This window comes from Janthinobacterium sp. SUN120, from assembly GCF_030397735.1.
In the GTDB taxonomy this organism is placed as follows: domain Bacteria; phylum Pseudomonadota; class Gammaproteobacteria; order Burkholderiales; family Burkholderiaceae_D; genus Janthinobacterium; species Janthinobacterium kumbetense.
Window position 1 is genome coordinate 689,102 of record NZ_JAPUBW010000001.1, and the last position, 57,671, is coordinate 746,772.

The 57,671-nt window shown below is 65.7% G+C and carries 49 protein-coding genes (2 of these 49 running past the window's edge); 37 read left to right on the forward strand and 12 right to left on the reverse strand.

From position 1 onward, the window contains the following. From pyk to O0879_RS03045, 9 genes are all read left to right on the forward strand, one after another. On the forward strand, positions 1-529 hold the end of the coding sequence (gene pyk / locus O0879_RS03005) for a pyruvate kinase (protein WP_083292642.1). It extends 932 nt beyond the left edge of the window; 529 of the gene's 1,461 nt are visible here — the last part of the coding sequence; its start codon lies off the left edge, out of view; its stop codon occupies positions 527-529. Positions 530-685: 156 nt separating this feature from the next. Continuing rightward, positions 686-865: a hypothetical protein gene (locus tag O0879_RS03010; protein ID WP_289914548.1), complete on the forward strand. Its 180-nt coding sequence runs from the start codon at positions 686-688 to the stop codon at positions 863-865. Positions 866-1,063: 198 nt separating this feature from the next. After that, positions 1,064-1,570 carry a sigma-70 family RNA polymerase sigma factor gene (locus tag O0879_RS03015; protein ID WP_289914549.1) on the forward strand — a complete coding sequence of 169 codons (507 nt, stop codon included), beginning with the start codon at positions 1,064-1,066 and terminating at the stop codon, positions 1,568-1,570. Further along, on the forward strand, positions 1,567-2,547 hold the full coding sequence (locus O0879_RS03020) for a FecR family protein (RefSeq protein WP_289914550.1): 981 nt from the start codon (positions 1,567-1,569) through the stop codon (positions 2,545-2,547). The genes O0879_RS03015 and O0879_RS03020 overlap by 4 nt, the downstream gene beginning before the upstream one ends. Before the next feature lie 93 nt (positions 2,548-2,640). Beyond that, a complete protein-coding gene (locus tag O0879_RS03025; RefSeq protein WP_289914551.1) occupies positions 2,641-5,139 on the forward strand; it encodes a TonB-dependent receptor in 2,499 nt (832 codons plus the stop codon). A gap of 74 nt (positions 5,140-5,213) precedes the next feature. Further along, positions 5,214-5,582 (forward strand): hypothetical protein, encoded by a 369-nt coding sequence (locus O0879_RS03030; protein WP_099667770.1) that lies wholly within the window; start codon positions 5,214-5,216, stop codon positions 5,580-5,582. After that, positions 5,579-6,235: a hypothetical protein gene (locus O0879_RS03035; RefSeq protein WP_289914552.1), complete on the forward strand. Its 657-nt coding sequence runs from the start codon at positions 5,579-5,581 to the stop codon at positions 6,233-6,235. Before O0879_RS03030 ends, O0879_RS03035 begins: the two co-directional genes overlap by 4 nt. Positions 6,236-6,594: 359 nt before the next feature. Continuing rightward, on the forward strand, positions 6,595-10,302 hold the full coding sequence (locus O0879_RS03040; RefSeq protein ID WP_289907157.1) for a PAS domain S-box protein: 3,708 nt from the start codon (positions 6,595-6,597) through the stop codon (positions 10,300-10,302). A 13-nt stretch (positions 10,303-10,315) separates the two neighbouring features. Then, positions 10,316-11,311 carry an HD domain-containing phosphohydrolase gene (locus O0879_RS03045; RefSeq protein ID WP_289897706.1) on the forward strand — a complete coding sequence of 332 codons (996 nt, stop codon included), beginning with the start codon at positions 10,316-10,318 and terminating at the stop codon, positions 11,309-11,311. Positions 11,312-11,321: 10 nt separating this feature from the next. Here the strand turns inward: O0879_RS03045 and O0879_RS03050 are convergent, their stop codons facing one another. From O0879_RS03050 to O0879_RS03065, 4 genes are all read right to left on the reverse strand, one after another. Beyond that, positions 11,322-12,002 (reverse strand): RES family NAD+ phosphorylase, encoded by a 681-nt coding sequence (locus O0879_RS03050; protein WP_289914553.1) that lies wholly within the window; start codon positions 12,000-12,002, stop codon positions 11,322-11,324. Between the two features lie 6 nt (positions 12,003-12,008). Continuing rightward, the gene (locus tag O0879_RS03055) at positions 12,009-12,782 is read right to left on the reverse strand and encodes a hypothetical protein (protein ID WP_289910214.1); all 774 of its coding nucleotides are present in this window, start codon (positions 12,780-12,782) and stop codon (positions 12,009-12,011) included. Positions 12,783-12,900: 118 nt separating this feature from the next. Beyond that, positions 12,901-14,775 (reverse strand): alpha/beta hydrolase, encoded by a 1,875-nt coding sequence (locus O0879_RS03060; RefSeq protein WP_289914554.1) that lies wholly within the window; start codon positions 14,773-14,775, stop codon positions 12,901-12,903. A 13-nt stretch (positions 14,776-14,788) separates the two neighbouring features. Next, positions 14,789-15,559, reverse strand: a complete 771-nt coding sequence (locus tag O0879_RS03065; RefSeq protein WP_289914555.1) for a DUF481 domain-containing protein — start codon at positions 15,557-15,559, stop codon at positions 14,789-14,791. A gap of 245 nt (positions 15,560-15,804) precedes the next feature. Here O0879_RS03065 and O0879_RS03070 point away from each other — a divergent pair, with 245 nt between their 5' ends. The 12 genes from O0879_RS03070 (at position 15,805) to hmgA (ending at position 27,999) form a co-directional block, all read left to right on the forward strand. After that, positions 15,805-16,194 carry a hypothetical protein gene (locus O0879_RS03070; protein WP_289914556.1) on the forward strand — a complete coding sequence of 130 codons (390 nt, stop codon included), beginning with the start codon at positions 15,805-15,807 and terminating at the stop codon, positions 16,192-16,194. Positions 16,195-16,285: 91 nt separating this feature from the next. Beyond that, entirely contained in the window at positions 16,286-16,972 is a 687-nt protein-coding gene (locus O0879_RS03075) for a winged helix-turn-helix domain-containing protein (protein WP_034785794.1), read from the forward strand. Continuing rightward, positions 16,965-18,317: a HAMP domain-containing sensor histidine kinase gene (locus O0879_RS03080; RefSeq protein ID WP_289914557.1), complete on the forward strand. Its 1,353-nt coding sequence runs from the start codon at positions 16,965-16,967 to the stop codon at positions 18,315-18,317. Before O0879_RS03075 ends, O0879_RS03080 begins: the two co-directional genes overlap by 8 nt. Before the next feature lie 166 nt (positions 18,318-18,483). Beyond that, positions 18,484-19,386 carry a DUF535 family protein gene (locus O0879_RS03085; RefSeq protein ID WP_289914558.1) on the forward strand — a complete coding sequence of 301 codons (903 nt, stop codon included), beginning with the start codon at positions 18,484-18,486 and terminating at the stop codon, positions 19,384-19,386. A gap of 112 nt (positions 19,387-19,498) precedes the next feature. After that, a complete protein-coding gene (gene hemB / locus O0879_RS03090) occupies positions 19,499-20,473 on the forward strand; it encodes a porphobilinogen synthase (RefSeq protein WP_099667779.1) in 975 nt (324 codons plus the stop codon). Positions 20,474-20,539: 66 nt separating this feature from the next. Then, positions 20,540-21,883 carry an MBL fold metallo-hydrolase gene (locus tag O0879_RS03095; RefSeq protein ID WP_289914559.1) on the forward strand — a complete coding sequence of 448 codons (1,344 nt, stop codon included), beginning with the start codon at positions 20,540-20,542 and terminating at the stop codon, positions 21,881-21,883. Between the two features lie 66 nt (positions 21,884-21,949). Further along, the gene (gene msrA / locus O0879_RS03100; RefSeq protein ID WP_289907166.1) at positions 21,950-22,459 is read left to right on the forward strand and encodes a peptide-methionine (S)-S-oxide reductase MsrA; all 510 of its coding nucleotides are present in this window, start codon (positions 21,950-21,952) and stop codon (positions 22,457-22,459) included. A 10-nt stretch (positions 22,460-22,469) separates the two neighbouring features. Continuing rightward, a complete protein-coding gene (locus tag O0879_RS03105) occupies positions 22,470-23,285 on the forward strand; it encodes a helix-turn-helix transcriptional regulator (RefSeq protein WP_289907167.1) in 816 nt (271 codons plus the stop codon). Between the two features lie 175 nt (positions 23,286-23,460). After that, positions 23,461-24,804 (forward strand): MFS transporter, encoded by a 1,344-nt coding sequence (locus O0879_RS03110; protein ID WP_289914560.1) that lies wholly within the window; start codon positions 23,461-23,463, stop codon positions 24,802-24,804. A 16-nt stretch (positions 24,805-24,820) separates the two neighbouring features. Then, positions 24,821-26,500 (forward strand): FAD-dependent oxidoreductase, encoded by a 1,680-nt coding sequence (locus O0879_RS03115; protein WP_289914561.1) that lies wholly within the window; start codon positions 24,821-24,823, stop codon positions 26,498-26,500. 12 nt (positions 26,501-26,512) lie between these two features. Beyond that, the gene (locus tag O0879_RS03120; protein ID WP_289914562.1) at positions 26,513-26,698 is read left to right on the forward strand and encodes a hypothetical protein; all 186 of its coding nucleotides are present in this window, start codon (positions 26,513-26,515) and stop codon (positions 26,696-26,698) included. Further along, positions 26,695-27,999, forward strand: coding sequence for a homogentisate 1,2-dioxygenase (hmgA, locus tag O0879_RS03125; RefSeq protein WP_289914563.1), 1,305 nt, complete (start codon positions 26,695-26,697; stop codon positions 27,997-27,999). The genes O0879_RS03120 and hmgA overlap by 4 nt, the downstream gene beginning before the upstream one ends. Positions 28,000-28,010: 11 nt before the next feature. Here hmgA and O0879_RS03130 read toward each other — a convergent pair whose 3' ends face one another. Next, complete coding sequence (locus O0879_RS03130) at positions 28,011-29,348, reverse strand: LLM class flavin-dependent oxidoreductase (RefSeq protein WP_289914564.1); 1,338 nt, start codon at positions 29,346-29,348, stop codon at positions 28,011-28,013. Positions 29,349-29,505: 157 nt separating this feature from the next. Here O0879_RS03130 and O0879_RS03135 point away from each other — a divergent pair, with 157 nt between their 5' ends. The 4 genes from O0879_RS03135 to O0879_RS03150 all read left to right on the forward strand — a co-directional run bounded on the left by O0879_RS03135 (position 29,506) and on the right by O0879_RS03150 (position 35,818). After that, positions 29,506-30,711 carry a sigma 54-interacting transcriptional regulator gene (locus tag O0879_RS03135; protein ID WP_289914565.1) on the forward strand — a complete coding sequence of 402 codons (1,206 nt, stop codon included), beginning with the start codon at positions 29,506-29,508 and terminating at the stop codon, positions 30,709-30,711. A gap of 233 nt (positions 30,712-30,944) precedes the next feature. After that, positions 30,945-32,036: an LLM class flavin-dependent oxidoreductase gene (locus O0879_RS03140; RefSeq protein ID WP_289914566.1), complete on the forward strand. Its 1,092-nt coding sequence runs from the start codon at positions 30,945-30,947 to the stop codon at positions 32,034-32,036. Positions 32,037-32,070: 34 nt separating this feature from the next. Beyond that, a complete protein-coding gene (locus O0879_RS03145; RefSeq protein ID WP_289914567.1) occupies positions 32,071-33,225 on the forward strand; it encodes an LLM class flavin-dependent oxidoreductase in 1,155 nt (384 codons plus the stop codon). A 220-nt stretch (positions 33,226-33,445) separates the two neighbouring features. Then, positions 33,446-35,818 carry a TonB-dependent receptor gene (locus O0879_RS03150; protein ID WP_289914568.1) on the forward strand — a complete coding sequence of 791 codons (2,373 nt, stop codon included), beginning with the start codon at positions 33,446-33,448 and terminating at the stop codon, positions 35,816-35,818. A gap of 62 nt (positions 35,819-35,880) precedes the next feature. On the opposite strand, the gene O0879_RS03155 is transcribed toward O0879_RS03150, so the two are convergent. Continuing rightward, entirely contained in the window at positions 35,881-36,933 is a 1,053-nt protein-coding gene (locus O0879_RS03155; RefSeq protein ID WP_289914569.1) for an ABC transporter substrate-binding protein, read from the reverse strand. 225 nt (positions 36,934-37,158) lie between these two features. On the opposite strand from O0879_RS03155, the gene O0879_RS03160 reads away from it, so the two are divergent. Genes O0879_RS03160 through O0879_RS03195 form a run of 8 tightly spaced genes read left to right on the forward strand, consistent with a single transcriptional unit; the run spans position 37,159 to position 44,948 of the window. Then, on the forward strand, positions 37,159-37,908 hold the full coding sequence (locus O0879_RS03160; RefSeq protein ID WP_099388611.1) for a class II aldolase/adducin family protein: 750 nt from the start codon (positions 37,159-37,161) through the stop codon (positions 37,906-37,908). A gap of 22 nt (positions 37,909-37,930) precedes the next feature. After that, positions 37,931-39,004: an ABC transporter substrate-binding protein gene (locus O0879_RS03165; protein WP_289914570.1), complete on the forward strand. Its 1,074-nt coding sequence runs from the start codon at positions 37,931-37,933 to the stop codon at positions 39,002-39,004. Continuing rightward, entirely contained in the window at positions 39,001-39,855 is an 855-nt protein-coding gene (locus O0879_RS03170; RefSeq protein WP_289914571.1) for an ABC transporter permease, read from the forward strand. Before O0879_RS03165 ends, O0879_RS03170 begins: the two co-directional genes overlap by 4 nt. Further along, the gene (locus tag O0879_RS03175) at positions 39,852-40,616 is read left to right on the forward strand and encodes an ABC transporter permease subunit (protein ID WP_289914572.1); all 765 of its coding nucleotides are present in this window, start codon (positions 39,852-39,854) and stop codon (positions 40,614-40,616) included. The genes O0879_RS03170 and O0879_RS03175 overlap by 4 nt, the downstream gene beginning before the upstream one ends. Beyond that, on the forward strand, positions 40,609-41,874 hold the full coding sequence (locus O0879_RS03180) for an MFS transporter (protein WP_289914573.1): 1,266 nt from the start codon (positions 40,609-40,611) through the stop codon (positions 41,872-41,874). Before O0879_RS03175 ends, O0879_RS03180 begins: the two co-directional genes overlap by 8 nt. Beyond that, positions 41,871-42,752, forward strand: coding sequence for an ABC transporter ATP-binding protein (locus O0879_RS03185; protein ID WP_289914574.1), 882 nt, complete (start codon positions 41,871-41,873; stop codon positions 42,750-42,752). The genes O0879_RS03180 and O0879_RS03185 overlap by 4 nt, the downstream gene beginning before the upstream one ends. Positions 42,753-42,785: 33 nt before the next feature. After that, positions 42,786-43,844 carry an ABC transporter substrate-binding protein gene (locus O0879_RS03190; protein ID WP_289914575.1) on the forward strand — a complete coding sequence of 353 codons (1,059 nt, stop codon included), beginning with the start codon at positions 42,786-42,788 and terminating at the stop codon, positions 43,842-43,844. 48 nt (positions 43,845-43,892) lie between these two features. Then, a complete protein-coding gene (locus O0879_RS03195) occupies positions 43,893-44,948 on the forward strand; it encodes an ABC transporter substrate-binding protein (RefSeq protein WP_289914576.1) in 1,056 nt (351 codons plus the stop codon). 19 nt (positions 44,949-44,967) lie between these two features. Here the strand turns inward: O0879_RS03195 and O0879_RS03200 are convergent, their stop codons facing one another. Further along, positions 44,968-45,090 carry a hypothetical protein gene (locus O0879_RS03200; RefSeq protein WP_255206395.1) on the reverse strand — a complete coding sequence of 41 codons (123 nt, stop codon included), beginning with the start codon at positions 45,088-45,090 and terminating at the stop codon, positions 44,968-44,970. A 173-nt stretch (positions 45,091-45,263) separates the two neighbouring features. On the opposite strand from O0879_RS03200, the gene O0879_RS03205 reads away from it, so the two are divergent. Both O0879_RS03205 and O0879_RS03210 read left to right on the forward strand, forming a co-directional pair. After that, on the forward strand, positions 45,264-47,957 hold the full coding sequence (locus tag O0879_RS03205) for a polysaccharide deacetylase family protein (RefSeq protein ID WP_289914577.1): 2,694 nt from the start codon (positions 45,264-45,266) through the stop codon (positions 47,955-47,957). A gap of 2 nt (positions 47,958-47,959) precedes the next feature. Next, positions 47,960-48,343 (forward strand): immunity 22 family protein, encoded by a 384-nt coding sequence (locus O0879_RS03210; protein ID WP_289914578.1) that lies wholly within the window; start codon positions 47,960-47,962, stop codon positions 48,341-48,343. Here the strand turns inward: O0879_RS03210 and O0879_RS03215 are convergent. Then, positions 48,325-49,548 (reverse strand): response regulator, encoded by a 1,224-nt coding sequence (locus O0879_RS03215; RefSeq protein WP_289910171.1) that lies wholly within the window; start codon positions 49,546-49,548, stop codon positions 48,325-48,327. The two genes, O0879_RS03210 and O0879_RS03215, sit on opposite strands and share 19 nt — an antisense overlap. 159 nt (positions 49,549-49,707) lie before the next feature. Between O0879_RS03215 and O0879_RS03220 the strand changes: the two genes are divergently transcribed. Both O0879_RS03220 and O0879_RS03225 read left to right on the forward strand, forming a co-directional pair. Further along, a complete protein-coding gene (locus O0879_RS03220; RefSeq protein ID WP_354670179.1) occupies positions 49,708-51,720 on the forward strand; it encodes a TonB-dependent receptor in 2,013 nt (670 codons plus the stop codon). A gap of 17 nt (positions 51,721-51,737) precedes the next feature. Beyond that, entirely contained in the window at positions 51,738-52,283 is a 546-nt protein-coding gene (locus tag O0879_RS03225) for an RNA 2'-phosphotransferase (protein ID WP_289914580.1), read from the forward strand. A 16-nt stretch (positions 52,284-52,299) separates the two neighbouring features. Here the strand turns inward: O0879_RS03225 and O0879_RS03230 are convergent, their stop codons facing one another. The 4 genes from O0879_RS03230 to O0879_RS03245 all read right to left on the reverse strand — a co-directional run. Further along, the gene (locus tag O0879_RS03230; protein WP_289914581.1) at positions 52,300-53,151 is read right to left on the reverse strand and encodes an aldo/keto reductase; all 852 of its coding nucleotides are present in this window, start codon (positions 53,149-53,151) and stop codon (positions 52,300-52,302) included. 92 nt (positions 53,152-53,243) lie between these two features. Next, complete coding sequence (locus tag O0879_RS03235) at positions 53,244-54,458, reverse strand: PepSY-associated TM helix domain-containing protein (protein WP_289914582.1); 1,215 nt, start codon at positions 54,456-54,458, stop codon at positions 53,244-53,246. Beyond that, entirely contained in the window at positions 54,458-56,935 is a 2,478-nt protein-coding gene (locus O0879_RS03240) for a TonB-dependent siderophore receptor (protein ID WP_289914583.1), read from the reverse strand. Before O0879_RS03240 ends, O0879_RS03235 begins: the two co-directional genes overlap by 1 nt. Positions 56,936-57,038: 103 nt before the next feature. Further along, positions 57,039-57,671: the 3' portion of a FecR domain-containing protein gene (locus O0879_RS03245; RefSeq protein ID WP_289914584.1), read on the reverse strand. 363 nt of this gene lie beyond the right edge of the window; only the last 633 of its 996 coding nucleotides appear in the window; its start codon lies off the right edge, out of view — the gene reads right to left on this strand; it ends in the stop codon at positions 57,039-57,041.

Below are 57,671 nucleotides of genomic sequence, written 5' to 3' on the forward strand. Positions count from 1 at the left end.
TGCCGTGCTCGATGGCACGGACGCCGTCATGACGTCGGCGGAAACGGCCTCGGGCCGCTATCCGATCGAAACGGTGGAAGCGATGGCCGCCATCTGCCTGGACGCGGAAAAGTGGGACACCTGCAAGCTGGACGCCGATTTCCTCAACGCCACGTTCTCGCGCATCGACCAGTCGATCGCCTACGGCGCCCTGTTTACGGCCCATCACTTGCGCGTAAAAGCCATCGCCACCCTGACGGAGTCGGGTTCCACGGCGCTGTGGATGAGCCGTTGCAACATCGACATCCCCATCGTCGCGCTGACACCGAGCGTGGGCACGCGCCGCAAGCTGGCCCTGTACCGCAACGTCAGCACCCTGGAATTGACGTCCGGCACGGACCGCGACAAGGTCTTGCAACAGGCGGAAGATTTGCTGGTGGAACATAAAGTCGTGGCCAAGGGCGATACCGTCGTGCTGACCTGGGGCGAGCCGATGGGCAAGGTCGGCGGCACGAACGCGCTGAAGATCATGAAGATCGGCCAGCACTGACCGCATCGCCGGCCGGCCGCCGCCTGCAGTCTTAAGAATGACTGAAAGCGGGGTGCCTGGCCGCCCATCGCAATGGCAGATGCCCGATTTGCCATTGCGATGCTCATATTTCCGTGTCAGCATGGTTTCCTGCCTTCCAAGGCGCTTCCGGAGTTCATGATGACTACCTACCTGCCGGCCCTGATCTGGTCCCTGTCGGCCTTCGCTTGTCTCTTCATCGCCAAACGCCGTTCCTTGAAAACAACTGCTCTCAGGGCCATCCTGGTGGTATTTCTGGGGCCGTTTGCCATTCCCCTCGTCCTGGCGGCCAAGTCCGGGAAACCCCGTCTGGCGTAACCGATCGCCACAGCAAGCGATACGCGCTGAACGGCCAGCCGCCGCGCTGAAACAACAGTTTGCCGGACGGGACGGGCGCCGGCATTGACGCCGCGGGCAATGATTTGTGATAATGAGAATTATTATCAATTGAGTCGCTTGCCTTGCGGCCGGCCATCGTCCTGGCCGCGCCTTGCCTTGAGCGCATCGGAGTCCCTAGTGAACATTGCGCAATCCGGCGAATCGATCGCAGTCATTTACAGCAATCACCACGGCTGGCTGATGCGCTGGCTGCGCGCCAAGCTGCAGTGCGCCGACCATGCGGCCGACCTGGCGCAGGATACCTTCGTGCGCCTGCTGACAGCGCCGCCGGAAGGCCGGCAGACCATGCGCGAGCCGCGCGCCTACCTGACCACCGTGGCGCAGCGCCTGCTGATCGACCATTACCGGCGCCTGTCGCTGGAGCAGGCGTGGCTGGAAACCCTGGCGCAGCAGCCCGATCTGCTGATGCAGTCGCCCGAGGAGCGTTTGCTGGTGCGCGAAGCCCTGCAGCGCATCGATGCCATGCTCGACGGCTTGCCGCCGCTGGTGCGCAATGCCTTTCTGCTGGCGCATGTCGACGGCCTTAGCTACAGTGAAATCGCCCGGCGCCTGGCCGTGAGCGAGCGCAGCATCAAGCGCTACATGGTGCAGGCGTTCGAGCGCTGCATCTTGCTGATCCTGTGAGCACCACCGGCACGGCGGCCATCGATCCCCGCGCCGCGCGGGCGGCGGCGCAATGGCTGGTGCGCCTGCACGCAGGCCCCTTGACTGCAGGCGAGCAGCAGGCGTTCCAGTCCTGGCGCGCCAGCGATCCCGCGCACGAAGCGGCCTGGCAGCGGGCCGAACTGGTGTGCAGCACCCTGGCCGGCGTGCCGCCCGCGCTGCGGCAGGCGGCGGACGCGGCGGCGCAATCGCCGCGGCGGCGTGCCGTCCTCTACGGCCTGGCCGGGCTGATCGCGGCCGCACCCGCGCTGTGGCTGGCCAGCCAGTCGGCGCCCTGGCAAGCGTGGCGCGCCGCGATCCGCACGGCGCGCGGTGAAATCCGGCATATGGCATTACCCGACGGCACGCAACTGGTGCTCAATACGGACACGGCCATCGACGTGCGTTTTGACGACGCGGCGCGGCTGGTGGCCTTGCATGCGGGCGAAATCCACGTTGCCACGGCGCATGATGCGGCCGTGCCGGCGCGACCGTTCCTCGTGCGCAGCAGCAATGGCACCGTACGCGCGCTGGGCACGCATTTCAGCGTGCGCCACCTTGGCAGCGTGCTGGCGCCGCGCACCGAGGTGGGCGTCAGCGAGGGTGCCGTCGAGATCGAGCCATCGCAGGCGCCCGACGGCTTGCGCACGATCAATGCGGGCCGGCAGGGCAGTTTCGACGACGTGGCCGTGTCCGCCTTGACGCCGTCGTCACCCCATGCGGACGCCTGGCTGCGGGGCGTGCTGATCGCCGAACGCATGCCGCTAGGGGAGGTGCTGGAACAGGTGGCGCGCTATCGCTATGGCGTGCTGCGCTGCGATCCGGCGCTGGCGGCCTTGCCCGTGGACGGCATTTTCCAGTTGAACGACCCGGACAACATCCTGCTATTGCTGCAGCGTTCCCTGCCGATCCGGCTGGCGCGCCGCACGCGCTACTGGATCAGTGTCGAGGCAGCCTGAAGAAATTATTTGCCGCTTGCCTGTCCCTTTTTTGAGATTGCTTCGTCATACAAGGTAGAGAACGAACAATCCGAACCATCGAAAGGGTTTTACATGGCTGTGCAGCACCGCTTATTTTCCCCGTGGACGCCGCTCGCGCTCCATCCCACCACGGGCGCCGTGCGCGCCGCGCTGGTCTTGCTGTTGGCCGTGGGCGCGGCTGGCGCCGGCTTGCCGCAGACAGCGCTGGCCTCTGAAGCCGGCCCGTCCGCAAGCGTGCGCGATTACAGCATTCCCGCCGGCAGCCTGCGCAGCGCCTTGGCATCGTTCGCCATCGCCGCCGGCGTGAACCTGTCCACCCAGGGCGTAGCACTGGACGGCCTGGCGACGCCGGGCTTGCAGGGGCGCCATGGCGTTGCCGCCGGCCTGCAAAAATTGCTGCAAGGCAGCGGCCTGGAAGTGACGGATGGTGGCAACGGCAATTATCTATTGCGCAAGATCAATACCAATACGGCCGATGGCGGCCTGGCCAGCATGCCCGCCGTCGTCGTCAGCGCCGAGGCGGACCGCGCCACGGAAGGTACGGGCTTGTATACCTCGCGCAATCTGTCGACGGCTACGGGCTTGAACCTGTCGCAGCGCCACACGCCGCAAACGGTCAGCGTCATTTCGCGCCAGCAAATGGAAGATTTCGATCTGACCACCCTGCAGGACGTGGCGCGCGCCACGCCCGGCCTGTACGGCAAGACGCAGGGCGTGTCCGACCAGGAAACCACGTATTTCGCGCGCGGCTTCGCCTTGAGCCACATCAATGTCGATGGCTTGCCGCTGGACGTCACGGGTTTCAATGAGCGCAACGTCTCCGCCGACATGCTGATGTACGACCGCGTGGAAGTGGTGCGCGGCGCCACGGGCCTGATGGAAGGGGCGGGCGCGCCGTCGGGCAGCATCAACATGATACGCAAGCGCCCGACGGCCACGCCCTTGCTGGACGCATCCATTCACCTGGGCAGCTGGAAGGACCGGCAATTGACGGTGGACGCCAGCAATGCCCTGAATGCGTCGGGCAGCGTGCGCGGGCGCGTGGCGGCCAGTCTGCGCGACAGCGACAGCTTCGTCGACGTGGTCAACAACAGGAACAGCACCGTGTATGCGATCGTCGAGGCGGATCTGACGCCGTCGACCACGGCCGGCATCGGCTTTTCGCGCCAGCACAGCCGCACCGACGGCGTGTTCGTCGGCTTGCCGACCTTGCCCGACGGCCGCCACATGGACTTGCCTCGCTCGACTTTCCTGAACAATGCCGATTCCTTCCAGAAGCGCGACAACAACGTCGTCTTCGCCGACCTGGAAACGAAGCTGGAGAAGGGCTGGCGCAGCCGCTTCGCCATCACGCATATCGACGCCTCGTCGAGCACGCGCAATACCACCAACGGCCGCGTCGCTGGCGAAACGTTTTTGCTGGAACAGTCGGAAACAGGCTGGAAGTACAACACGGAGCAAGTGGTGGCGGACTGGCGCTTGAGCGGCCCTGTCACCTGGTTCGGCCGCCAGCATGACGTCATCGTCGGCGCCAGCTACCGCCATGACGATTCGGACGCGGGTCAGAGCTGGGAAGGCGCGCAAACGCGCGTGTTCGATATCCGCCACTGGAATCCCCGCGCCTACCGCATGAGCGGCGCGCCGTTCGAGCCCTACAACTGGGGCCGCAAGACGGACGAGAAGGGGCTGTATGCGGCAGGCAACTTCAGCCTGGCCGATCCGCTGCGCCTGGTGCTGGGCGGGCGCTTCGGCTGGTATGCGCAGGATGTCACGGGCTGGTATGCCGCCAATCCGACGTGGCGCCGCGACCTGACGGAAAACGCGAAATTCACCCCGTACGCGGGCCTCGTCTACGACCTGGACCCGCATCACTCCGTGTATGCGAGCGGCACGCAGATCTTCCAGCCGCAAAGTGTGCTTGATGTCAAAGGCAATGGCTTGCCGCCGTTGAGCGGCACCAACCTGGAAGTGGGCGTCAAGGGCGAATATTTCGGCGGCAGGCTCAACGCCAGCGGCGCCTTGTTCCGCATCAAGCAAAACAACCGCGCAATGACCGATGAAGTCAATTGCCCCACGGGCGGCCCCATCTATTGCGCCCGCGCGGCCGGGCAGGTGCAGAGCGAAGGCGTCGACTTGCAATTGTCGGGCTCGCCATTGCCGGGCTGGCAGATCTCGGGTGGCTACACCCATGTGCTGGCCAAGTACACGAAGGACAGCGTGGCCGCGAATATTGGCCAACGCATTGCCACGGACGAGCCGAAGCAATTGTTCAAGCTATACACGAACGTGCAGCTGAGCGGCAGCCTGGCGCGCTGGAACCTGGGCGCCTCCGTGTATGCGCAGGACAAGATCGACCGCCGCGACAAGGCTTACCTGACGCAGCAGGGCGGTTACGCCATCGTCGGGCTGACGGCCGGCTATCGCATCAGCGAGCAGCTGCAGCTGCGCGCGAACATCGACAACGTGCTCGACCGCCGCTACTACCAGGCGCTCGGCTATTCCTGGTCCGGCGGGCTGGCGCGCTACGGCGCGCCGCGCAGCGTACTTGTCTCGCTGAACTACAAGATGTAGCCGTTGCGCCAGCGGAGCGCGCCCGTCCGGGCGCCTCTGCTACACTGCCGCCGTCTTTATCTTTCCACTTTGCCATGACCGCCATTCCTCTCCTCACGCCCCTGAAAAGCGCTTTCCAGCAATCGCGCGCCGAGAATAACATCGAGCTGATCCTGCCCGAACTGCTGGCCGCGCAATTGCACGTCGTCATCGGCGGGCAAAGCGAGCAGATCGACCTGTTCCTCGTGCCGTCGCCGAATCCCGAGCGCCGCTGCGTGACGGTGGCGGAAGATCCCGCCTTCCTGGCCGGCATCAATTTCCCCAAGATTCCCGTCACGGGCGCGCAGCTGCTCGCCTCGATTCCTCCCGAGATCGAGATCGTCCTGCTGCATGGCGATGGCGCCAATTACCTGACGCGCGAGCAACTGGCATGGTTCCGCGGCATGCTGGCGCAGAACGCTTGAGCGGTATTCCCGCCAGGCCTTGCAAGCCGGCGCGCGCCGAATGGATACGCTTTGCGCCGGCCGACGATGCCAGCTGCCATGCGGCGATGATGGCCAATATGCGCCCCGTGCTGTGGCGCAGCGTGCTGCTGGGGGGCTGCGTCCTGATCCTTGCCTTCATCGTGCAAGCCGTCTGGCGCGACGTGCCGTATGCGGGCGAGGCGGTGCTGCTGGGCCTGCCGGCGCTGACCGCCTGGATCGTCGGCGTGCTTTTTCTGCCGGGCCCCGATCTGTCTTTTCATGTCGAGATCAATGACGCGGGCGTGTTGCTGCGCCGGCTGGCGCGGGGCTTGCCCGGCCATGACAAGGTGCTGCAACTGACGCCGCAGCAGATGCGCGCGCTGGAGGTGGTCACTTACGCGGGCGCGGTGGATGTCTACCGCGGCGGACCGCCGATGGCGCGCGTGGAGCTGCTGCTGCACACGACCCTCGACGATTGCCCGCTGATCCGCGTGGTGGGCATGGATCTGCCCGTGCCGCAGCGCTGGTCGTTGCGGCAGATCAAGGACGAGCTGGGCCGCCGCTGTACACTGGCCGGTATCCCTGTGACCGAGCGCGCCGGTGCGACCTATCAGGCCTCTTCCGCCATACGCGCGCTGTGGCCGCCAGTCTGAACGGACGAGTGCTGTCGCATCGCGACCTCAGAATATTGCCTTTCTTGCTATAGTATTGCTGAAGTCCTATGAATATGTTCGCAAAGCAACTATACTCATGGCTCTTTAAAAAATCATCGTCACGCTGGCGGCCAGCCATCCGCGCCAGAGTTCGTACGCATTCCGCTTTTTCACTCTGTAAAAAGCACCTTTCCCCCGCGCGGCAGGCGCGGGCGTGATGACCGAGCCTTGCCCTGGTCGACTGCTACCGTTGTCATTTCCGCTGTGTTGCCGCTTTAGCAAAAGGCGTGGCGCCGGCGCGCGCGGTGCGCCGTCATGTTTTGCGACGTCACGTTTCACTCACCTTATGCCACGACAGTATGTTTAGTTCCATCTTTGCCGTATCGACCGATACCATGCAGTACATCTACGGCACGCACAACGCCTGGCTGGTGCTGTTTTCCATCGGCATCGCCATCTTTGCCTCCTTCATGGCCTTGCAGATCGCCGGCATGGCGCGCAGCAGCGAGCGCGGCTTCCAGCGCCAGACGGCCATCATCACGGGCGCCATCGCGCTCGGCGGCGGCATCTGGTCGATGCACTTCATCGGCATGCTGGCTTTCGACATCTGCACGCGCGTTTCCTTCGACCCCAGCCTGACCCTGCTCTCCATGCTGCCAGGCGTGGCCGCTTCGTGGGTGGCGCTGCACATGCTGGCGCGCCCGAGCATCAACTGGCGCCAGCTGGTGGTGGGCGGCGTGCTCGTCGGCGTGGGCATCGGTTCCATGCATTACAGCGGCATGGCCGCCATGCAGACGTCGCTGACCCTGCATTACCAGCCCTGGCTGTTTGCCCTGTCGCTGGTGGTGGCCGTCGTCATGGCCATGCTGGCGCTGTGGATACGCTTCGGCCTGAGCGCCATGCGTTTGCGCATGAGTCCCCTGGCGTCCTTGCTGGTCAGCAGTGCCGTCATGGGCTTGGCCATTTCCGGCATGCATTACACAGGCATGCTGGCGGCGCGCTTTTCCGGCACCCCCACGGCAGGCGACAACACGATCACGGTGCAAGCTTCGTTCGTGGCCCTGGCCGTGGCCCTGATCACCGTCACCCTGACGGTGTTTGTCGCCGCCGCGAACGGCTTGCTGCGCTACCGCCAGCTGCTGCGCCATGCGAGCGCCAGCGAATCGCGCCTGCGCGCCATCGTCGATACGGCGGCCGACGGCTTGATCACCATCGATGGCCAGGGCAAGGTGCGCTCCTTCAATCCCGCCGCGGAAAGCCTGTTCGGCTGGCGCGAAGCGGAGATCGTGGGGCGCGACGCCAGCGTGCTGCTGCAGCCGTCCGACGCGGCCGAATACGAGGGCTATCTGCGCGATTACCTGGAAACGGGCGCCTCGCGCATCCTCGACAGCGGACGCGAACTCGATGGCTGCCACAAGGATGGCGCCGTGCTGCCCATGCGTGTGGCGATCGGCAAGATTGACACGCCGGGCCAGCCCCTGTTCGTGGCGTTTGTCACGGACATGCGCTCGTCGCGCAGCATGGAGCAGGCGCTGAAGGACAGCGAGCGCCAGTACCGCACCCTGATCCGCAATATCCCCGGCGTGTCCTTCCACTGCAGCTTCGCGCCCGAATGGAAGATGATTTTCATCAGCGACGCCGTCTTCAACCTGACGGGCTGGATGCCGCAGGATTTCGTCGAGGGCCGTGTCAGGCTGTTCGACCTCGTGCACCCGGACGACCGCCAGCGCGTCAACGACACCTGCGTGCAGGCGGCCGGCGAAAAGCGCGACTTCGAGAACGTCTACCGCCTGATCCACCGCGACGGGCGCGAGCGCTGGGTGCGCGAAAGCAGCGGCCCCGTGCTCGACAACGACGGCGTGGTGCGCTGGATCGACGGCGTCATCCTCGACATCACGGAAAGCGAATTGCGCAACGCCGAGTACGAAGGCAAGGTGACGGCCATCTCGCGCGCGACGGCCGTCGCGGAATTCGACCTGCAGGGGCGTATCCTGGCGGCCAACGAGAACTTCCTCGACCTGATCGGCTACCGGTCCGACGACGTGCTGGGCTTGCACCACAGCATCTTCTGCGAACCGGGCTATGTGACCTCGCCCGACTACATCGCGTTCTGGCAGCACCTGGCGCAGGGTGAATTCAACACGGGCGAGTACAAGCGCATCGGCAAGGATGGCCGGGAAGTGTGGATACAGGCGTCGTACAACCCGATCTTCAATACGGACGGCAAGCCGTTCAAGGTGGTCAAGCTGGCCACCGACGTGAGCGAACGGCGCGCCATGCAGGAAAACCTGCGCGCCGCCAAAGACCGCGCCGAGCTGGCCGCGGAATCGAAGACCAGCTTCCTGGCCAACATGAGCCATGAAATCCGCACGCCGATGAACGCCATCATCGGTTTTACGGAAGTGCTGCTGGGGACGGCCCTGGACAGCCTGCAGCGCCGCCACCTGGGCACGGTGCGCCAGTCGGCCCGTTCCCTGCTTGAACTGCTCAACGACATCCTCGACACGGCCAAGCTGGAAAAAGGCGCCACCGAGCTGGAACTGGTGGACTTTTCGCTGCCGGACCTGGTCGACCACGTGGCCGCGTCGCTGCGCATCACGGCGCATGCGCGCGACCTGGTGCTGCATGTCGACATCGACCCGGGCATGGGCCAGTTCTTCCTGGGCGACGCGCGCCGGGTGCAGCAGGTGCTGACGAATTTGATCGGCAACGCCGTCAAGTTCACGGAAGTGGGCCATGTGCGCGTGGCCGTCGGCATGCAGGGCGAGCAGGTGCATATCGCCGTGCACGATACGGGCATCGGCATTCCCGCCGACCGCCTGGACAAGATCTTCGCCCCCTTTACGCAAGCCGATTCCTCGATGAGCCGCCGCTTTGGCGGCACGGGCCTGGGCACGACGATTTCGCTGCAGCTCGTCGAGCTGATGAAAGGCACCATCACGGTAGAAAGCACTCTTGGTGTGGGCAGCGTGTTCCACGTGCTGCTGCCGCTGGCGCCGGGCAAGGCCGTGGCGCGCCGCAGTGAGCAGCCCGTGGTGGCCTTGCCGCCGCTGCGCATCCTGGCGGCCGACGACGTGCCGCAGAACGTGGAGCTGCTCCTGATCAGCCTGGGCGCGGCCGGCCACCAGGTGATCGCCGCCAGCGACGGCGAGAGCGCCGTGCGCGAATTCGGCAAGGGCAGCTTCGACATCGTCCTGATGGACGTGCAGATGCCGCGCATGGATGGCCTGGAAGCGACGCGCCTGATCCGCGTGCACGAGCGCGAGCAGGGCTTGAAGGCGACGCCCATCATCGCCCTGACGGCCAGCGTGCTGGAACAGGACCGGCGCGCCGCGCAGACGGCCGGCATGAACGGTTTCGCTTCGAAGCCGCTGGAGATGCACAAGCTGACGGCGGAAATCGCCCGCCTGCTCGATATCGCCGTGGCCATGCCGCCGCCGGCGGCCGGCGCGGCGGCGCGCGCCGCCGCCGGCCAGGTGGACTGGCAGCGCGGCATCGCCCTGTGGGGCGGACGCGAAGCCCTGCAGCGGGCCATCGCGCGCTTCGTGCAGGCCAATGGCGACTGCGCCGCCATGCTGGCGGCGGAACTGGAACGGGGCGGCAGCAGCGTGGCGGGCCACCTGCTGCACCGTATCAAGGGCGCGGCGGGCAACCTGTGCCTGGTGCAGGTCGAAAGTCTGCTGGGGCGCATCGAACAAGCGATTGCGCGCCAGTTGCCGGTGACCGAATTGCTGGTGCAGCTGGCGGCCGCCTTCATGGCGCTGGCCGGCGAGCTGGAAGAGGCGGGCATGCCGGCCGTGGCCATGCAGGCGCCGGCCGCCAGCGCGCCCCTCGATGCAGCCGCCGCTGGCGCCTTGCTGCGGCAAGCTATCGCCAGCCTGGAAGGCGGGCAGCTGGACGACGCCTTGATGGCGCAGATCGCCGCCATGCTGGCGCCGCACGGCCAGCAGCCGCGCCTGCAGGCGCTGGCCAGCGCCATCGACGACTTTGAATTTGCGCGTGCCGCGGGCGTGCTGCGCCAGCTGCTGGCGTGGCTGGAAGCGCCAACGCCTGCCGACCTTTCCTGATATTGGGCTAACGATGACCTTACACGAAGACAAACCGATCCTGCTGCTGGTCGACGATGAAGCGACGAATCTGCAGGTGCTGCGCCAGATTTTGCAGGACGATTACCGGCTGCTGTATGCGAAGGATGGCGAGAAGGCGCTGGAACTGGCGCAGAACAACCCCGTCGAACTGATCCTGCTCGACATCATGATGCCCGCCATGACGGGCTATGAGGTGTGCCGCCAGCTGAAGGCCATGCCGGCCACCGCGTCCATCCCCGTCATTTTTGTGACGGCCCTGTGCGACGTGAAGGACGAGGCGGACGGCTTCGACGCGGGCGCCGTCGACTACATCACGAAACCCGTCAGCCCGCCCATCGTGCGCGCCCGCGTGCGCACGCATCTGTCGCTGGTGGACGCCGAGGAATTGCGCCGCTCGCGCCTGCAGGTGATCCAGACCCTGGGCCAGGCGGCCGAGTACAAGGACAACGAGACGGGCATGCACGTCATCCGCATGAGCTATTATGCGCGCCAGCTGGCGCTGGCGGCCGGCTACAGCGCGGGCAGGGCGGAAGACTTGCTCAACGCGGCGCCCATGCACGACGTGGGCAAGATCGGCATCCCCGACGCCATCCTGCAAAAACCGGGCAAGCTCGATGCGGACGAATGGAAAGTCATGCGCAGCCACGCGGAAATCGGCGCGGCCATCATCGGCGAGCACGCGGGCGGCCTCTTGAAAATGGCGCGCACCATCGCCTTGACGCACCATGAAAAATGGGATGGCAGCGGCTATCCGCAAGGCTTGAAGGGCGAGGAAATCCCCCACGAAGGCCGCATCGTCGCCATCGCCGACGTCTTCGACGCCCTCACCAGCGAACGCCCGTACAAGCGCGCCTGGACGGTCGACGAAGCCATCGCCACCATGCAGCGCGACAGCGGCACGCACTTCGACCCGCAACTGCTGGCGCTGTTCATCGAGCAACTGCCGGCCATGCTGGAAATCAAGGACAAGTGGCGCGAGCCGGCGTAGGGGAGGCAGGTCAGGGCGGATCCACGCGCAGGCGATCGGCCAGCAGGCGTGCACAGGCCGCGGTGTCGCCGAATCGCACGTGTTGGCACGCCATGTCGCTGCCCAGCTTGCTCATGTGGCGCGATGAAATGGCATACGCAAGTTTGCCGGGCTGGCGGCGCGATGGATACATGAAACCGTGAATCGCGCCGGCTTCCTGCGCAATGATCCGATCCAGCTGCCAGTCCAGCCATTGGCACCAGCCGTGATCGGGGCTGCGCAATTGGTCATAGATGCCCAGCCGGCTGGCGGCCAGGCCCGTCAGGTCGAGCAGTCGCAGTGGCACGCTGAATGACAGCGTCGCGATCAGCGCTTGTTGCGCATTGTGGTTGAGGTAAAAGGTGCCCGGGCGCGTGGCATCATTACGGCAAAGCTGGGCTTCCCAGGCTGCCGTGTAGGCATCGTCCGCGATATACACCCAGTGATAGGGGAAGCCGTGCGCATTGGCCAGCTCGGCGGGCGGACCGAAGCGGTAGGTCCGTTCAACCTTCGCCGGCCAGATGGATGCCGTGTTCCACGCCGCGCGCACGAGGGCCTGGCCGGCCTGAAGGATGATGATATTGCTCAATAATTCAGTGCGCAGCGATGCCAATGCCGGCAGGCGTGCGGCCATGTCTGGCGGAATTGGTGTTTCTTGCAGTTCAGACGTCATGCGGGACTAGCCTATGATGTCAGCCATCCCCCTATGCTGCCACTTTGCCGATGCCATGACCTTGCGTAATCTCTCGCTGGCCGGCAGATCCAGCAGCGCCTGCTGGCTGGGATGCACAGCGGGTCGCGTTTCAAACGATTTGCCTGCAAGCATCTCTGCTGGCGAAAGTTCGTTGAGTTCGTCTGCGCTGCTGATCCAGAAAGCATGGATTTCACTGCTCGGCTGGCCGGCCAGGATGGCCAGCACGGGCGCGATCAGTTCCGGCACGGGCTGTACAAATTGCCATGCTGGAAATTCCTTGCCGATACTGCGTCCCTTGGGCGTCACACAATAAAACCGCAGGCTTTCCACGGCGCGATACAGCGATGCTTGCGACAGTTCCACCCATCCCTGGCCAATGACTTCTGAAACCTTGAGTTTTGATGCAGGAAGTTGCAGCAGGATCGATGGCGGCGTGGCGACCAGCGAGGCGCGCGCCGCATGGAGCGCGCGCGTGGCCAGGTCGATCAGGCGCTCGCGCTCGGGACCGTGCGCCAGCATGTCGAGTTGCGCACCCACCAACTGCGAGAATTGTTCCACTGCCCGCAAGTCCCTATCTGTCCATTCCTGTCGGTCGGGCGCCAGGGTGCTGTGAGTCAGATGTGCTGTCATGTTCACTCCTCGGATAAATGCGGCTGACATCTCACTCACAAGATTATCATGTTTCGCAACTTTATCAAGCGAGCAGCGCACTTTTCCCGCATCAGGCAGCTGGATATGCGGCCGCGCGGTCATGGTCATTGCTTTCTTGCCTCTGGATTGGCACCGTGGCGATGCTGATGAGCAATGGCTGGAGGCAGGCAGGCCGGGTAGGTGGGATTGCGCAGGGTGCTGCTCCGCGCATCCGACCTGCGATGCCTTATGGCAAGCTGTCCGGCAGCCGCAAAATCCGCCGTATCTCCAGGATCGCCTGCGGGCTTTCCTGCACGCTGTGCCAGGACGGGATGACTTTTTCGGACAGCGCGCCGTCGAGGTGGGCGCTGGCATAGGGCACCACGCCGTCGCTTGATTCGGCCAGCGGCAGGTCCGGCGTGTCGTTGCCCATGATGGAGTAGTAGCGCACTTTCGGACTGATGGGCAGGTCGGCCACCAGGCGCACGAACGGGTCCTTGTCGCTGAGGTTATCGATGCTGTTGGGGATGCGCAGCGGTTCGCTGCTGCCCGTATCGAGCTGCGCCAGGCTGCCGGCCGCGTCGGACAACTGGTCGAGCATGGTGATCGGCAAGGTGACGAGGTTGGCGATCCAGCGCGCCACCTTGTGGTTGGCGAACGAGGTGCCGCGGTGCGGCGCGGCGATGAAGATGGCGCGGTTCACCTGCGGCATGGCCGTGAAATTCAGGTAGGGCGTCAGGCCCGCGCGCACTTTTTCCGCCTTCTTGCCCTTCAAATTGTATTCTTCCGTGATGGCGTCGAGCAGGGTGTTGCTGGCGTCGGACACCATCAGGCGCGCCAGCACGCCGCCCATGCTATGGCCGATCAAGACCATGTCGTTGGCGGCGTCCGCCTTGCCAGCCGGGTCGAACTGCGCCAGGGTGGCGGCAAGCGCCTGGCGGATGGCGGCGTTGTTGGCCGCCAGCGGTGCATTGCTCGGGTAGTACACTTGCCAGATCTGGTAGCGGCGGCGCAGCTGTTCATCGCCCATCAGTTCATTCGCCACGTTGATCCACGCTTCCGGGCTGCTGGCCAGGCCGTGCAGCATGACGATGGTGCGCTTGTTCGGGTCGTAGGGCTGCATCAGGTGCACCTGCGGGCGCGAAATGCCGTCAGCGCGGCCGAACAGGGTGCGCAGCGCCTGCACGCCGAAGCCGGAACGGGCCAGCCACAAGCCATAGCCGGCCGTGAAATTGGCGGCCACCGGCAATTCCTGGCCCGCCATGCGCGTCGATTCGCTGCGCGTCGGGTCGACCAGCATCACCAGCAGCTGCTGCGTGGCCAGCACTTCCTGCAGGCTGTTGCCGTCGAAGCGGATCAGCGCCGTGACGACGGGGAAGCGGGTTTCCTGGTAGGGCACATAGTCGCCTTTCGACGCCTGGGGCTTGGGCATGACGGCCACCAGGTCGGCGCCGAAGCCGTCGCGCCGGTACACATTGCGCAGGCCGGAAAACGACAGCGAGGTGGCCGGCAGCAGTTCTTCGGGCAAGGTGCCGTCCTCGGGCAGGCGCAGGGCCGACAATTCGCTGTCGATCTGCCAGCCGGCGACGCGGATCACATGGCCGTCCGGGCGGTATTCGCCGCGGTGGCGGAACAGGTTGCCGACGGCCTTTTGCACGGCATAGTTATAGTAGTCGCGGATCTGCGTCTGGCGTTCTTCGAAGGCGCGCTGGCCCGGCGTGCGCGTCGTGTAGAACAGGTAGGCATACGCATAGCGGGCCGATTCCAGCCAGGCGGCCAGCAGTTCGGCGCTGGCGTGGCCGCCCTGTTTTTCTTCCGCCAGCGCGCTTTCCAGCCACAATTCGGACAGGGTGGCCAGGCGCTGCTCGTCGCTGAGCAGCTCGGAGCGGGCCAGGTCGGCGCGGCAGCTGCCCGTATTGGCTTCGCAGGCGGCGATGTCGCTGCCGATGATGCGCAGCACCTCGCTGGCCGCGGCGCTCAATTTTCCCGTGGTGAGGATGTCGCCGCGCCGCTGCTGCAGGTAGTCGGCCGGCGAGATCGCGCTGACGGTGACGGCGGCGCAGCCGCTCAGGAGCGCCGCGGCGCACAGGAGGGCGCATACGCGCAGACGCCGCATCAGCATGGCCGGTCCGCGCCTAGAACGAGTAGACCAGGGTCAGCGACGTTTGCGTATCCGTGTTCTTCTTGTCGTCCGGTACGCGCGTGTCGTTGCGGGCGCTGAAGGCGGCCTTCATCTGCATGGTGCCGTTGATTTTCGTGCTGAGGGCCGTCTCGGCGATCGAGTGGGTGTTCGAGGTGCCCCGTTCCACGCTGATCGTTTGCGTAAACATGGCCGACTGGCTGATCTTCCACTTCATGGCGGCCGCGCCGCGCACCGTCAGGCCGTGTTCCGATTCGCCCGCGTCGTTGGTGCCGCTGAAATAGCCAGGACCGATTTCCACGTCGACGCTTTTGTCGCTCGACTGGTACCAGCGCGAGCCATGACCGACGGCCAGGGTCGAGTACTTGGTGTAGGCGCCGAACTTGTCGTTCACGTGCGAGGCCAGCACGAACAGTTTTTCATGGTCGGCCATCAGCTTGTAGGCGGCCTTGGCGGAGGCGGAAAAGCGTTCCGCCGAGCGTTCGCGCACTTTCTCGCCGTCGTCGTTCGTCGTTTCATCTTCCTTGAAGTAGCCGCTGAAGATGTACTGGTTGCTCCAGTCGTCGAGTTCCTGGCGCGCGTCGATCTTGCCCGTGACGGAGGTGCCGACCGTGTTGCCCGAGGTGGTGATGGCGCCCAGTTCGGCGGAAGTGCTCCAGCTACCGATGGGGATTTCATCGAACAGCATGCTTTGCTTGGTGTCTGCGGCGGCGGCGCTGCCGCAGTTGATGGCCAGCGCCAGTGCGAGAGAGTGGGTCGGTTTCATGGCTGTATTTGTCTGTGGCGCGCGCCGGGCGTGCCTGCTGTTCGTTAATGGCAGTGGTGGCTATGCAGGCCGCGGCAAGCCGGGAGGCGCCGATAAACCTGCGCACATGCGCGCGCGGGCGCGGCCAAAAATTGTCGAGGCTGTATTGTACCCGACCCTGCCATCGTTCGCCGCACGCGGCGGCGCGCATGAATGCTGCTATATTATGAGAAATATTGCAAACCTGGCATGCATGGATGATGACGATGAAAATGGCACGCAAGCTTGTTACTCTGATATGGCTGTGCGGTGCGGCGCCAGCGGGCGCGCAGGCACCCGAAGCGGTGCCGGTCCAGGGTCCTGGCCCGGCACCGCAACTGACGCAAACGATGATACGCGATGCCGTGCGCGCCGTGCTGGAGGAAGAGGCGCAGGTGCGCGACTCTTTGCCGCAGCCTGCCATGCAGCAGGTGACGATACGCGCTGACAGAAAATATGAGCAGTTTGCCGCCGCCTTTGCCGAAGCGAAGGTGCCAGACTGCCTGCACGCCGATGGCTTGAAGCGCCAGCCCACCGGCATCGGCCCGCTCGCCATCGGCGGCGTATATGCCTTGCCCTTCGTGGCGATCGCCAAACTGCGCGGAAAATGTAACTAGCCGGGGAACACCGCCCGGCGGGGCTGGCAAGTGGCGCGCGCCTGGCGTATGCTGCGCATGTTTGCTGTCCCGCTCTTTACAAGGAATTCCCGTGCGCTGCCTGGTCATCGAAGACGAAGCTGAAACTTCCCGCTATATCTGTGCCGGCCTGCGCGAGGCTGGCCACGACGTCACCGCCTGCGACAATGGCATCGACGGCATGCGCCTGGCCTGCGGCGAAGACTGGGATGCGCTGGTGCTCGACCGCCTGCTGCCCGGCGAGATCGATGGCCTGGCCATCGTCGCGCGCCTGCGCGGCATGGGCCGCAACACGCCCGTGCTGGTGCTGTCGGCCCTGTCCAGCGTCGACGAGCGCGTGCGCGGCTTGCGCAGCGGCGGCGACGATTACCTGTCGAAACCGTTCGCCATTGCCGAGCTGCTGGCGCGCATCGAGGCGCTGCTGCGGCGCGCCGCGCCCGTGCCCGAATCGACGCAGCTGCAGGTGGCCGACCTGGTGCTCGACATGCGCACCATGCGCGTGACGCGCGCCAACCGGCAGATCGCCCTGCAGCCGCGCGAATTCCGCCTGCTCGAATACCTGATGCGCCACCAGGGCCAGTCCGTCACGCGTGCCATGCTGCTCGAAGCCGTGTGGGACTACCATTTCGACCCGCAGACCAACGTCATCGACGTGCAGGTGAGCCGCTTGCGCACCAAGGTGGACAAGGAATTTTCGCCGCCGCTGATCCACACGGTGCGCGGCGTCGGCTACACCCTGGGCGTGATCGACAGTGCGTAACTGGCACCGCTCGATCGCGGCCCGCCTGGCGCTCGGCTATGGCGTGCTGGTGGTCGTCTCGATCAGCATCGTCTGCGCCGTCTTCTATTTCGGCACCATCGGCGTGCTCGATCGCAGCGTGGACCGCAAGCTGACCCTGCTCTCGGAGCGCCTCGCCGCCCTGTACCAGCAGGACGATGCCAGCCGCACGACGGCGGAAATCGCCCATTTGCTGACCGACCGCACCGACAGCGACACGGAAATCTTCCTGCTGGTGGGCGCCGACGGCCGCCGCGTGGCGGGCAATCTGTCGTCCTGGCCCGACGTGGGCAGCCCCGTGGGCCGTTTGCTGCACCGCGACGTCACGCGCGAAGGACGCCGGGTGCCCGCGCGCATGCTGATCCGCGACCTGGAGGGCGGCGCGCGCCTGTTCGTCGGGCGCGACATGGAAGAGGGCAAATCGATCCGCACTCTGGTGCTGCGCTCGCTGGCCTATGGCGGCGGCGTGGCCATCCTGCTGGTGGTGGCGGGCGCGTGGCTGTTTCGCCGCCAGCTCGAGGCGCGCATCGGGCAGATCCGCCGCACGGCAGGGGAAATCGAGGCGGGCGACCTGAGCCGGCGCATTCCCGTCTCCAGCGAGGATGAATTCGGTTTGCTGAGCCGCGACATCAACCGCATGCTCGACCGTATCGAACATTTGATGGAAGGCGTGCGCCACGTGTCGAACGCCATCGCGCACGACTTGCGCACGCCGCTGGCGCGCATCCGCAACAAGCTCGATGGCGCCTTGCGCCAGCATCAGGACGTGGCCGGCTACGAGAGTGCGGCGCAGGCGGCCATCGACGACATCGACGACCTGACGCGCGTGTTCGACAAGCTGCTGCAGATCGCGGCGGCCGAATCGGGCATGCGCCCGGAGAATTTCGACGACATCGACTTGCAGCAGATCGGCGCCGACATCGTGGAAATGTACGAAGCCACGGCCGACGAGCAGGGCGTGCTGCTGGTGCAGATGTATGGCGAAGGCGTGCCGGCGCGCGGCGACCGCAATCTGCTGGGCAGCGCCCTGGCCAGCCTGGTCGACAACGCCATCAAGTACGCGGGCCCGGGCGCCACGGTGGAAGTGTCGGCCGGCAGCGATGAGCGGGGATGCTGGCTGGCCGTGCGCGACAACGGCCCCGGCGTGCCGACGGAAGAATTGCCGAAGCTGACGCAGCGCTTTTACCGGCTCGACAAGAGCCGCCACTTGCCCGGCAATGGCCTGGGCCTGTCCATCGTGGCGGCCATCGCGGCCCTGCATGGCGGCAGCCTGGATATCGAGGATGCGGCGCCGGGCCTGCGCCTGCGCTTGCGGCTGCTGCGCTAGGCTGCCAGTGCCCGTGGCATATCCGCACATTACCAACTTGTAACCCCCTTCATTTTCACCTCCCCCTATCATCCGCTCTACCCCGCGTAGAGCGGCTGCGTGCGCGCAGCGGCCCGTGCCGGGCTGCCTGCGGCCGTCGCCGCGTCCCGTTCAGTAGAGCCGTTTCATGCATACATTTACCGCCACCGGCGACAACGCCGCGCCGCAACCGGCGCCACTGCGCCAGCATGGCCACCGGATCAAGGCGGCGCTGGGCGCGCTCGTGTTTCCCCTGCAGCGCGCGCGCTGGCAAGCGGTCATCGCCGCGACGCCGGGCCTGGCGGCGCTGGCGCAAGCCCATCCCAGCCTGCGCTACAAGATCTATCGCCCCTACGCCAGCCGCCAGCTGGGCTGCGCGGCGAGGGTGGACCTGCTGTGCGGGCATTACCGCTTTCTGTGGCAGGCGGGCGCGCGGCCGCTGGTGGAATACGCGGCGCGGCGCGCGCTGGTGCTGGCCACCATCGAAGGCAAGGACGGCGCCAGCTACCGCTTGCAGCTGACGGCCATCCACGACAGCCACCGCGAAGGGGAGCTGTGCCTGCGCCTGACGCGCGACGGCGTGCCGCTGTACCTGGCCAGTTTCCTGTTCCGGCCCCAGCCTGGCGGCGCCGTCATTCAGCTGGGCGCCTTGCAGGGCTTGCGCTCGCCCGCCGGCGCGCAGGCGGTGAAGGAGGCCACGCGGGCGCTGCACGGCTGCCGGCCGAAAAACCTGATGGTGGCCGCCTTGCGCGACCTGGGCGACTTTTTCGGCTGCGGCCACCTGGACCTGGTCAGCAACGCCAACCGCATCGCGCTGAACTGGCGCCGGCGCCGCCATATCTCCTGCGATTACGACCTGGCGTGGCAGGAACTGCATGCGCTGCCCACCAGCGACGGCAATTACCGCCTGCCTTGCGGCCCTTGCCGGATGCCGGAGCTGGAGCTGGTGCCGTCGAAAAAGCGCGCCGATGCGCGCCGCCGCGGCGCCATGCTGGTGCAGCTGGCGGCCGACATGCGCTGGCAATTGGCGGCCCTGCTGCAGGCGCAATGACGGCGCAGGGCGGGGTTTCTTGACCTGCGCGGCTTTTTTGCCGGGCAGCCCGGCGCAATCGGCGCGATCGGCGTATACTTGCTGGCGTTGTTAACCTGAAGCCAGTCATCCCATGCCAGCACAATTTCCCACTTCGCGCATGCGCCGCTTGCGCGCGACCCCGCAACTGCGCGAGCTGTTCCGCGAAACCGAGATCAATCCGCGCGACCTGGTCCTGCCGATCTTCGTCGACGAAGGCAGCAGCGAATTCATCGACATCAAGTCCATGCCCGGCGTGCGCCGCATTCCCGAAGCGAAGCTGGCGCAGGAAGTCGAGCGCTATGCGCGCGCCGGCCTGCGCTCCGTCATGACCTTCGGCATTTCGCACCACAAGGACAGCCACGGCACGGACACCCTGAATCCGGACGGCCTGGTGGCGCGCATGTCGCGCATCATCAAGGACGCCGTGCCGGAAATGGTGGTCATGTCCGACACCTGCTTCTGCGAATACACGGACCACGGCCATTGCGGCATCCTGCATGGCGACACGGTCGACAATGACAGCACGGTGCTCAACCTGGGCAAGCAGGCCGTCATCGCCGCTCAGGCGGGCGCCGACATCATCGCCCCGTCGGCCGCCATGGATGGCCAAGTGGCGGCCATCCGCGGCGCGCTCGACGCGGCCGGCTTCCACGACACGCCCGTGATGGCGTATTCCACCAAGTTCGCCTCCGGCCTGTATGGCCCGTTCCGCGACGCGGCCGGCAGCACCCTGAAGGGCGACCGCAAGACCTACCAGATGGACCCGATGAACCGCCGCGAAGCGGTGCGCGAGTCGCTGATCGACGAAGCCGAAGGCGCCGACGCGCTGATGGTGAAACCGGCCGGGGCGTACCTGGACATCATCCGCGACCTGCGCGAAGTGACGCGTTTGCCGATCGGTGCCTACCAGGTCAGCGGCGAATACGCGATGATCAAGTTCGCCGCCCAGGCAGGCGCCATCGACGAGCGCCGCGTGGTGCAGGAAACCCTGGGCGCCATCAAGCGCGCTGGCGCGGACATGATTTTTACTTACTTCGCGATGGATGTGCTGAATAATCCGTACTAAGTAAACACGGGGCAGGGCGGCCGCCTTTTCAGCTATCATGGCGCGCTGCCCAACCTGAATTTGCTTATGCCCCTGAAAATCTCCCGCATCCTGCACGCCGGCTATGTCTTCGAATGCGAAGGCACGGCCATCGCCTTCGATCCCATCGTCGAAAACCCGTTCAGCCGCAACTGCCACGCGTTTCCGCCCGTGCGCTTCGACCTGGACGCCGTGCGCCGGCTGCGCTGGGATGCCGTCTTCATCTCGCACTTCCACGACGACCACTGCTCGCTCGACAGTCTCGATGCGCTCGATCGCGCCACGCCCATCTACCTGTACTGCGTCTTCGACGAACTGTTCGCGATGCTGCGCGCGCTCGGTTTTACGCGGGTAGAGAAGCTGCACGTGGACGTGCCCGTGCAGGTGGGCAGCATGGAGGTGATCCCGCGCCGCGCGCTGGATGACGACGTCGACTCGCTGTTCCAGGTGCGCGCAGCGGGTTTGAATGTGCTCAACGTCGTCGATTCCTGGATCGGCCCCGAGACACTGGCGCAGCTGGCCGCCTTTGCGCCCTGGGACATGGTGCTGTGGCCATTCCAGACCATGCGCGAGATCGCCGTCATCGCACCGTCGCAGGCGGCGCGGGGCCCGGTGGAACTTCCCGACGACTGGGTGCCGCAGCTGCGCGCGCTGGCGCCCCGTTACCTCGTGCCCAGCTCTTGCCAGTTCGTGCAGGAAGACTGGTCCTGGTACAACCATGCGATGTTCCCGATTACCTACCGCCGCTTTGCCGATGAAATGGGCGCCGCGCTGCCCGAGACGCACATCTTCCGCCTCGATCCATCGACGGCCGTGCTGCTCGATGCGCACGGCATGGCGCCGGCCGCGCCGCTGCCCTGGGTCATTCCCGTGGGGCCGCAGGACGTGGATTTCGACTACCGCCCGGAGGCGCTTGCGCCCGCCACGGCGGACATCGCCCGCCGTTTCGCGCCCTTGAACGATGCCGACACGGCGCTGGTGCTGGACTTCTGCCATCGCGGCTTGCTCGAACGCTACCGCGACATGGAGCTGCCCGAGGACAGTTATTTCCAGGCCCCGCGCGTGTGGCGCCTGGCGCTGTACGGCCATGACGGCGCGGCCACCATCCTGCATTACCGCACGCATGGCGACTTGATCGACCTCGTGCCGGACACGGGCGAGGCGCCGGGCTGGACGACGCAAGTGCCGCTGGTGAAATGCCACGCGGCGCTGGTGCTCGGTGAATCGCTGACGTCGATGTACATGCGCATCAACGATGGTCCTTTCGACGAAGCTACGCGCGCCGAACTGGTGGAAGCGGACACCGTCGACGATCCCTTGATCCGTTGCCTGTTCAACGACGCCATCGGCGCCTATCAGGCGGCGCAGCTCAAGCGCTTGCTGGCCCGCTGAAGAAAATCGCGCGACAGGGTAAGATAAACGATTAATCCCAGTATCTCAGAGCAAGGAATGATCAACATGACACAAAACAAGGAAACCGCGATCCTGGCCGGCGGCTGCTTCTGGGGCGTGCAAGACTTGCTGCGCCGCTATCCGGGCGTGATCGCCACGCGCGTGGGCTACAGCGGCGGCGACGTGGCCAACGCCACCTACCGCAACCATGGCACGCATGCGGAAGCGATCGAGATCATTTTCGACCCGAACACCATCAGCTACCGCAAGATCCTGGAATTTTTCTTCCAGATCCACGACCCCAGCACGGAAAACCGCCAGGGCAATGACCGCGGCACCAGCTACCGCTCGGCCATCTTTTATACCAGCGATGAGCAAAAACGGGTGGCCGAGGACACGATCCGCGACGTCGACGCTTCCGGCCTGTGGCCCGGCAAGGTGGTGACGGAAGTGGCGCCGGCCGGCCCGTTCTGGGAAGCGGAACCGGAGCACCAGGATTATCTGCAGCGCTTGCCGCACGGCTACACTTGCCATTACATCCGGCCGGACTGGGTCTTGCCGCAACGCGGGCAGTAAGGAGCCGGGCATGCGTTACTGGCGCGTCGAGCGGCCGCCGGCGGAAGGGCAGCTGGACTTCGGGCGTACCCTGGAGCTGATGGCGGCCATCGGCCATGCGGACGTGAACGCCGTCGCCGGGGCCATCCTGAAGACGGTCAGCACGGTCGCGCCCATTGCCCAGTGCACGATCTTTGCCTATGAATTCGGCAACCGTCCCCGCACCGTCGCCGTGGCCGACCGGCGCGGCGGGCGCTTTTTGCAGGATATCGCCGACAGCTACGCCCGCCATTACTATGCGCTCGATGGCAACCAGCGCGTGATCGCCCCGGCGCCGGGGCGGAAAATCGATCCCGCCATCGTGCTGCACCAGCAGGCCAGCGACGAGATCGACCATCCCGGCTACCGCGCCGTCTGCTACCAGAAGCCGAATGTGTCGGACCGCCTGTCCCTGCTGCTGCAGCCGGCCGGCGATATCTGGCTGTCCGTCAATTTCTACCGCGACAGCAGCCAGGGCCAGTTCCAGCCCGGCGAAGTGGCGGGCATCGAAACCCTGTCACCGCTGTTTGCCCATGCCGTCAAGCATCACTACAGTTTGAAGGGCCAGGCCACGCAAGGCGTCGCGCCGCTGATGCTGGCAAGGCTGCGCCAGCATTGCCCCGCCTTGAGCAAGCGCGAACTGGACGTGCTGCGCTGCGTGCTCGAAGGTCTCACGGCTGTGGAAATTGCCGAGACCATGGGTGTGCAGCCATCGAGCGTCATCACCTACCAGAAGCGCGCCTATAAACGCCTGGGCATTTCCAGCCAGCGGCAACTGTTTGCGCTATGCATGGCGCCAGCCCCTTAGTCCTTTTGGCGTAGGGCTGGCTTCGCCTTTTTGACTGTTTTAGCCGCGAAACGTCCCCAAAATGGGGACAGGGTTTGCGGCGCGCGTCTGCATACTGTGTTGCAAGCCGGGATCACCCGGCCGCTCTCACCCAATAACAATAGCAAGGGGAGAGCGACACCTTATGGAGACCAGCATGACCATCGCCCCCGCGGCCACCCCCGCCACCCCCGTGCCCGTCCTCGACGCGGCCACCAATCAACTGGAACAGCAAGTGATGCGCAAGGTGTCGCGCCATTTGCTGGGATTCTTATTCCTGCTGTTCGTGTTTTCCTTTCTGGACCGTATCAACATCGGCTTCGCCGGCTTGACCATGATGCAAGACCTGGGCCTGTCCGGCACCCAGTTCGGTTTTGCCACCACCCTGTTCTACATCGCCTACATCGCTTGCAGCATTCCCAGCAACATCGTGCTGGCCCGCATTGGCGCCCGTAAATGGATAGGCTCCATGATGATCGCCTGGGGCCTGGCCTCGACGGCGACCCTGTTCGCCAGCGGCCCGGCCAGCCTGTATGCGCTGCGCTTCCTGGTCGGCGTGACGGAAGCGGGCTTCCTGCCCGGCATGCTGCTATATCTGACCTACTGGTTTCCCAGCGCTTACCGGGCGCGGGCGAACGCCCTGTTCATGATCGCCATGCCCGTCACGGCCGCCATCGGCTCGGCCCTGTCGGGCCTGATCCTGGGGCTCGATGGCCACTGGGGCTTGACGGGTTGGCAATGGCTGTTCTTGCTCGAAGGCATGCCTTCCGTGCTGCTGGGCCTGGCCGTGTACGGCTACCTGGACGACTCGCCCGCCAAGGCGAACTGGCTGGGCAAGCTGGAGCAGCAGGTGCTGGCGCGCATGCTGGCGGCCGAGCAGAAGCCTGTTGCGTCGCAGAAAAAAACCTCGGTGCTGGCGGAAATGCTGTCGCCCACCGTGCTGAAATTCGGCATCGCCTATTTCTGCCTGGTCAATACCCTGGCGATGGTGGCCGTGTGGACCCCGCTGATCGTGAAAAGTTTCAATAGCAATGCCAGCAACACGCAGATCGGCTTGCTGGCGGCCATCCCGCAAGTGTGCACCGTGATCGGCATGATCGCCTGGGGTCGCCGCTCGGACCGCCTGCAGGAACGCCGCTGGCACATCGTCTGGCCCATGCTGCTGTCGGCCGCCGGCTGGCTGTGCACGGCGTACTCGGCCAACCCCGTGCTGCAACTGCTGGGCGTGTGCATGGCGTCGACGGGCGCTTATACGGCCATGTCCGTCTTCTGGACGACGCCGGACCGGGCCCTGAGCCTGGGCGCGCGCGCCATCGGCATCGCCGTCATCAATGCCACGGGCAATATCGGCTCGGCCCTGAATCCCGTCGTCGTGGGCTGGCTGAAGGATATCACGCACAGCTTTGCCACGGGCTTGCTGTACGCCAGCGTCCTGCTGGTGGCCGGCGCAGCCATCGTGCTGACCCTGCCCATCGCGCGCGGCGGCAAAGACCATACTTGATCGAAGAGGACCCATCATGAGCGACACGTTTCACCCTTACCCCCATGTGCCGAAGGTGTATCCGCCCGGCAAACCGGCCGGCGCCGCCACGCAGCATGTCCCGGTCCTGATCGTCGGCGGCGGCCCCGTGGGCCTGGCCACGGCCCTGGGCCTGGCCCGCCACGGCGTGCGCTCGGTGCTGATCGAGGCGGACGACGGCGTGTGCACGGGCAGCCGCGCCATCTGCATCTCGCGGCGCAGCCTGGAAATCATCGAACGCCTGGGCGCGCTCGACGGTTTTATCAGCAAGGGCTTGCCGTGGGCGGGCGGACGCAGCTTTTACCGCGAGGAAGAGGTGCTGCACTTCACGATGCCGCAAGACGCGAACCAGAAGTTGCCGCCGATGGTCAACCTGGCGCAATACCATATCGAGCAATTCCTGCTCGATGCGGCCGAGCGCCAGCCGGAATTGATCGATATCCGCTGGCAAACGCGGGTGACTGGCGTGGACAAGCGCGCCGACGGCGTCACCGTCACCGTGGCCACGCCCGATGAAACCTATAAAATCGAGGCGGACTGGCTGGTGGCGGCCGACGGCGGGCGCAGCGTGGTGCGCGAGGCGCTGGGGCTCAAATTGCAGGGCACCAGCTATGAAGGGCGCTATGTGATCGTCGATATCCACCTGAAGAGCGAGCGCCCGACGGAGCGCCTCGCGTATTTCGACCCGCCGTCGAATCCCGGTTCGACCGTGCTGGTGCACAAGCAGCCCGACGATATCTGGCGCATCGATTACCAGTTGCGCGACGACGAGGATGCGCAGGCGGCCGTGCTGCTGGAAAACGTGGCGCCCCGCGTGGACAGCCTGTTGGCCATGATGGGCGAAACGGCGCCGTGGCATCCCGTGTGGATCACCATCTACAAGGCCAATGCGCTGACCCTGGAAAAATATCGGCACGGCCCCGTGCTGTTCGCGGGCGATGCGGCCCACCTCGTGCCCATCTTCGGCGTGCGCGGAGCCAATTCCGGCATCGACGATGCGGACAACCTGGCCTGGAAGCTGGCCTACGTGGTCAAGGGCCAGGCGCCGCATGCCTTGCTGGACAGCTATTCGGACGAGCGCGTGTTCGCCGCCCATGAAAACTTGCGTCACGGCACCAAAAGCACGGAATTCATGGCGCCGCCCACCTTTGCCTTCGAGCTGATGCGCACGGCCGTGCTGGGCCTGGCGGGCAGGCATGCGCATGTGCGCTCGCTGATCAACCCGCGCCAGACGAGCGCCATCGCGTATGCGCAGTCGGCCCTGAATGCGCCGGACCTCGACATGTTTGCCGCCGGCCCCGCGCCGGGCACGGTCTTGCCGGAATGTCCGCTGGCGCTGGCGTACGACGGCGGGCAAAAAGCGGGGTATATTACCGATCTGCTGAACCGCGTGGATGGCCATTTTACGGGGCTGTACTTCAGCGAGGACGGGGGCATTCCCGCTGAATTGCTGGCGCTGGGCGAGACCTTGCCGCTGACGAGCGTGGCGATTTCCCGCAGCGGGGCGCAGGAGTGCGCCTGGGACCATACGGCGCAGGTATTCTCGCTGTTCGACGCGCAGCCTGGCACGTTTTACCTCGTGCGCCCGGACGGCCACGTGCTGGGACGCTGGCGGCAAGTGCAGGCGGGGCAGGTGGCGGCAGCGCTGGCGGCGGCCGGCATCGCCCAATCACAGTAACAAGGAGACAATATGACCGATATCGAACTGGATAATTTGTACACGGAGCTGTGCCACACCATGGGCGGCCTGGGCGAACAGCGTTCGCCCCTGTTCCTCGCCCGTTTCGCCTTGCTGGCGATGGGCGCCATCGGCAAGGCCGACGTGGTGCAGGGCTTGCTGCGCGACGCGGCCGACGGCCTGGGGGAGAGCGCATGATAGGCGCCGGCTACCAAAGCGGCTTCGGCAACGAATTTGCCACGGAAGCCGTGCCCGGCGCCTTGCCGCAGGGGCAGAATTCGCCGCAGCAGGCGCCGCTGGGCCTGTACGCGGAACAATTGTCGGGCACGGCCTTCACGGCGCCGCGCGCGCAGAACCGGCGCTCGTGGCTGTACCGCATCCGCCCCGCCAGCCAGCATCCGCCGTTTACCTTGCTGGAAAACACCCGCATCGTCAGCGACTTCCACGCCATGCCGCCGACGCCGCCGAACCAGTTGCGCTGGGACCCGTTGCCGCTGCCCGACAGCGCCACGGCGGTGGATTTCATCGACGGCTGGCAGACCATGGCCGGCAACGGCAGCGCCGAAACGATGAGCGGTTGCGCCATCCACGTGTATTCGGCCAACCGCTCCATGCAGCGCTTCTTTTACTCGGCCGATGGCGAATTGCTGGTCGTGCCGCAGGAAGGCCGGCTGGCCATTGCCACGGAACTGGGCTTGATCGAGCTGGAACCGCAGGAAATCGCCGTCATCCCCCGCGGCGTGCGCTTCCGCGTGACCCTGCCCGATGGCGCGGCGCGCGGTTATGTGTGCGAAAACTTCGGCACGGCCTTCCGCCTGCCCGACATGGGCCCCATCGGCTCGAACGGCCTGGCCAACAGCCGCGACTTCCTCACGCCGCACGCGGCGTATGAAGACATCGACGGCGCATGCGAACTGCTGGCCAAGTTCGGCGGCCATTTGTGGCGCACGACCCTGGACCATTCGCCGCTGGACGTGGTGGCCTGGCATGGCAATTACGCGCCGTACAAATATGACCTGCGCCGCTTCAACACCATCGGCTCGATCAGCTACGACCACCCGGACCCGTCGATCTTCCTCGTGCTGCAGGCGCCCAGCGAAAATCCCCTGTTCGGCGCCATCGACTTCGCCATCTTCCCGCCCCGCTGGCTGGCCGCCGAGCATACCTTCCGCCCGCCGTGGTTCCACCGCAACGTGGCCAGCGAATTCATGGGACTGATCCACGGCGTGTACGACGCCAAGGCGGCCGGTTTCGTGCCGGGCGGCGCCAGCCTGCACAACTGCATGTCCGGCCACGGCCCCGATGCGCAGACCTTCGACAAGGCGTCGCACAGCGACACGTCCGCGCCCGTGAAGGTGGGCGACACCATGGCCTTCATGTTCGAGACGCGCACCATCCTCAAGCCCACGCCATTCGCGCTGGACGGCGGCCTGCTGCAAAACGACTATTTCGTGTGCTGGCAAGGCTTGCGCAAGCATTTCGATCCGGAGCAGGCGTAGTCTCGCGCTGCTCAGGCGGCCTGCGCCCGCGCTTCCGTCTGCGGGTTGGCGGGCCGCGCCAGTCCCAAATGTCCGCGCAGGGTGCTGGCCGCATAGTCGGTGCGGAACAGGCCGCGCCGCTGCAGTTCCGGCACCACCAGCCGGGTGAAATCCTCGAAGCCTTGCGGCAGCAGGGGCGGCACGACATTGAAGCCATCCGCGCCCCGTTCCACGAACCACTGTTCCATCAGGTTCGCCACCGTCTTGACGGAGCCGATCGCTTGCAGGTGGCCGCGTGCGACCCTGAAGCGCAGCACCAGCTGGCGCAAGGTCAGGTGCTCGCGGCGGGCCAGCTCCAGCTGCTGCAGGAAGCGCCCCTTGCCGTTTTCTGGCGCCTGGTAGGGCAGCTCGGGCAGGGGGCCGTCGAGCGGATAGCCGGATAAATCAAAACCGCCAAATTCCAGGTGGCTGAAGTCGACCAGTGCCTGCAGCTCGCCGAACTGGTCCTGCGCCTGCTGGTCCGATTCGGCCACAACCACCGACAGCCCCGGCGTCACTTTCAATTGATCCTCGGCGCGGCCATACTTGGCCATGCGGCCCTTCACGTCCGCGTAGTACGCCTGCGCCACGGGCAGCGAGGTGGCAGAGCAGTACACCATCTCGCTAAGGCGCGCGGCAAATTCGCGGCCCGTCTCGGAATTGCCCGCCTGGACCAGCACCGGGTGGCCCTGCACGGGGCGGGGCAAGTCCAGCAAGCCTTGCGAGGCAAAGTACCGGCCCTGGAAATCGAGCGCATGGCCCGCTGCCGGCTGGTAGAACTGGCCGCTGGCGCGGTCGGGCCGGTCGAAGGCATCGTCATCCCAGCTATCCCACAGCATCTTGGACAGGGACACGAATTCATCGGCGCGCGCATAGCGCTCGGCGTGGCTGCGCGGTGCATCGATGCCGAAATTGCGCGCCGTGTGTTCGCCAAACGAGGAGACGATGTTCCAGCCCGCGCGCCCGCCGCTCAGGTGGTCGAGCGAACTGAATTTGCGCGCCACGTGGTACGGATGCTCGTAATTGGTGTTGACGGTCGCGATCAGGCCGATATGGCGGGTGACGGCGGCAATGGCTGACAGCAGGGTAAATGGCTCGAAGGGCAGGCCGATGGCGGCGCGGCCCGTGTCTGGCGTGACGTCGCCGGCGCGGCCGATGAAGTCGGCGATAAAAAAACTGTCGAACTTGGCCGCTTCGGCCAGCCTGGCGGCATTTAGCCACCAGGCCAGGTCGGGCCGTCCGCTGGCGCTGGCCGATGGATGGCGCCAGGCGGCGGGATGGTGGCCGTGGCGTTGTAAAAAGACATTCAGGACAAGCTGGCGTGCTGGCATGGGAGGAACTCCGTGGTGGATTGGCGACATGGCGCGTCTCAATAATTACGCAAGGTTCGGGCCAGCGCTGGGCATGCGGCCGGATATGCAAATTCCGGATAAGCTAGCGCGGCACCATTCGTTCACGCCTGGAGATGGAGCGCGGTATAGTCGGCCCATGGAACTCTTAGCCCACAATTTCAGCAGCGATTTCGCGCGCAGCGCCCACCTGGCCCGCGGCGCGGGCGACGACGGCGACAGCGAGGCGCTGGTCGCCTTCCGCGACCCGCAGCAAATGAGCTTGCTGGTACGCGCCACGGCCTTTGTCTTTGCCGACCCCCGTTCGCGCCAGTTGCACGAGCTGATCGAGCGCATCGCCCCCAGCGAGGCGACGGTGCTGATCACGGGCGAAACGGGGACGGGAAAAGAACTGATTGCGCGCCACGTGCACGGTTTGAGCGGTCGCGCCGAACAGACCTTCGTGGCGATCAATTGCGGCGCGTTTTCCGAAACCCTCGTCGAGAGCGAGCTGTTTGGCTATGAAAAAGGCGCGTTTACTGGCGCGCAGCAGGGCAAGCCTGGCTGGTTCGAGACGGCCAGCGGCGGCACCCTGTTCCTCGATGAAATCGGCGACTTGCCGCTGGCGATGCAGGTCAAGCTGCTGCGCGTGCTGCAGGAACGCGAAGTGGTGCGCCTGGGCGCGCGGCGCACCATCCCCATCGACGTGCGCCTGATCGCCGCCACCAACGTGGACCTGGCCGAAGCCGTGCGGGCAGGGCGCTTCCGCGAAGACCTGTATTACCGGCTGCAGGTGATCGGCCTGCCGCTGCGTCCCCTGCGCGAGCGCCCGGGCGACATCATGCCGCTGACGCGCCACTTCATGGCCATCTATGCGCAGCGCCTGCACCTGGGCGAGGTGGAACTGGGCCTGGACGCGCAAGAGGCCTTGCTGGCCTATCCATGGCCGGGCAATATCCGCGAACTGGAAAACGTCATCCATCGCGCGCTGCTCGTCTGCCGCAGCGGCGTCGTGCGGGCCGAGGATTTGAGCCTGTCGGGCTGGCACAGGGCGCCCGCTGCCGCACCTGTCCCCGCATCTGTTTCCGTGGCTGTCCCAGACGCCTGGGCGGGCGGCGCCGATATCGCCTATGCGGCCCACGGCGCGTCCGGCCAGGACGATTTATTGGCGGCCGAGCGCTTTGCCCGCGCCTGGCAAGCCTTGCTCGACTCGGGCGAAGCCGTGGAATTCGAAGCGATGCAGCAGGAATTGGTGCGCGCCGCCTGGGAGCGCAATGAGCGCAACCAGGTGCGCACGGCCAGGCACTTGAATTTGAGCCGCAACATCCTGCGCACTTTCCTGAAAAAGGCGGGCGCCATCGATTAGGCATACGAGCGACCTCCCGGAGCCGGACCCGCAGCGATGCGGCTCCGGCTTTTTTCATGGCTGCTGCGCGCGCAGCACATTGCTGCCATGGGGGCAGCGGATTGCTGCCAAATCAACAGCGGCGGGCAGCGGCGGGCATCTGCGGCATGGCATGTTTTCTGCGAGGAGGGTAGGGCAGGCCGCTGCGCGATGCGCATACGGCCTTTTCTTCGACCCACGACAGGAGTCCACGCATGACCATAGAATTCATCTGGCAATTGCCTACCAGCGGCGATGGCCGTTACGCGGCGCCCGGCATCACGCGCCGTGGCGAGCGAAACGCTGGCGCGCCCAGCCCCCTGCAGGCGGGCGTGAGCGACCCGCGCGGCGCGCGTCCGCCATTCAATTATTTCGATTATTTGCACCAGATCGCCCGCGCGGCCGATCTTTCCGGCTTCGACGGTATCCAGGTGCGCCACGATACGCAGGGCGATGAAAGCTGGATCGTCGCCGGCTACCTGGCCCGCAGCACGCGCCACCTGAAACTGATCGCGGAATTCGACGCGGCCTGGGGTTCGGCCGTGTATGCGGCAAAGAACGCCGTCAGCTTCCAGCGTTTTACGGGCGGGCGCTTCGCCTGGCAGATCGGCCATGGCGGCGACGCGGCAGCGCGCCGGCGCCAGGGCGATGCGGCGCCGGACGCCGACATTCTGCCGCGCATCGATGAATTCATCACGGTGGCGCGCGGCGTGCAGAATACGTCGCCGTTCAGCTTCAAGGGCAAGTTCTTCGAAGTGCAGGACGGCGGCTTCAAGGGGCCGCTGGCGCACCATCCCGTGAACGGCATCTATTTGACCGGCGGTAGCACCGAAGCGCTGGCCCTGTCGGCGCGCCAGGCCGACGTGCACGTCTTCGACGCGGCGCCCGCGGCACACTTGCAGCCCTCCATCGACAACCTGCACACGCAGGCGCGCCAGCTGGGCCGCGCCGTGGCGGCGGGCTTGCGCATCGACGTGCTGGCCCGCGAAACGTTCGACGAAGCCTTGCGCGACGCGCGCCGCTACCGCGGCGGGGCGGGCCTGCCTGACCATGCTCCGTCGGTTGATGGCACGGCGGGCGGTGCAGCTTTGTTCTGGCCCGGCTTTGCGCAGGCGCAAACGGGCGCCCGCGGCGCCCTGGTCGGCAGCCATGCACAGGTCGCCGCGGCGCTCGAAGCCTACGCGCAAGCCGGTGTGTCCAGCTTCGTGCTGGCGGCCATTCCCCATTTCGAGGAAGCCTACCGCATCGGCGAACACGTGCTGCCCCGCGTGCGGGCGGCGTTGAGCGCGCAGCTGCAAGCGGCTTGAGTCCCCGTATCCAACCTACTGAAGGAGTACCTGCATGGCTATCGATTTTTTCTGGCGCATCCCCACGCATGGCGAACCGAGTTCGCACCGCGCCCGCACGCCGTTTCGCGGCGACTGGTTTCCCGGCAATGATAACCTGCGCCAGGCCGGCCTCGGTGGCGGCGGCGCCGACGGTTTTACTTACATCGACTACCTGGCGGAAATCGCCCGCGCGGCCGAATTGTCCGGCTTCCAGGGCGGTTTGATTCCATCGTTCCCCATGACGGACGAACCGTGGGCCATTTCCGCGCTGCTGGCGCGCGAAACGAGCACTTTCCGCTTCATGATCCCGTTCCAGCCCGGCTTCCTGAACCCCGTGGTGGCCGCGCGCATGACGGCCAGCCTGCAGCGGGCCACGGGCGGGCGCGCGCTGTACAACGTGATCACGGGCGGCGGCGGGCCGGCGCAGCTGTGGTGGGGCGATTCGGCCGGCCACGACGACCGCTACACGCGCACGACGGAATTTCTCGACGTGGTGCGCGGCGTGTGGCGCGGCGGGCCGTTTTCCTACCAGGGCAAGTTTTACCAGGTGGAGGATGCGGGCCTGGCCACGCCGCTGTCGGAGCAGGATTTCCCCGAGATTTACTTCTCCGGCTCGTCCGACGCGGCCTTGGGTTCCGCATCCAAGCATGCCGATTACTACCTGACGTGGCTGGAACCGTTCGAGCAGCTGCGCGAGAAATTCGCCCGCGTGCATGAAAAGACGGCGCTGCTGGGCCGCAAGATCAAGTGCGCCGTGCGCGTCGACATCGTCGCCCGCGCCACGGAAGAAGAGGCGTGGGACGAAGTGCGCAAGGGTTTCGAGGCCGTCGATGCGGCCACCCTGCGCCAGTTCCTCGGTGCCGATGGCGGCGATTCCGTGGGCGCGGCGCGCCAGCGGGGCAACCGCCCGACGACCCTGAGCAGTTACAGGGACTTGATCACGGCGCCGAATATCTGGTCCGGCTTCAACCTGTTGCGGGGCGGCCAGACGCAGGGTATCGTCGGCAGTTACCAGCAAGTGGCCGAACGCCTCGACGAACTGGTGCAGCTGGGCGCCGACGCCTTCATCCTGGCCAGCACGCCGCACCTGGAAGAAGCGTACCGCGTGGGCGAGGAAGTGCTGCCCCTCGTGCGTGGCCACACGGCGGCCCTGCTGCGGGCCGCCTGAGTATCCCCTGTTGCCGCGACAGCAGCGCCACCGCCTGCTGTCGCGCAGGCAGCACGCGGCGGCGCCGCTGCTGCCAAATCAACAGCACTATCACTCCGATAGTCTTCCTTTCAAATCAATCACTTAACGACGATTTTGCTGCGCTGCGGCAGCGGGCATGCCCCTTGCAATACAGGTCATCACCATCTCGCGTTTTGACTTTACTCAAGGATAATCACCCATGCGCCGTTCGACTGCCCCCGCCGCCTTTTCCTCTTTCCCCTTTCACTTGACGCCAGTGCGCCGCGCGCTGCGCTCGGCCTTCGCCATCGGCGGCCTGATGCTCGTCCATGGGATGGCCCATGCCGAAGCGCCCGGTGCAGAGGTCATCGCCGCAGCCGACGCGAACGGCGCCGGCGAGGGCGCCGCGCTGCAATCGGTGACGGTGACGGCGCAAAAACGCGAAGAATCCGCGCAGAAGGTGCCGAGCGCGATCACGGTCCTGGGCGGCAAGGAGCTGCTCGACACGGGCATCGGCCGCTCGGCCAGCGAAATCCTCAATTACGTGCCGAACGCCTCGGCCGGCACGCAGCAGCATGGCCGTCCGCGCTGGTGGATACGCGGCGTCGGTGCGGGCCAGCAGCAGATCGACTTCCCGAATCCCGTCGGCTTTTACCTCGACGACGTCTACATCAGCAATTCCAGCGCCACGGGTTTTCCCTTGTTCGACCTGGACCGGGTGGAAGTGCTGCGCGGCCCGCAAGGCACCCTGTGGGGCAAGAACACGACGGGCGGCGCCATCAACGTGATTTCGCGCAAACCGTCGTTCAAGTCCAGCGGCTACGCCAAGGTCGATTACAGCAGCTACGACACCAAGCTGGCCGAAGGGGCCATCGGCGGCGCGCTGGTCGACGAGGTGCTGGCGGGGCGCTTGTCCTTCCACACGGAGCAGCAGGACAAGGGCCGCTTCCACAACCAGTTTACGGGCGAGCGCGATGGAAAGCTCAAGGACAGCGCCATCCGCGGCCAGCTCAAGGCCCTGATCGGGCGCGACCTGACGGCCAATTTGAACCTGCATTACCGCGACTACACGACCAAGGGCGCCACCACCACCGTGGCCAGCTATGGCGCGAATGGCGTGTATCGCAATGGCTACATCCCCAGCACGAATCCCGATGACGTGAGCACGAATGCGCCGGCCGACAGCGACGTGAAACAGGGCGGCGCGCAGCTGAACCTGGAATACGCGCTGGGCGAGCTGACCCTGACGTCGATCACCGGCTATGAAAATTTCCGCAACGAAGCGACGGGCGACAGCGACAACACGCCGCTGGAAGTGGGCCGCAGCCGCTCGAAGGCCAGCAGCCGGCAAGTGTCGCAGGAGCTGCGCCTGACGTCGCCGCAAAACGGCACCGTGAGCTGGGTGGCGGGCCTGTTCTACTTCAATGAAAAGATCGATTCCGATTCGGCTGGCGCGCGCCTGCCCAACGGCACCGTGCCGGCGCTGGCGGGCAGCACCCAGCCCGTCGGCTACAACCGCACCGTCTACCAGCACAAGGCGCGCAGCGCGGCCATCTTCGGCAGCACGACCGTCAACTTCAGCGAGCAGTTCCTGTCCACCTTCGGCCTGCGCTGGACGACGGAAACCAAGGACCTCGATTTGCAGCGCGTGCAGGCCGCATCGAACACGGTGACGTTTGGCGATGCATCGAACTGGTGGAACACGGTCAATGGCGGCAATTACGCGGCCGCCTCGGTGGCCAACAACAATTTCACGTCGAACCCGTCGACCACGTGGAATGCGCTGACGTATGACGTGACGCCCGAATACCGCTTCAGCCGCACCCTGCGCGGCTACCTGAAATACGCGCACGGCATCAAGTCGGGCGGCTACAACACGAGCGCCACGGACGTGCGCGCCCTGAACACGGTCAAGCCGGAAACCCTGAACTCGTTCGAGGCGGGCATCAAGTCGGAATGGCTGGACGGACGCCTGAATTTCAACGCCAACGTCTTCCACTATGACTACAAGAACGTGCAGGTGAATATCACGGGCGTGTACAACGGCGACCCCACGCAAAGCGTCAATTACCTGCAAAACGTGCGCAAGGCCCACGTGAATGGCGCGGAATTCGAGCTCGAGGCGCAGCCGACGGACAACCTGCACCTCAACGCCAATATCGGCTTGCTGCGCACGGAATTCGACGATTTCGCCATCCAGAACAATGGCGGCGACCGCTCCGGCAATGAATTCGTGCGCTCGCCCCACGTGACGGCCTTGCTGGCTGCCGACTACCGCTACCCGCTGGGCAATGGCGCGCAGCTGGTGTTCAGCGGCGACGTGCGCTACACGTCGAAGCAGTACTACTATGTCGACCCGCAAAATGCCGCGCGCGACCTGCTGAACCAGGGCGGCTTCGCGCTGGCCAATGCGCGCCTGTCTTATGTGCTCCCGGGCGGCAAGCAGCGCATCACGGCATATGCGAACAACCTGGCCGACAAGGTCTATCGCAACCATACGCTCACCAGCTTCGTGCCGGGCGCCGTGAATGGCGACACCGTCATCATCGGCCAGGGCCGCACGGTGGGGGCGTCGTACACGCTGCAGTTCTGAGCCTGACCGCCTGATGTAAAAAGGCCGGCGATTGCGCCGGCCTTGTCGTTTATGGCGCCAGCTTACGCCGCCGCTTGCAGCAGCGCGTCGAGGCGCCGCTGCGCCTCTTCCAAAGGCCGGCGGTCGATCCACGCCTCGATATCCACGTCGCGATCGAGAAAGCCGTGCTGCAGCTGGAAATCCTTCTGCTGGCGGAACAGCGTCACCTTGTCGTCGGACAGGTCGGGCGCCAGGGTCAGGTGAAAACCGTCGCAGTAGGCTTCGGCCACGGCGTCGGCGCCGGCCCGCGTCTCGCCCTGCAGGATGGCCAGCACGTCTTCCTTGTGGCTGCGGGCCCAGTGCGCGGCGCGCAGGGTTTGCGTCAGGAAGCGCACGACCAGCTCGAAATGCTGTTCCAGCATGGTCTCATGCACGGTGATCGGCCGCGGCGTGCCGTTATTCACGCGGAAGCGCCGGTCGGGCAGGGCGTCGATGTCTATGCCCACTTCCAGCCCCGCCGCGCGGGCCGCCTCGGCCGCCGCCGCGCCTTTTACGTAGACGGCATCGACTTCCCCGCGCAGCAGCGGCGCGATGCCTTGCCACAGTCCCGCGCCGAGATTGGCTTGCGCCGGCGCCTCGCCGCCCACTTCCACCAGATGCACATCGTCGAGCGTGAGGCCGGCCGACGCCAGCACGCCCTTGTAGCCGGCCAGGCTCATGCCGCGCGCGATGCTGCGCCCGCGCCGGTTGTCGCGCAAGTCCTCGGCGCGGAAGACGGGCAGCGCCAGACGCTTGCCCTGCAGCTGCGCGGGCGTCGCGATGCCGGAGCCGGGGCGCACGAGGATGGCTTGCCACTCGTCGATCCAGGTCAGGCCGATCAGCCGCGTGGGCGCCCCTTGCGCGCGCGCGGGCAGGGCCAGCAGGTTACCGCCTTCGCGCACGAGCGTGGACAGGCCATGGTCGTAATGGTGGCGCGCCAGTTCGCCGCCCACTTCCTGCAGGGTCTTTAACGCGATGCCGTCGCGGGCGAATTCCTCGTCCAGCCAGCCCAGTTTGTAGGCCAGGCCCGTGGCCGTGGGCACGGGGCAGCGGGTGAACCAGACGGTATCGACGGCGGGGACAGTTACGGTAGTCATGGGATTCCTTCGTGGTGGTGGAAGCCTGTAACCGTGCAGGAAACGTGCCCGCGCCGCTTGCTGGCTGGCCGACAGCGCGTGCGGACGGTGCTGCTGCCGCGCCAGCAGCCGCTGTTGCGCAGGCAGCAGCCATGCACCATTTTCCCGGCACTGGCGCTGGCACGCGTCTTGCGAAAGTAGAGGCAGGACTGACCCGTATTCCAACCCCAACGAATGGAGCATGACATGACGGACGTGGCACAAGCGGAAGCACAACAAGTACAGGTGCAGGAGTTGACGGCGGCCGAACTGGCCTTCGTGGAGCAGGTGCGCCGCGATGCGCAGATCGCCTTCGACGGCTTGCGCGAGACGGGCAGCCTGACGGCCAACGGCACGGTGGGCTTCGTCGAGCGCACGCCGGGCGGCGACAAGGTGGTGGTGGTCAACGATCCGGGCCCGTTCCGCCGCGGCCAGGCCCTGAAGGCGGCCGTGCTGGCGCTCGATGGCACGGTGCTCGTGGGCGACGCGAACAACGGCGGCGCGCGCTACTTGAAACTGTTCCGCGAGCGGCCCGAGGTCACGTCGATCTCGCACGTGCACTCGCCGTCGCTGGGCGCGTGGGCGCAGACGCACCGCACCCTGCCGATCCGCTACGTGCCCGTGCAGCGCTACCAGCTGGTGCGCGAAATTCCCATCTATATCGACCGCCGCCAGCCGGAAGTCGATTTCATCCTCGGTGAAATCGCCCGCAACACGCATGCGACCGCCATCCTGGAAGCGAATGGCGGCGCCACTGTGTGGGGCAAGCAGGGCTTGCTGAAGCTGGCGGAATTCATCCTGCTGCTGGAAGAGGGCGCGAAGATCCAGATCGCGGCCGAAGCCATCGGCGGATCGCGCGATTTCGGCCCCGGCGTGCTGCTGCAGCAATGGAAGATGAGCAAGCTGATCGACACGGCGCGCGCCTTGTCGCTGCTGCCCGCCACCGACCTGGTGTAACCCTTTCACGAACAGGCCCGCAATGTCATTGAAATTCTTACGTTTGATCTGGCGCAAGGCAGTCGCCGCCGCCGTGGCGGCCAGCCTGCTGGCGCCAGCGATGGCGGCGACCGCCGATCCGCTGCCAGCCGCCGTGCGCATCGCCGTCGTGGCCCGCACGGCGCCGTCCGGCAAGACCGTGTTTGCCGGCTCGGCCGCCCAGGTGGCGTCGACGGGCTGGCTGTCGGCCGAACTGGGTAAGCTGGGCGTGAAGCTGGAATGGGTGCCCGTCACCACCAATTCCGTGGCCACGCAAGTCAACGAAGCGTTTGCCAACCATTCGATCGACCTGGCCCAGTATGGCGACTTGCCGTCGATTATCGCGAATGCATCGGGCTTGCAGACGCGGCTGATCTTGCCCGGCGGCAGCGCCAACAATACCTATCTGGTGGTGCCGAACGGTTCCACGGCGAAATCGATCCAGGATTTGAAGGGCAAGAAGATCGCCCTGCACCGTGGCCGGCCGTGGGAATACCCGTTCGCGCGCTTGCTGGAAGCGAATGGCATGACCTTGCGCGACGTCAAGATCCTCAACCTCAATCCGCAGGCGGGCGCGGCGGCCGTGGCGACGGGCGGCGCGGATGCCTTCTTTACCCTCAGCGATGCCTTCCTGTTGGAAGATAAAAAGGTGGGCAAGATCATCTGGGCCAGCAAGGCGCCGCCGCAGGATTGGAAGATGCGCGCCGAGCTGTGGGCCGACAGCGGCTTCCTGCAACGCTGGCCACAGCTGGCCCAGCTGGTGGTGACGGCCTATGTGCGCGAACACCACCGGGCCGCCGGCGCCGGTGGCGAAGACGAATACGTGCGCACCGAGGCGGCCGCGGGCCAGGTGGAAAGCGTGGTGCGGCGCGAACTGGCGGGCGACCACACGCCGTGGCAGGCGCGCTGGTCGCCCCTGTTTACGGCCAGCCTGCGCCAGCATTACGTGGGCGAGGCGGCGTACGCGAAGAGCGCGGGCCTGATCGGGCGGCCGCTGCAAGTCGACAGCCTGTTCGCGCCCCAGTTTGTCAACGCGGCGCTGGCGCAGCTGAAACTGCAAACGTACTGGGCACCATGACTTCCATCGCCCGCGCCATCGCCTTGCCGCGCCCCCCCGCGCCAGCGCGCGCAACCTCGGTCCCCTTGCTGCAGCGCTTTATCCGTTCACCCTGGTCCGTGTGGGCGTCGCCGCTGGCCTTGCTGCTGCTGTGGACGGCCGCCACCACCTTCGAGTGGATGCCTGCGCACATCTTGATGTCGCCATGGCAAGTGCTGCTGACGGCGCGCGACCTGGCCGAAAGCGGCGAACTGGGCCAGCACCTGGGCATCAGCCTGTTCCGCCTGCTGGCCGGCTTTGGCCTGGGCGCCAGCTGCGGCCTGGCCTTTGGCGTCGTGCTGGGGCTGTCCCCTGGCTTGCGCGCTTATGTCGACCCCACCTTCAATGTCTTGCGCCAGTTGCCGACCGTCGCCTTGATCCCGCTGTTCATCTTGCTGTTCGGCATAGGCGAGAGTTTCAAGGTGTTTATCGTTGCCAAGGCCAGTTTCTTCATCGTCGCGCTGGCCGTGCATGACGCCATCCGCAACCTGTCGCAGCGCTACTTTGAGGTAGCGCAAGTGTATTGCTTTTCGCGCTGGCAGCGCATCCGCCTGATCGTCTTGCCGGCCATCGTGCCGGCCGCGCTGACGGGCATGCGCATCGCCCTGTCGCGCTCGTGGATGGTGCTGGTGGGTGCGGAATTGCTGGCCGCGGACAGCGGCTTGGGCCAGATGATGGAAATGGGCCGGCAAATGTTCCGCCTCGACGTGGTGATGGTGGGCGTGGTGCTGACGGGCGTGATCGGCTTTGGCCTGGACCGGGCCTGCCATGCGCTGGAAGCACGGCTGATGCGCTGGAAACGTAGTGGCGATGGTAAGGGAGGCGCCACATGAAACAACGTTTGATCCAGATCATCAAGGGCGCGCTGTTGCCGCTGGCCTTGCTGGGCGCCTGGCAATGGGCGTCCGGCCAGGGCGCGGCGGCAGCCTATATCTTTGTCTCCCTGGGCGACCTGGCGCACAGCTTGCGCGACTTGCTCGTCACGGGCGAGCTGTGGGTGCACCTGCGCGCCAGCCTGGGCCGTACCCTGGCCGGCTTGCTGCTGGGCGGCAGCGCCGGCATCGTCACGGGCGCGCTGATGGCGCAGTCGCCGCTGGCGGACCGATTGATCGGCTCCCTGTTTCACAGCATCCGGCAAGTACCGTTGCTGGGCCTGATTCCCTTGCTGGGCTTATGGGTGGGCAATGGCGACGGCGCCAAGCTGCTGGTGATCGCCATCGCCGCCTTCTATCCCACCGTGCTCAACACCTATGCGGGCATGCGCCAGGTGGAAGGGCGCTTGCGCGAAGTGGGACAGGTGCTGACCCTGACGCGCTGGCAGACCTTGCGCCAGATCCTGCTGCCGGGCGCCATGCCGGCCATCGTCACGGGTGTCACGCATGCGCTGGCGTTCGCCTGGCTCGCGTGCCTGGGCGGCGAACTGCTGTTTTCAGCCGGTCCCGGCATGGGTTCATTGCTGCTCAATGGCGAAGTGTCGGGCCGCATGGATGTCGTCTTGCTGGCCGTGCTCGTGATCGCCTTGCTGGCGCAAGCGATGAACGTGGCGTTTGCGCGTCTCGCGCGCCTGCTGGTGAAGGGGCGCAGCAGTGAGTAAATCCCTGCCATTCCAACCGGACGCGGCCGTCAGCGCCCGCGAAGGGGAGTTGCGCGCCTTCTTGCTGCGCTTTATCGGCTTGACCCTGCTGTCTGGCGTGACCATCGGCATGAACAAGGTACTGGCCACCTTGCTGGGGCTGCATTTGCACGTGAGCAACTTCCAGCTGGCCGCGATCAGCAGCGCGGAAACCCTGGCCATGGCGCTGGGCACCATTCCTGCCGGCTACATCTTGTCACGCGGCAATCCGAAGCATCTGTACGCGGGTGTCAGCCTGAGCCTGGCGCTGGCCTTTTGCGTGCTGCCGTGGTTGCCCGGCTGGCAATGGGTGGCCCTGCTGATGTTTTTGGTGGGCTTGTGCATTTCGCTGCGCATCGTGGCCATGAGCACCGTGTTTCTCGTGCGCTTGCCGGAACTGGGGCAGGGCAAGGCGGGCTGGTACAAGGGGACGTTGATACTCGGCATGCAGTTCCTGGGCCCCCTGTGCGGCAATTACCTGATCGCGCAGCTGGGGCTGAAGGCGGGCTTTTTGATCTCGGCCCTGATGTTCGCCATCCTGGCCGTGCTGGGCTGGCAAGTGTTGCCTGACAATACGGCGCCGCGCAAGCAGGCCGGTCACTCCACGCTGCCGGGCGCGGCCAGCCTGCGCGAACTGCTGCGCCTGCCCATCGTGCGCGTCACTTATCTGTTTGAAATCCTCGCCAGCTTCACGGCGTCCAGCGTGGGCGTGTTTTCCATCTTGCTGGCCATCCGCGTGCTGCACTGGCCTGCGCACCACTCCGTCTGGCTGATGGCTGTGCAGGGACTCAGCTGTGTACTCGTGCTGCTGTTCCTGGGCCGTTTCGTGCTGGCCAGCCGCTACCACGAGCAATTGTATGGCGGCGCCCACCTGGCCATCATGGCGGCCTTGCTGATCCTGGGCCTGTGGCCTTCCAGCATCGCCTACCTGGCCGCCTCCGTGCTGCTGGGACTGGGCCTGGGCGTGAATAACCTCGTCAATACAGACAATATCGCCCGCGCCCCCGTCGACAAGGCCCGCGTTTCCGCCCACTTGACCCTGTTCGGCATGGTGGGCGGCACGGCCGGCGCGCTGGCGGCGGGCCGCCTGGCCGACTTGACGGGCTTGCGCAATGTGTTCCTGATCTGGCTATTTCCCTGGCTGGCCGCCTGGCTGGTTTTTCACGGCAGCCGCTGGCTGCGCCGGTCGCCGCCCGCCGCCATTCCTTCCCTCGCCCCCACCGCAAAGAGTGCGCCATGAATGATGTTGTTTCCCCATCGACCTTGTCGCCGCAACAGCAGCACCTGAGCGGCGGCTTGCAAGTGCAGCACGTGAGCAAGTCGTTTTCCCTGAAAGGCGCGCCGCTGCCCGTGCTCGACGATATTTCGCTGACCATCGCGCCGGGCGAATTCGTCGCCATCGTGGGCGCCTCAGGTTGCGGTAAATCAACCCTGCTGCGCCTCTTGGCAGGCCTGGACACGGATTACACGGGTTTGCTGCTGCACGATGGCGCGCCCATCCGTGGCACGGATCTGCGCCGGGGCCTCGTGTTCCAGGATCACCGCCTGTTCCCCTGGCTGACGGTGCAGCAAAACGTGGCCGTTGCTTTCAGCAATACCAAGGTGCCGCTGGCCGAGCGCGAAGCCCGCGTGGCGGCGGAAATCAGCCGCGTGGGCCTCGATGGCTATGCGGATGCCTATCCGCATCAATTGTCGGGCGGCATGTCGCAGCGGGCGGCGATTGCCCGCGCCCTCGTGGGACGGCCCGACGTGCTGCTGCTGGACGAACCGCTGGGCGCGCTCGACGCGCTGACCCGCTTGCGCCTGCAGCAGGAGCTGCGCCGCCTGTGGCAAGACGAGGGCATCACCATGGTGATGGTCACGCATGACATCGATGAAGCCGTCTACCTGGCCGACCGCATCGTCGTGCTCGATGCGCGTCCCGGCAAGGTGCGGCGGGTGCAGGACGTGCCGCTGGCCCACCCGCGCCAGCGCGGCTCGGCCGGCTTTGTCGCCATCCGCGATGGCTTGCATGCGGATTTCAGCGACCTCGACGAATCGCACGCGCCCGTGGCGCGGGAAGAACACCCCAGCAGCTCGTGGGATGGCAATGAATGGGCGCGCAGGATGGCGCTGTAGTTTTTTTGATATCCATCAACCTGGAGATACAAGATGAGCAATAGCAACGCACTCGACACCCTGTGGTACACGCGCTGCCCCGTCCCGACGGGCCTGGGGATAGCCCTGCAGCAAGGCTGGCTGGAAGAAGCCTTGCGCGCCGACGGCACCAGCTTGCGCTCCTTGCGCGAATCGGACCAGGAAGCCGTGCGCGAATCGCATTTCGACCATACCCTGCAGAACTCCGTGCGTCACGGCGGCAATATCCCGGCCCTGTGGGCGCGCGCGGCGGGACGCGAGACGCGTGTGATCGGCCTGTCGTGGTCGGACGAGACGCAGCTGATATTGACCTTGCCCGGCAGCGGCATCCAGACGGTGCGCGACTTGAAGGGCCGGCGCTTCGGCTTGCCATTGTGGAGCAAGGCGCAGATCGACTTTGCGCGCGCGCAAGCCTTGCGGGGGCTGGAAAATGCGCTGAGCCTGGAAGGGCTGGCCGTGGCAGACGTGGAACTGGTCGATTATGTGGTCAATACGGGCCAGAGCGAGGCGGCGCCGGAAAAGGGTGCGGCGACGAATCTGTTCAGCGGCGCCCGGCGCGGCGGGCAAAGCCCGGAATTGCTGGGCCTCTTGCGGGGCGAGGTGGACGCCATCTTCCTGAAAGGCGCGTCGGCCGCCCAGCTGGCGCAGCAGTTCGGCTTGCATACGGTGATCGACACGGGCATCCACCCGGAACCCTTGATCCGCGCCAACAACGGCACGCCGCGCACCCTGAGCGTGGATGCGCACTTGCTGGACAACCATTTTGCTTCCGCCGTCACCCTGGTCGACCAGGTGCTGCGGGCCGAAGCGTGGGCGCGCGGCCATGCGGACGAGACGCGCCGTTTCCTCGCGCGCGAATCGAATGCCAGCGAGCACTGGGTGCAGGTGGCCTACGGCAAGGATGCGCATCTGCGCCTGGACACGGACCTGGCGGAAACGTCGATCGCGGGCTTGCAGGATTTCAGCGATTTCCTGTTCCGCTGGAACTTCCTGCCCAGCAAGGTCGACGTACGCGCGTGGATCGACCCCCGTCCTTTCGAAGCGGCGCTGGCGCTCGCGCGCCGGGCGGCTTGAGCGGGAAGTACGTCGACAGTGGCCATGCTTGATGATGAGGAGAATGCGATGCGGCGACGCACGGTGATGGGCGGGCTGGCGCTGCTGCCCCTGGCGGGACAGGCAGTGTCGGCAGCGAAAGGAGCGGGGGCGCCGCCGGCGGCCCTGCGCATCGCCTCGACGGGTTTTGCAGAGAATGGCAAGGCGGAACTGGGCGGCATCGCCTACCGGGTGCAGCAGGAAGGCTGGCTGGCGCGCGAACTGAAGCAGCGGGGCGTGCGGCTGGAATGGCTGCCCGTCACGGGCGACACGGGCGCGACGATGAATGAAGCGTTCGCCAGCGGACGCATCGACATGGCCGCGTATGGCGACTTGCCGTCCGTCATACTCAACGCGGGCGGCGTGCGCACGCAGGTGATCGTGCCGGCGGGGCGGGGCACGGACCAGTTCCTGCTGGTGCCCACCGGTTCGCGCGCCACGTCGCTGGCCGAGCTGAAAGGCAAGCGCATCAGCGTGCACCGGGGCCGGCCGTGGGAACTGGGCTTGCGCCAGCTGATCGCCGACCAGCGCATGTCGCCCACGGATTTTCGCCTGATTAATATGGACCTCAAACCGGGCACGGCCGCGCTGGCCACGGGCGCCGTCGACGCCTTGTTCATGATCAATGGCTATCCGCTGGAAGACAAGGGCATCGGCCGCATCATCTGGTCCAGCAAGGGCTTACCCGAGCGTAAAATGCGGGCGGAACTGTGGGCGCGGCGTGATTTTACGCAAGCCCATCCCGACATCGCGGAACTCGTGGCCACGGCCTGGCTGCGGGCCCAGCACTGGGCGGCGCTCGACGGCAACCGCGAAGCCGTCATCAAGGATGGCACGCGCAACGGCACGCCCGACAGCGTGGTGCGGCGCAGCTACGACGATCCGGGCTTGCAGTGGAAGGAGCGCTGGTCGCCCCTGTACGACGATGCCGTGTACCGCCATTACCGCCGGGTGCTGGCGTTTGCGCAGGAACAAAAGCTGATCCGGCAACCGTTGACGGCGGAAGAATTGCTGGAACCGCGTTTCGTCGCGGCCGGCTTGAAAAAGCTGGGACTGGCCAATTACTGGGAGCCGGCCAAGGTGTAGCGTCAGCGCGGGACGTGGCTCAATGGGGCAGGCATACGCGTCCCGCCACGTTGATCACGTCGTCGCCCGCATGCGCGCGCAGTTGCAGCAGCATCAGGGCCACGCCCAGCATCAGCGCGGCTGCGCAGAGTTTCTTGTGCATCGTCTTTTCCGTTTTTATGCTCGATGGAGCTTGGTTGCCATATTTACAGCCATATTATTGCCGAAATTCACCGTGCGGGCTGAGCTTGTGCCAGGCGTGCTTTACAATTATGCATCTTGCGCATCCGCGCCATCTGAATGCTATGCATAGTATGTGAAGGGAATGACAAGCCTGTGACTTCCAAGCCGATCAAGATCGCCGCCACCGTTGTCGTGGCACTCGCCGCTGGGGCCGGCATTTATACGTACACCCGTCCCGCCGCCACCGCCATGCCGGGCGCTCCCGCCGCGGGCAATCCGGCCGCCGCACCCCAATCGACCGTCGACACGGCCGCCGTGGCCGCCCAATTCCGCGACTTGCTGGGCAATTTCCGCAAGATTATCGTGTTGCTGGCCGACGAGCAAAGTCTGCCCGAAGGCGCGCGCGACGAAGCCCGCAAAGTGGGGCAGGCGCTGTTCCATGAAAACCAGGAGCGCATCGCCAGGCTCGATCTTGTGCTGGATCAATTGACTGCGCCCACCAATCCGGGCCGTTTCGAGGCGCTCGACAGTTTATTGACCTATATCGAATCCGATCCCGGCCTGTACGATGCGGACCGCCTGGCATTCCGCGAACTGCTGCAAAGCATGCTGGCCGACGTGGCCAAGGATTCGTCCTTGCCGGCGATCAAGCTGCACAAGCGCATTTCGGAAGACCTCGACGCGCTGGGCGAGATCGAGCGCAATTACGAGAAGGAAATCCGGCAAATCTTCGGCAACCTGGGCCAGCGCGCCATCGAACTCAAGCGTGAACGGTGGGACGATTACGTGGCGCAGCTGAAAAAACTCTACAGCCGCGAACAGATTCTCAAGGAAAACGGCATCGTCGTGCCGTACGCAACACCGCCGGCTGGCTCCGTGCTCGAAACCAAGCCCGCACCCAAGAAGGACGAAGCGGAAATCTTCGGCCTCGGCTTGCCGAAGAAAACCATCGTGCTGACCTTCGACGACGGCCCGCACCGCCGCTACACGGAAGAAATCAGCGCCATCTTGAAACAGTATGGCGTGCCGGCCGTGTTCTTCAACGTGGGCCGCAACCTCGGATCGCTCGACGCGGAAGGCCACGCCAAGCTGGGCGCGGGCGCGGAAGTGAGCCGCAAGCTGATGAAAGAGGGCTATGCCGTGGGCAACCACAGTTTCAGCCACGCACAATTGTCGAAACAGACGGGCGACAAGCTGAAGGGCGAAATCCTCGGCACCGATACGCTGTTGAAGGCCATCAGTCCCGAGCGGGCCGCGCTGTTCCGCTTTCCGTATGGCGCGCGCAACAGCGAAGGCATGGCCGCGCTGGCCGATGCGCACTTGAAATCCGTGATGTGGAATATCGATTCGCTGGACTGGGCCGACCCCGTGCCCAGCTCGATCACCAATCGCGTGCTGGCGTCCGTCGACAAGGCGGGGCGGGGCATCGTCCTGTTCCACGACATCCATGAGCGCACGGTGAAAGCCTTGCCGGCCGTGCTCGACAAGCTGATCGCCGAAGGCTATCAATTCGCGGGCTGGGATGGCACGGGCTTCCAGGTCGCGAAAAGCACGGCCCCGGCGCCGGAAAAGGTGCCCGTCACCACCGGTTACGCCAATTCCTGGGCCGTGGTGATCGGTATCGACGACTACGCCAAGTGGCCGAAACTGCAATATGCGGTGCGCGATGCGCAAGGCATCCGCGAAACGCTGATCGAGAAATTCGCGTTCGCGCCTGAGCGCGTCGTGACCCTGAAAAATGGCGAAGCGACGCGCAACAACATCCTGGCCGCCTTCCACGACAAGCTGGCGCATGGCGGCGTGCAAAAGAATGACCGCATCTTCGTCTTCTTCGCCGGCCACGGCGCCACGCGCAAGCTCAGTTCCGGACGCGACCTCGGCTACATCGTGCCCGTCGATTCCGATCCGGCGCAATTCGCCACGGATGCGATTCCGATGACGGAAATCCAGAATATCGCGGAATCGCTGACGGCCAAGCACGCGTTCTTCGTCATGGATGCGTGCTACAGCGGCCTGGGCCTGACGCGCGGCGCCGGTTCCAGCTCGTTCCTGCGCGACAACGCCAAGCGCATCGGCCGGCAAATGCTGACGGCGGGCGGCGGCGACCAGCTGGTGGCCGACGGCGGACCGAACGGCCACTCCGTGTTCACGTGGACCTTGCTGCAAGGCTTGGCGGGCAAGGGCGACTTGAACGGCGACGGCCTCATTACGGCCACGGAACTGGCGGCCTATGTGGCGCCGGCCGTGTCCAGCGTCTCGAACCAGACGCCCGCATTCGGCAGCCTGCCTGGCTCGGAAGGGGGCGATTTCGTCTTTGAATTGCCGGGCGAGACGGAATTCCTCAGCCCGAACACGACGCAGCTGTCGACGGAAGCCATTGCCCTGAACAGCAAGCTGGACGCCAAACCGGCAGCGGCCAGCGTCACGGTGAAGGATTTGCAGGGCGGCGAACAGAAGATCGTCACGCCTGGCGCCGTGCCGTCGTCCACGCGCCAGCTGGCGCAGCGGGCCAACGACCGGGGCTTGCAGCTGTACAAGGAGAAACAGTATGCGGCGGCGGAAGCGCAATTTACGGAAGCGCTGAAATTGCGCCCCGACTTTGCGCTGGCGGCGAACAACCTGGGCTTTGTCTTCTACAAGCAGGAAAAATACCGCGAAGCGGCCCGCTGGTTTGAAAACACGGTCAAGATGGACCCGTCGCGCGCCATTGCCTACCTGAACCTGGGCGACGCGTATGCCAAGGCCGGCGATGCCGCCAAGGCGAAAGCGGCCTATAAAACCTATCTGGAACTGGCGCCGACGGCTTCGACGGCGCCGGCCGTGCGGCAAAAGATGGAGAAGCTGTAAGCGTGTCCGACAGCGTGCCCATCGTCCACGTATTTGCCTGCAACGGGCGCTTTCCCAGCTGGGAAGCGCTGCAGGCTTATCTGTCGCCCACGTACACGGAAGACGGCGATGCCGTACCGTCGCCATTCTTCCTGGAAACGGGCCTCACGTCCTATGAGCCGGCCTGTTTCGAGAGCGCCATGCTGGCGTCGGCCGCGCCGCTGGCGCAGCTGCTCGATGGCGCGTCGTATGGCGACAGCTGGCTGGCGCAGGCATGCGCGGATGCGCAGGCGCAGGGCGTGCTGGCCGATGCCAGCGTGTGCGTGTTTGCGCCGAATCAGCTGGCGCACCCGCAGCACAGCTCGCTGCATTACGTGGGCAGTTACCGTTACTGCGTGGAAGACTGAGCGCCATCCCCCCGTTCCTCATGCAATAGCTTGTTGACGCTGGCCAGCAGGCTGGTGCCCGAGGTGGTGATGAAGCGTGCGCCGGCCGCTTCCGCTTCCGTGCCGTAGCTGGCGATCGTATCTTTGCTGCAATACACGATGATGGGCAGTCCAGGCTGGGCTTGCTGCACTTCGCGCACCGTGCGTATGCCCGCATCCTTGATGCGCCGGCGGTTTTCCACCCGCGCCATGTCCGTGATGAGCAGCGCATAGGGCTTTTGTTGCAACATGGCCAGCGCTTGCCGCGTCGAGACCGCCTGGTCCACCTTGATGTTTTCCCGTTCCAGCTGTTCCACCAGCAAGGTATTGTTGCGCGGATGGTCGTCCAGCCACAGCACCAGGCTGGCGGGTTTTTTCTCCGCCGGCATGCCGGCCAGGGCCGTGACGGCCGCGCCCTCGCACGGCGGATGGGCCAGCAACAGCTGCGTCACGGCTTCCTGCATGTCCTCCAGCGATTTTTGCTGCAAACGGCTCAGTTCCGCCACTTCGATTTCCTTGCCGCTTTGCAGGCGCACGGATTCGTTCTTGACCATGCTGTCAGCGCGCTTGATCATGATCGACAGGTAAATACGCGTGAGCAGGTAGCCGATCAGAAAACCATGCACGGAAAAGAACAGCATGATGCCGCCCACGACGGCCATGGCTGTGGGCGTGTCCGTGTCCAGGCTCGGCGCGATGAAGGCGGCCATGTTGCGCGCGCTGCCGGGCAGGCTTTTGAGCTCGATCAAGCCCACGCCGACGATGATTTTCGTCAGCCAGTCCGACACTTCCACCAGATTCGAATTGATTTCCATGGGCGTGGGCGTGCCCAGGAACAGGGTATTGCTGGCGTTGCCCGTCGCCGCATCGGCCCCGGCGGCCGGCGGCTCGTCCGTGGCGCGGTCCTTGCCATTGCTGCGCTCGTCGTGCGGCGCCATGTTGACGGTGCCCGAGGGCAGGGTGCGCGGTATGCCGAACAGGAATCCCAGCAGCATGCCGCTGACGCAAAATCCCAGGCTCCACAGCAGGGCCGGCACGGCATGGTAGTAGGGCGGCAACAGGGCGCCCGCCAGCACGGCCAGCAGCCCCGCCAGCAGGATGAACAGCAGGATATACGGCAGCACGTCGCGCTTGCGCACGTCGGAAGGGGGACTGCCTGCCTTGCCGGTGCTGTCGTTCAGGTTCACGCTCGCTCCTTGAAAAGGCTGAATCCAGGCGCCCATCCGCCGCGTATATAGCCAGCAGGAGCCCGTACTGACATCATAAAAAGGGGAGACGCGATGCTATTGAGAAAACGCAAACTGGTGGCAGCTTGTGCACTGGCATTGTTGGGCATGGGGCGCCAAGTGGCGGCGCAAGTTCCGGCCGACGGGGCTACAGGGGCCGACGCATCGCGCACCGTGCGCGTGACGGGCCACTATGACAACGCCGTCGGCACGTCGGACGCGGCCAGCCAGGGCGTCATCACCAATGAACTGATCGTCAACCGGCCCGCCTTGCGCACGGGCGAGTTGCTGGAATTCGTGCCGGGACTGATCGTCACCCAGCACAGCGGCGACGGCAAGGCCAACCAGTATTTCCTGCGCGGCTTTAACCTCGACCATGGCACGGATTTTGCCACCTATGTCGACGGCATGCCCGTCAACATGCGCACGCATGCGCATGGGCAAGGCTATTCCGACCTCAATTTCCTCATTCCCGAACTGGTGCAGCGCATCGATTACAAGAAGGGGCCGTATTTCGCCGGCGAAGGCGATTTTTCCTCGGCAGGCAGCGCCCGCATCCGCCTGGCCGACAAATTGCCGCAAGGCCAGGCCAGCGTGTCCGTCGGCCAGCACGGCTATGTGCGCGGCGTCGTGGCCGATTCGGCCGCTGCCGGGCCTGGCACCTTGCTGTACGGCCTGGAAGTGAACCGCAACAACGGTCCCTGGGACGTGCCGGAAAACGTGCGCAAATACAGCGGCGTGCTGCGCTACAGCCAGGGCACGCCGGACGACGGCTTCAGCGTGACGGGCATGGCGTATCGCAACAGCTGGAATGCCACGGACCAGGTGCCGCTGCGCGCCGTGGCATCGGGCCAGATCGGCCGTTTCGGCTCGCTGGCGCCCAGCGACGGCGGCGACACGTCGCGCTACAGCCTGTCGTACGCCATGCGCAAGCGCACGGAGAAGGGGCTGTTCGAACTGGATGCCTACCTGATCCGCTCGCAACTGGAGCTGAACAGCGATTTCACCTATTTCCTCGCCAACCCGGTCGCCGGCGACCAGTTCCAGCAAAGCGAGCGGCGCACGGTGGCGGGCGTGAACGCGGCCGAAAGCTGGAGCACGGAGTTGGCGGGACTGCCCATGCGCAACAAGGTCGGCGTGCAGGCGCGCTACGACCGCTTGTCGCCCGTGGGCCTGTACAACACGGTGGAACGGGTGCGGCAGAGCACGGTGCGCGAAGACAGGGTGCGCGAGGCCAGCGTCGGCCTGTACGGCGAAAACACCGTGCAATGGCTGCCGTGGCTGCGTTCGGTGGCGGGCTTGCGCTACGACGCCTACCGTTTCAATGTGGCCAGCAGCATAGCCGGCAACAGCGGCACGGCGAACGACCACGTGGTGTCGCCCAAGCTGTCCCTGATTCTTGGTCCGTGGAGCAAGACGGAATTTTTCGTGAACTACGGCAAGGGTTTTCATAGCAACGATGCACGGGGCACGACGCAGACGCGCCTGCCTGACGGGCAAGCTGCCACACCCGTGACGCCCCTGGTGCCGACGAAAGGCGTGGAACTGGGTGCGCGCACGGAATGGCTGCCCGGCCTGCAAAGTTCGCTGGCCCTGTGGCGCCTCGATATCGCATCGGAACTGCTGTTCGTCGGCGACGCGGGCGAGACGGAAGCGAGCCGCGCCAGCCGCCGCCACGGCATCGAATGGAACAACCATTACATCGCCGCGCCGTGGCTGCTGTTCGACCTGGACCTGGCCGCCTCGCGCTCGCGCTATACGCAAAATGATCCGGCGGGCAACCATATCCCCGGCGCCATCGACAAGGTGGCTTCGTTCGGCGTGACGGTGACGGACCAGGGCCCGTGGTCGGGCGCTTTTCAATTGCGCTATTTCGGCCCCCGTCCCTTGATCGAGGACAATAGCGTGCGCTCCGCGTCGACTACACTGGCGTATGCGCGCCTGGCGTATCAGCTCAACCGCAAGACGCGGCTGTCGCTCGACGTGTTCAACCTGTTTGACAAGCGCGCCAGCGATATCGATTATTACTATGCGTCGCGCCTGCCTGGCGAGGCGGCGGACGGGGTGAACGACCGGCATTTCCATCCGGTCGAACCCCGTTCCGTACGCCTGACCTTGTCATATGCGTTCTGATAACGGTAGACTGGGGCATGACAGATCATTTAGTAAATACCAGTAAATTTCTTTCCCTCATATTGCGCCACGCCCCCGAAAAAATCGGCCTCGCGCTCGATACCAACGGCTGGGCCGACATCGGCCAGCTGCTGGCGCTATCGGCCCGGCATGGCCGCCGCCTTTCCCGTGAACAATTGGATGACGTGGTGGCGCGCGACAGCAAGACGCGCTACGCCATCAGTGCCGACGGCTTGCGCATCCGCGCCAACCAGGGCCATTCCCTGGCTGCCGTCGATATCGCTCTGCCGCCCGCCACGCCGCCTGCCATGCTGTACCACGGCACGGCCAACCGCTTTGTCGAGGCGATTCGTGCCGGCGGTTTGCTGCCGGGATCGCGCAACCACGTGCACCTGTCGTCCAGCCGCGAAACGGCCGTGGCCGTGGGCGCGCGCCACGGCAAGCCCGTCGTGCTGACGGTGGACGCGGCCGTCATGCAGGCGCAGGGCCACGTGTTCTACGTGTCGGCCAATGGCGTGTGGCTGACGCAGGCCGTGCCGCAAGCCTTCATCGGTTTTCCCTGACGAGGGAGTGCGGGATTCAGATAGCGAGCTTGCGTGCCGCCATCCACTGGACGATGGCCGGGTCGCGGTGCGAAAAGAAGCTGCTGCTGCCCGTTTCCAGGGGGGCGATGGCGGCCATGTCCGCTTCGTCCAGGTCGAAATCGTCAATTTCCAGGTTTTCCGCCATGCGCTCGCGGCGCACGGTCTTGGCCAGCACGGCGATGCCGCGGTGCGTCAGCCAGCGCAGGACCACCTGGCCGACGGACTTGCCGTGCTTGGCGGCGATGCCCAGCAGCAACTCATTGTGGAACAGGTTGTTGCGGCCCTCGGCGAACGGCGCCCACGCTTGCGGCTGCACGCCGTGCTCGAGCATGAAGGCCACGCTGTCCGCCTGCTGGTGGAAGGGGTTGATCTCGATCTGGTTGACGGCGGGCGCGATATCGTTGAAGGCGATGAGGTCCATCAAGCGGTCCACATGAAAATTGCTCACGCCGATGGCGCGCAGCTTGCCGCTGCGATATGCATCCTGCATGGCGCGCCAGGAACCGTGCACGTCGCCGAACGGCTGGTGGATCAGGAACAAGTCCAGGTAATCGAGCTGCAGGCGCTGCAGCGACTGCTCGATGGCTAGTGCCGTGCGCTCGTAGCCCGTGTCCTGCACCCACAGCTTGCTGGTGACGAACAGTTCCTCGCGCGCGACGCCGCTGCGGGCGATGCCCTGGCCGACGGCCGCTTCGTTCAGGTAGGAAGCGGCCGTGTCGATCAGGCGGTAGCCGGCGGCGATGGCGTCGATGACGCTGCGCTCGCATTCGGCGGGGTCGGGAATCTGGAAGACGCCGTAGCCGGCGACGGGCATGGTGATGCCGTTATTCAGGGTGACGCGGTTCATCGCAAGCTCCTTCAGTCATTAACAGGAGCTACTGTACGGCGTCTGCCACCTATTGATAAGCCGTTGGAATCGGCATGCTCTTATTAGCTGTGCTAATGAATGAGGGCTTTGGCTTTGGCTTGCCCCTGGCGCTTGCGGCGCCAGATCAGCACGCCCGATACGCTCAAGCCTGCCACCAGCAAGCCCATGGCGCAGATGAACATCTTAAAGGGCCAGCCCCACATCGAGGCCATGTGCAGGGCGCTGATCCAGCTGCGGATGGTGTCGCCGCTGGCCGCGCCCGTGGGCAGCCACGCGGCCAGTTGCCGGCCGCTGGCCGCGTCGAAGAAGACGGTGGTGAGGCCCTTGTGGGCGCGCACGTCGCGGCTGCTGCGCACGTTGTAGCTGTACACGCCCAGCGCGCGTTCGTAGGACAGCGCGTTTTCCTCGACGATGGCGAACGCGTGCCGCTGTGCCAGCGCGTGCATCAACAGGCGCCCCTGCGCGCGCGCAGCGGGCCAGTCCAGCTGCGGGCCCGGCGACGGCGTGTGCCGCGCCACCGCTTCCTCGGCCCCCTGGTGCGGGAACAGCGGCTGCATCACGGCCGCATACACGCCGTACAGATTGAAGGCGACGCCGCTCCAGGCAAACACCAGCAGCATGGCCCACAGCCACAGGCCGCCCGCGCGGTGCAGGTCGAACACCAGTTTATAGCTGCCGCCATGGCGGCGCAGCAGCCAGGACGGGCGCCAGCGCCGCAGCCACGGCTTGCTGCCCGGCGAGCGTTTTTTCAGGCGCGCGGGGAAGGTCAGGGCGGCGCCGATGAAGCAATCGACCGTCCACACGATGGCGACCAGGCCGAAGATGAACAAGCCCGTGTCGCCCAGCGCCAGCGCGTAATGCAGGCGCTCGATGAAGGGCAGCAGGTTGATGGCGCCCTGGCTTATCTCGCCCCAGCGACGCTGGCCCAGCACGGCGCCCGTGTAGGGATCGACAAACACTTCGTCGCTGGCCAGCGGCGCGTCGCCAGGCGGGCGCAGGTAGAACACCATGCTGCGGCCGGGCGGCGCGGACAGCGGCGCGTACGTGACGCTCGCCTGGGGAAAGCGCGCGGCAATGGACTCGCGCAGCAGCAGGGCGTCGAGCGGCGCCGCGTCCGGCGTTGGCGGCGCTGCGCGGAAGACGGCGGGCAGCATGGCCGCCTCCAGTTCATCCTTCCATGCGAGCGCGCTGCCCGTGACGCCCGCCACGATGAGGAAGCCGGCCATCAGCAGGCCGGCGTAGCGGTGCAGCGCCGCCAGTGCGGGGCGCATGTGCAGCGATGGCATCAGAACCTGTACATCGCGCTGACGTTGGCCGTGCGTTCGGCATTGCGGTAGCACAGGCCCGGCAGGTAGCCGCAGTCATACAGGGTCTGCTTGTCGAGCACATTGTTGACGTTGAGGGAAAACTGCCACGGCCCGCGCGACACGCCCAGCGCCGCATCCCACTGCGTCAGGCCGCCATTGCGGATGTTCAGGTTGTCGCCGTCGGAGTTCGAGCGCATGGCGCCGAGAAAGCGCATGCCCAGCGCCGCATACGCGGGCAAGGCCGTGCCCAGGTCGAACGCCTGGCGCGCCCAGGCCGAGGCGCTGTGGCGCGGCGCGCCCGACTGCTGCAAGCCCAGGTCGCCGTTATTGCTCTTCCTGACCTCCGTATCGAGGTAGGTGTATTGCGCGATCAGGCTCAGACGGCTGGCGAACTCCGTGCGCGCTTCCAGTTCCAGGCCGCGCGAGCCCACTTGCCCCGTCTGCAGCAGGCTGCCCGGGTTGCCGATGTCGGAGGTGGTGACGTTGTCGCGCACCAGGTCGAAGACGGCGGCCGTGTAGCTGGCGCGCTGGCCCACGGGTTCATAGCGCACGCCAGCCTCGAATTGCTTGCCGCGCGACGGCTTCAGGGCGTCGCCGTTGGCCGTGACGCCCAGTTCGGGCGAGAACGAGGTGGCGTAGCTGACATATGGCGCCCAGCCGCCATCGAACAGGTAGACGGCGCCCACGCGGCCCGTGGTGGCCGACGGCGACTGGTGGTAGTCCGCTTTCACGCTGCCGGCATGGAGGTCGGTGACGTCGCGCGATTGCGTCGCCTTGTCGCGGCGCAGGCCCGCCGTCACGACCCAGCGGTCCCATTTGATTTGATCCTGCGCATACAGGCCCAGCTGGCGCGACGGGGCGTCCGCGCGGGTCGGCGACTTGGCCGGGACCAGGGGCTGCTTGCCATACACGGGCTGGTACAGGTCGATCGGCTCGATAAAGCCCTGCTGGTGGCGGTATTCGTCCGTGTTGCGGATGTTCGCGTAATCGACGCCCAGCAGCACCTGGTGCGCCAGGCTGCCCGTGGCGAAGCGCGCCTGCAGCTGGGTATCGGCGAACAGGCTTTTCGACGCCGTATCGACGGGCATGAAATAGCGCTTCACCGTGCCATCGTCATTCAAGCCCAGGGGGAACATGTCCGTGCGGTCGTTCTTCAGGTGCGTGTAGCGCAGGTTCTGGCGCAGCGACCACGTATCGTTGAACGCATGCTCGAACTCGTAGCCCAGCATGGTGTTGCGGCGCTTGAAGCGGTTGTCGTCGCCCATCAGGTTGACACCGGGGTCCACCTGGCCGCGCGGGCCCGGCGCCAGCAGCTGGTTGGGAAACGCGTATTGCTGGTTGTCCTGCTCGTAGCGGGCCAGCAGGGTCAAACGCGTGGCCGGTCCTGCCTGCCAAGTGAGGGACGGCGCGAAGTACAGGCGGTTGTCGCGGTCGCGATCCAACCGCGTGTCCGCTTCGCGGCCCAGCATGACGACGCGCCAAGTCCAGGCGCCCGGAGCGTCGAGCGTGCCGCCCACGTCCGCTTTCAGCTGGCGGCGCTGGTAGCTGCCGTACTCGATGCCCACTTCGCGCACAGCGTCCGCGCTGGGACGCTTGCTGACGGCGTTGACCATGCCGCCCGGTGGAATCTGCCCGTACAGCACGGAGGCGGGGCCGCGCAGCACTTCCAGGCGCTCCAGGCCATACGGCTCGATGGAGGCGCCAAAGGTGCGGCCCGAATTGCGCAAGCCATCTTGCAGGATGCCGTTCGTTTCGATGGTGAAGCCGCGCAGCAGCGAGGAATCGTCGCTGCCCAGCGGACGCTGGTTCGGCGTCACGCCCGCCGTGTAGCGCAGGGTCTCGTCGAGCGATTCGGCATTGCGGTCGCTGATTTCATCGGCCGTGACGACGGACACGGATTGCGGGTTTTCATTTAAGGCCGTATCCGTCTTGGTGGCCGAGGCGGCGCGCCGCGCCACGTAGCCGCGCACGGGGCCCGTCGCCGTTTCGCGTTCGGCCGTGGCATTGATGGTGATGGCGGGCAGGGTGGCGCTGGCCGGCACCGCCTGTGCGCTTGCCGGCGCCGGCAATGGCGTTGCCGAGGCGTCCGCCCGCAGCGCGTAGGCGCCGTTGGCGCCCGCCACGACGCGCACACCCTGGCCGCGCAGCAGTTCGTCGAAGCCCTGGCGCACGGTATAGCTGCCCGCCAGGCCGCCGCTGCGCTTGCCCTGCAAGAGGGCCGCGTCGGCCGACAGTTCCACGCCGGCCGCGCTGGCAAACGCGGTCAAGGCCCGCTCCAGCGGTCCGGCGGGGATCGCGTAGGGGCGCTTGGCTTGCGCATTCTCAAGCGTTTGCGCGTGGGCGGCAGGGGCCGTGACGGCCACGGCGCCCATGGCGGCGCCAGCCAGGAACAGGGCCTGGATGGCGACGGCGAGGGGGAATGGACGCAGCTTGGGTGCGGTCGGGCGAGGGGGCATGGTGCAGATCCTTGGAAAGTGGAAGGAAAAAATCGGTTCTTCCCGTATTCCGAACGAAAAGCCAAAACCCTCAACTTTTTTTCATTTATTTTGCCTATATTTTTCAGGACGCCTGGCGCGGCCCCACGCTGACCCAGTAGCGCGTGCGGTAGCGCAGCTGGACGGGCAGGCTCAGGGCCAGGTTGGCCAGCGAGCGGTCCGTGTCGCGCAGCGAATACACGCCCGTCACGCGCAGGCCGGCGATGGATGCGTCGCAGCGCAGCACGCCGTGACGGTAGCGTCCCAGCTCGGCCAGCAATTCGCCCAGCGGCATGCGTTCGGCCACCAGGCGGCCATCGGCCCAGGCGGCGGCGCTGTCTTCCACCTTGCCGATGTCTTGCACTGCGCGGCGCGTATAGCCGGCCTGCTGGCCCGCCTGCAGGTGCACCGGCGCGGCGCCGTCCTGCCGCGGCTGCAGGGCGACGGCGCCCTGGAACACGGCCACCTTGCTGGCGTCGGCATCGAGGCGCACGCCAAAGCGCGTGCCCAGCGCCGTGGCCGTGCCTTGCGGCGTCGCCACCAGCAGCGGACGGTAGACAGGCGCCGTTTCGTGCGCGCTGGTGACGAGGATGGCGCCCGCGCGCAGCACGATGCGCCGTTCGCCGGCGCTGTATGCCACGTCGATGGCGCTGGTCGTGTCCAGCACCACTTGCGTGCCGTCGGCCAGCACGATGGCGCGCGTCTCGCCAATAGCCGT

What these genes read in the sequence shown, in the direction of transcription:
- O0879_RS03010 (WP_289914548.1), top strand. Translation starts at nt 686, where the DNA reads ATGATGACTACCTACCTGCCGGCCCTGATCTGGTCCCTGTCGGCCTTC.
- O0879_RS03025 (WP_289914551.1), top strand. Translation starts at nt 2,641, where the DNA reads ATGGCTGTGCAGCACCGCTTATTTTCCCCGTGGACGCCGCTCGCGCTC.
- O0879_RS03030 (WP_099667770.1), top strand. Translation starts at nt 5,214, where the DNA reads ATGACCGCCATTCCTCTCCTCACGCCCCTGAAAAGCGCTTTCCAGCAA.
- O0879_RS03040 (WP_289907157.1), top strand. Translation starts at nt 6,595, where the DNA reads ATGTTTAGTTCCATCTTTGCCGTATCGACCGATACCATGCAGTACATC.
- O0879_RS03045 (WP_289897706.1), top strand. Translation starts at nt 10,316, where the DNA reads ATGACCTTACACGAAGACAAACCGATCCTGCTGCTGGTCGACGATGAA.
- O0879_RS03050 (WP_289914553.1), bottom strand. Translation starts at nt 12,002, where the DNA reads ATGACGTCTGAACTGCAAGAAACACCAATTCCGCCAGACATGGCCGCA.
- O0879_RS03055 (WP_289910214.1), bottom strand. Translation starts at nt 12,782, where the DNA reads ATGACCATGACCGCGCGGCCGCATATCCAGCTGCCTGATGCGGGAAAA.
- O0879_RS03060 (WP_289914554.1), bottom strand. Translation starts at nt 14,775, where the DNA reads ATGCTGATGCGGCGTCTGCGCGTATGCGCCCTCCTGTGCGCCGCGGCG.
- O0879_RS03065 (WP_289914555.1), bottom strand. Translation starts at nt 15,559, where the DNA reads ATGAAACCGACCCACTCTCTCGCACTGGCGCTGGCCATCAACTGCGGC.
- O0879_RS03070 (WP_289914556.1), top strand. Translation starts at nt 15,805, where the DNA reads ATGAAAATGGCACGCAAGCTTGTTACTCTGATATGGCTGTGCGGTGCG.
- O0879_RS03085 (WP_289914558.1), top strand. Translation starts at nt 18,484, where the DNA reads ATGCATACATTTACCGCCACCGGCGACAACGCCGCGCCGCAACCGGCG.
- hemB (WP_099667779.1), top strand. Translation starts at nt 19,499, where the DNA reads ATGCCAGCACAATTTCCCACTTCGCGCATGCGCCGCTTGCGCGCGACC.
- O0879_RS03095 (WP_289914559.1), top strand. Translation starts at nt 20,540, where the DNA reads ATGCCCCTGAAAATCTCCCGCATCCTGCACGCCGGCTATGTCTTCGAA.
- msrA (WP_289907166.1), top strand. Translation starts at nt 21,950, where the DNA reads ATGACACAAAACAAGGAAACCGCGATCCTGGCCGGCGGCTGCTTCTGG.
- O0879_RS03105 (WP_289907167.1), top strand. Translation starts at nt 22,470, where the DNA reads ATGCGTTACTGGCGCGTCGAGCGGCCGCCGGCGGAAGGGCAGCTGGAC.
- O0879_RS03110 (WP_289914560.1), top strand. Translation starts at nt 23,461, where the DNA reads ATGACCATCGCCCCCGCGGCCACCCCCGCCACCCCCGTGCCCGTCCTC.
- O0879_RS03115 (WP_289914561.1), top strand. Translation starts at nt 24,821, where the DNA reads ATGAGCGACACGTTTCACCCTTACCCCCATGTGCCGAAGGTGTATCCG.
- O0879_RS03120 (WP_289914562.1), top strand. Translation starts at nt 26,513, where the DNA reads ATGACCGATATCGAACTGGATAATTTGTACACGGAGCTGTGCCACACC.
- hmgA (WP_289914563.1), top strand. Translation starts at nt 26,695, where the DNA reads ATGATAGGCGCCGGCTACCAAAGCGGCTTCGGCAACGAATTTGCCACG.
- O0879_RS03130 (WP_289914564.1), bottom strand. Translation starts at nt 29,348, where the DNA reads ATGCCAGCACGCCAGCTTGTCCTGAATGTCTTTTTACAACGCCACGGC.
- O0879_RS03135 (WP_289914565.1), top strand. Translation starts at nt 29,506, where the DNA reads ATGGAACTCTTAGCCCACAATTTCAGCAGCGATTTCGCGCGCAGCGCC.
- O0879_RS03140 (WP_289914566.1), top strand. Translation starts at nt 30,945, where the DNA reads ATGACCATAGAATTCATCTGGCAATTGCCTACCAGCGGCGATGGCCGT.
- O0879_RS03145 (WP_289914567.1), top strand. Translation starts at nt 32,071, where the DNA reads ATGGCTATCGATTTTTTCTGGCGCATCCCCACGCATGGCGAACCGAGT.
- O0879_RS03150 (WP_289914568.1), top strand. Translation starts at nt 33,446, where the DNA reads ATGCGCCGTTCGACTGCCCCCGCCGCCTTTTCCTCTTTCCCCTTTCAC.
- O0879_RS03155 (WP_289914569.1), bottom strand. Translation starts at nt 36,933, where the DNA reads ATGACTACCGTAACTGTCCCCGCCGTCGATACCGTCTGGTTCACCCGC.
- O0879_RS03160 (WP_099388611.1), top strand. Translation starts at nt 37,159, where the DNA reads ATGACGGACGTGGCACAAGCGGAAGCACAACAAGTACAGGTGCAGGAG.
- O0879_RS03165 (WP_289914570.1), top strand. Translation starts at nt 37,931, where the DNA reads ATGTCATTGAAATTCTTACGTTTGATCTGGCGCAAGGCAGTCGCCGCC.
- O0879_RS03170 (WP_289914571.1), top strand. Translation starts at nt 39,001, where the DNA reads ATGACTTCCATCGCCCGCGCCATCGCCTTGCCGCGCCCCCCCGCGCCA.
- O0879_RS03175 (WP_289914572.1), top strand. Translation starts at nt 39,852, where the DNA reads ATGAAACAACGTTTGATCCAGATCATCAAGGGCGCGCTGTTGCCGCTG.
- O0879_RS03185 (WP_289914574.1), top strand. Translation starts at nt 41,871, where the DNA reads ATGAATGATGTTGTTTCCCCATCGACCTTGTCGCCGCAACAGCAGCAC.
- O0879_RS03190 (WP_289914575.1), top strand. Translation starts at nt 42,786, where the DNA reads ATGAGCAATAGCAACGCACTCGACACCCTGTGGTACACGCGCTGCCCC.
- O0879_RS03195 (WP_289914576.1), top strand. Translation starts at nt 43,893, where the DNA reads ATGCGGCGACGCACGGTGATGGGCGGGCTGGCGCTGCTGCCCCTGGCG.
- O0879_RS03200 (WP_255206395.1), bottom strand. Translation starts at nt 45,090, where the DNA reads ATGCACAAGAAACTCTGCGCAGCCGCGCTGATGCTGGGCGTGGCCCTG.
- O0879_RS03225 (WP_289914580.1), top strand. Translation starts at nt 51,738, where the DNA reads ATGACAGATCATTTAGTAAATACCAGTAAATTTCTTTCCCTCATATTG.
- O0879_RS03230 (WP_289914581.1), bottom strand. Translation starts at nt 53,151, where the DNA reads ATGAACCGCGTCACCCTGAATAACGGCATCACCATGCCCGTCGCCGGC.
- O0879_RS03235 (WP_289914582.1), bottom strand. Translation starts at nt 54,458, where the DNA reads ATGCCATCGCTGCACATGCGCCCCGCACTGGCGGCGCTGCACCGCTAC.
- O0879_RS03240 (WP_289914583.1), bottom strand. Translation starts at nt 56,935, where the DNA reads ATGCCCCCTCGCCCGACCGCACCCAAGCTGCGTCCATTCCCCCTCGCC.